This is a genomic window from Pseudomonas sp. B23(2017), assembly GCF_002113725.1.
Taxonomy (GTDB): Bacteria; Pseudomonadota; Gammaproteobacteria; order Pseudomonadales; family Pseudomonadaceae; genus Aquipseudomonas; species Aquipseudomonas putida_Z.
The window spans coordinates 112,516-169,835 of record NZ_NEJM01000016.1 but is presented as its reverse complement, the minus strand read 5'-3'; the positions used below and the strand labels follow the sequence as shown (position 1 = coordinate 169,835).

Sequence of the window (57,320 nt, the reverse complement as noted above, 5' to 3'; positions counted from 1 at the left end):
ACCATCAGCTGTCGACCACTCCCCTCCAGCCAGCCGGCCACCACCAGACGGTGATACAGCTCACCGGCCAGTTCCCCGCCCAGGTGATCGCCACAGCGACGCGCCCTGCGTATCGACATGGGCAGCGGTGATACCGGCGCCTTGGCCCGCTCCCCCCTGGCGCTCTCCAACTGGACACTGGCCAGCGCCTCCACCGCTGCCCCGACTTGCGGGGTGGCCAGCCGGAAGTAGCGCTTGCGCCCCCGCGCTTCGTGCCGGAGCAAACCGGCCGATGACAACAACGAAAGGTGAGCGCATGCCGATGACGAGGTCAGGCCTGTCATTACCGCGAGCTCGTTGGCCAGCCGCGGCGTGCCATCGATCAATGCCCACAACATGGCACTGCGCTTGGGGTCGGCCATCAGGCTGGCAATCTGGCTGATACTGCTGGCTGCGTTCATGTCCCTGTAACTCCCTGCAAGTTCACTGTGTGGATGCGATGGCCACCCCTGGCAGGGAAGCGCCTCTCGCTGGCACTGGCCTGGTTCGCCAGTATAAGCCGCAAAAAACGCCATTCAGGCAGCGTTGCGCAGTGGCACCACCGGCAAAAAACCACTGGGTATGCCTACCCATTGGCAAGCAGTGAAACAGTGCGTGAAAGCTGCCCGGACCGCGCGGGCAAGCAGCCCGGCACACATGGCAGGAGAACGGGAACGACGGGCGGAAAAAACACCGGATGCAACTTCGGACGCGGCCGACAACCAATTTCCACAAGTAGTGCAAGCCAAAGCGAAGGTTCCACGTGCTTGCGGGCATTGCACCCCACGCAGGAAAAAACATGTAGAAAACATTCCTGCCGACCGTCAGTCAGGACACTGATTCAGGTCATGGCAGGCAGAAGGTGCAGCGCTACACTTCATCCGCTCTCCCCCCTTTGGAGGTATGCCGCGATGAAAATTGTCGTCAGTGCGTCGAGCCGAAACCCCGCCTGCCCCTGGCAGGTCCATCTCGATCAACACGTGGTCAGTTTCCGCAGCGAGGCCGAGGCGCGTGCCTTCGTCGCCACGTTGGAAACCCGCCTGCAGGCACCTCACCCGCTTATGCGGGAGCCTTGGCCGGCAAGCGTCGGGTCAGCAGCGCGACACTGACCACCAGCGCCCCGCACAGGCTGATCACCAGCGCCATCGGCACCGCACTGCCATCATGCAGCAGCCCGACCAGCGCCGCTGCGCCGGCGGCGACGCTGAACTGCAGGCAGCCCATCAGCGCCGAGGCACTGCCAGCCCGCGCGCCCTGCCCGCTCATGGCACAGGCAGAGGCGTTGGGGATGATGCAGCCGAGGCTGGAGATGCAGACGAACAGCGGTACCAGCAGTGGCCACAGCTGTGTTGGCCTCAGTGCTGCCACGCCCAGCAACGCAAGGCCCGCAACCAGGTACAACCACACCGCACGCGCCAGCAGGAACGCCGGCCCGCGCTTGGCCAGCAAGCGTGCGTTCACCTGCGCCACCAGGATAAAGCCGGCGGCATTGGTGCCGAACAACCAGCCGTAATGCTCGGCCGGCACGCCGTAGAGCTTGATGAACACGAAAGGTGAACCGGCGATGTAGGCAAACATGCCGGCGATGGCGATACCACCGGTCAGGGCATGGCCGACGAACACCCGGTCAGCGAACAGGCGCAAGTACTGGCGCAAGGCGCCAGACAGCGGTTGCCGCGGTATGTACTCGGGCAGGCTTTCCGGCAGGCCCAGGCTGACCGCCAGCAGGCAGCCGGCGCTGAACAGGCTCAGGGCGAGGAAGATCGATTGCCAGCCGGCCACGTTCACCAGCACCCCGCCCAGCATCGGTGCCAGGATCGGCGCCAGGCCCATGACCAGCATCAACTGCGAGAACACCTTGGCCGAAGCCACCGGGTCGCACTTGTCACTGACGATGGCCCGCGACAGCACCATCCCGGCGCAACCGCCCAACGCCTGGACGAAACGCGCCAGCACCAGGGTGTCGAGGTTGGGAGCATAGGCACAGGCCAGTGACGCCAGGGTGAACAGGGTCACCCCGAACATCAGCGGCTTGCGCCGGCCAAAGCGGTCGGCCACCGGCCCGTAGGCCAGCTGCCCGATGGACAGGCCAAGGAAGTAGGCGGCCAAGGTGGCCTGGACGTGTTTTTCATCGGTGGCGAACGCCTGCGCCATGGCCGGGAAGGCGGGCAGGTAGAAGTCGATCGCCAAGGGCCCGAACGCACTGAGTGCGCCCAGGATGAGCACCATTCGCAGGTTCATCAGGAATCCATAGCAGGCTAAGCAAGTGCTCGATTCTACCTGCTGTGGGCCCTATCGACATGAAAACATTTGCAACAATACAGGCCCTGGCGCGGCCCCTGTAGGAGCGGCCTTGTGTCGCGATGGGCCGCAAAGCGGCCCCAGGATATTGGCATCGATGCATAAAATTGCTGGGGCCGCTTTGCGGCCCATCGCGACACAAGGCCGCTCCTACAGGGCTCAGCGCATGGCCTGATCAGGCTACGTCGGCCTGATAACCCTCATCGCGAATGGCCGTGAGGATCTGCTCCTGAGCCAACTCGCTCTGCACCCGTACCTGCCTGGCCGCCAGGTCGACCTCCACCTTGGCCGCGGCATCCTGCTCCTGCACCGCCCGTGTCACGGCTTTCACGCAATGGCCGCAGGTCATGCCTTGTACATTGAACACTTGCATGGGGGTTACCTCCTTCAGGTTTTCCACGAGTCTCAAGCTTGCCATCGGGGCAAGGTCAAGATCTGCCGACAACAGCCGGGGTGGAAATCCGCGCGCGCGTCGGCCAAGCTGCGCCTTTGATGATCACGCAAGCAGGAGATTCTTCATGTTCAGGGCAGCATTGGGCGTCGTCGGGCTATTGAGCACGCTGGCTGCAGTGCCACCGGCCAGTGCCGAGGGCAACTCGGACTACAGCGTGCTGATCATTTCCCGGGAGCGCCTGGAAGTGGCCACCAGTTGCGAAATCGGCATCTACCTCAACGACCAGCTCTCCGGGCGCGTGTTCCAGGAGCAGTCCACCTCGTTCAACCTGCCGCCCGGCCCGGTGGACGTGCGCCTGCGCCTGCTGCCCGGGCAAATGCCTGGCTGCGCCGCGGGTATCGAGGACCAACGCAGCACACGACTGAACCTGCAGGCGGGCCAGATCAACAAATACCGCATCGCCATGGGGCAATATGGGCTGGAGTTGAAGCGAGCCGGCCTGGACTATTGACCTTACCTGCGTGGCAAGGTTGATGCTGGAGACCTGTCCAAGGAGGAGAGCCATGCCCGCATCCACCACATACGACCTGCCGATCTCCGGCATGACCTGCGCCAGCTGTGCCGGCCGGGTCGAGCGCGCCCTGCGCAAGGTCACCGGCGCTGAACAGGTCAGCGTCAACCTCGCCACCGAACAGGCCCGGGTCCAGGCCCCGGCCAACAGCCTGCCCGCGCTGGTCGACGCCGTACGCGAAGCCGGCTATGGCGTGCCCACCCGAACCGTCGAACTGCAGATTGGCGGCATGACCTGCGCCAGTTGCGTCGGCCGCGTAGAGCGCGCCCTCGGCAAGCTGCCGGGGGTTGAACAGGTCAGCGTCAACCTGGCCAGCGAACGCGCGCACCTCGAAGTGCTTGCGGCCCTCGACGACAACCTGCTGATCGACGCCGTGCAAAAGGCCGGCTACAGCGCCAGCCTGCCGCAAACCGCCAGGGACGACCAGCACGCTGCCCAGCACCGCCTGCGTAACGAACGCCTGGCGGTCGGCGCAGCGTTGCTGCTCGCCCTGCCGTTGGTGGTGCCGATGCTGGTGCAGCCGTTTGGCGTGCACTGGATGTTGCCAGCGTGGGTGCAGTTCCTGCTGGCCACGCCGGTGCAGTTCATTCTCGGCGCGCGGTTCTACGTGGCCGCCTGGAAAGCCGTGCGCGCCGGGACTGGCAACATGGACCTGCTGGTGGCCCTGGGCACCAGCGCCGGCTACGGCCTGAGCCTGTACCAGTGGGCGCAGGCCCCCGCCGGCATGGCCCCTCACCTGTACTTCGAAGCCTCGGCCGTGGTGATTGCCCTGGTGCTGCTGGGCAAGTACCTGGAAAGCCGTGCCAAGCGCCAGACCGCCAGCGCCATCCGTGCCCTCGAGGCCCTGCGCCCGGAACGGGCCGTGCGCCTGGTTGATGGCCAGGAAGAAGACGTGGCCATTGCCCAACTGCGTCTCGGCGACCTGGTACTGGTCAAACCCGGCGAGCGCTTCCCGGTCGATGGCGTGGTCGAAGACGGCAGCAGCCATGCCGATGAAGCCTTGATCAGCGGCGAGAGCCTGCCGGTGCCCAAGCAGCCAGGGGACAGCGTCACCGGTGGCGCCATCAACGGCGAAGGCCGGCTGCTGGTACGCACTCAGGCACTGGGCACAGAAACCGTGCTGGCACGCATCATCCGCCTGGTGGAAGACGCCCAGGCGGCCAAGGCACCGATCCAGAAGCTGGTCGACCGGGTCAGCCAGGTATTCGTCCCGGCCGTGCTGGTACTGGCGCTGATCACCCTGGTCGGTTGGTGGCTGGCCGGCGCGCCATTGGAAACCGCGCTGATCAATGCCGTCGCGGTACTGGTCATCGCCTGCCCCTGCGCCCTTGGCCTGGCCACACCCGCAGCGATCATGGCCGGCACCGGGGTCGCCGCCCGCCATGGCATCCTGATCAAGGACGCCGAAGCCCTGGAGCGCGCCCATGCGGTCAACCGTGTGGTGTTCGACAAGACCGGCACCCTCACCTCCGGCAGCCCGCGCGTTGTCCACAGCCAGGCGCAGGTGGGCAGCAGCGCCGACCTGCACCGCCTGGCCGGTGCCCTGCAGCGCGGCAGCGAACACCCGCTGGCCAAGGCGGTACTGGATGCCTGCGCCGAACAGGGCCTGGACGTGCCTGGCGTTGCCGACAGCCAGTCGCTGACCGGGCGTGGTATCGCCGGGCGCGTGGAAGGCCGCGAGCTGGCCCTGGGCAACCGCCGCCTGCTCGATGAAAGCGCCCTGCCACCCGGCGACCTGGCCGCCAAGGCCCAGGCCTGGGAAGCCGAGGGGCGCACCCTGTCATGGCTGATCGAACGCGGCGCACAGCCGCGGGTGCTGGGCCTGTTCGCCTTTGGTGACAGCCTCAAGCCCGGTGCCGAGCAGGCGATCGATACCCTGCACGCGCAACACATCAGCAGCCACCTGCTGACCGGCGACAACCGCGGCAGCGCCAAAGTGGTGGCCGATGCCCTGGGCATCGACGACGTGCATGCCGAAGTGCTGCCGGCCGACAAGGCCGCGACCGTGGCCGCACTCAAGCAGGATGGCGTGGTCGCCATGGTCGGTGATGGCATCAATGATGCGCCGGCGCTGGCCGCCGCCGATATCGGCATTGCCATGGGCGGCGGTACCGACGTGGCCATGCAGGCCGCCGGCATCACCCTGATGCGCGGCGACCCACGCCTGGTACCGGCCGCCCTGGAGATCAGCCGCAAGACCTATGCGAAGATACGCCAGAACCTGTTCTGGGCGTTCATCTATAACCTGATCGGCATCCCGCTGGCCGCGCTGGGTTACCTCAACCCGGTACTGGCCGGCGCCGCCATGGCCCTGTCCAGCGTCAGCGTGGTGAGCAACGCGCTGTGGCTCAAGGCGTGGAAACCCACCAGCAACACCCAGGAGGCTCCATGAACATCGGCCAGGCCGCCCGCCGCAGCGGGCTCAGCACCAAGATGATCCGTTACTACGAGTCCATTGGCCTGCTCAAGCCCGCCACGCGCAGCGACAGCGGCTACCGCCTGTACCAGGCGGAAGACTTGCACAGCCTGGCCTTCATCAAGCGCTCCCGCGACCTGGGCTTTTCCCTCGAAGAGGTCGGCAAGCTGCTGACCTTGTGGCAGGACCGCCAGCGCGCCAGCGCCGATGTGAAAGCGCTGGCCACGCAGCACATCGCTGAACTGAACCGGCGCATCGAAGAGTTGGTGAGCCTGCGCGACACCCTCGGCGAACTGGTCTCGCACTGCCAGGGAGACGAGCGCCCGGACTGCCCGATCCTGAAGGACCTGGCCAATGGTGCTACGGGCGGCTGCTGTCACTGAGCCACCCCGCAACCCTTTGGTATGCCATATACGTCCAAACACGACCGAATAGTCACCAACTACGACTTTATCCAATAAATACGGGCGTTTCCCTACATTAAACCCGGATGCTGCCGATGCAATTGTTACCTGCCTCGTGTATCGAAAATAAAAAATCCGGGAGCGTCGATGAGCATTAAACAGAAACTGACCTGGGCATTCGCGGTCATCGCCGGCTTGCCCATCGTCCTTGTGGCCACCCTGGTGGTCCTCAACCTGCGTGGCGAAGCCCGCGACGGATTCCTCGATGGCAGCAGCCGGGAAATCCGCCAGGTCAGCAACGCGATGAACATCTTCTTCCAGGGCATCAACCAGAACGTCGAGTACCTGGCTGCGCAGCCGATGGTCGCCGCCACGGGTAGCGAACTGAACAAGTACATGAGCGCAACCCCGTCCTATGAACTGGGCGACCAGGCCAGCAAGCTGCTGGAGTTCATGAACCGCCTGGCCACCACGCATCCCAGCTATGCGTACCTGTCCTACGGGGTGAATGACGGTGGCTATGTCGGCTGGCCGGCCGGGCAGAAGTTCGTCAATTACGACCCGCGCACCCGCCCCTGGTACCAATTGGCCATGGCCAACCCTGGCAAGACCTTGCGTACCGGCGCCTACTACTGGGCTGCCGACGACGCCGTGCTGGTCAGCACCGTGCGCACCGTCGCCAACCAATTGGGCAACCCTGGCGGCGTGGTCAACGTCGACGTCTCGCTCAAAGGCCTCACCGAGATCGTCCAGCAGATCAAGCTGGGCGAAAGCGGCTACGTACTACTGGTGGAAAACAACGGCAACGTACTGGTCGACCCTCGTGACGCCAAGCACAACTTCAAGCAACTGGCGAGCTTTGGCGACGGGTACGCCGAGCTGGCCAAGCACGGCAAGGGGCTGGCCGAAGTGGAGCTGAATGGCGTGCGCTACATGGCCAACATCTACCCGGACGAACAGCTGGGCTGGACCTTGATCGGCCTGATCGAACAAAGCGAAGTGATGCAGACCACCACCCGCCTGACCTGGTTGATCGGCGTGGTGGCCCTGGTATTGGCTGCGTTGTTCGCCGTGGTCGGTGCCACCTTCGCCAAGCTGATCGTGCGCCCGATCAACAGCGTCACCAGCGGCCTGGAAGATATCGCCCAGGGCGAGGGCGACCTGACCCGCAACCTGGAAATCCGTGGCCGCGACGAAACCGCGCAACTGGCCAGCTGGTTCAACCAGTTCCTCGGTGCCATTCGCAGCCTGATCCAGCACATCGGTGCTGCCGCCAGCAAGATCCTCAGCACCTCCAGCAGCTCGACCCGCGTTTCCAGCGACATGGCCGAAGCCGCAGGCCGCCAGCGCGAAGCGGTGGACATGGTCTCTACCGCCTTCCACGAAATGGTCGCCACTGCCAACGAAGTGGCACGTTCCTGCAGCCAGGCGGCGCAGTCGGCCGACAGTGGCCAGCAACAGGCCCGCGAAGGCCAGCAGCAGATCGATGCCGCGGTACATAGCGTCGACCGCCTGAGCCAGGAGATCGAGCAGTCGGCACAGTCGATCCAGCAGCTGGAGCGTGACAGCAACGCCATCCAGTCGATCCTCGGCACCATCCGCTCGATTGCCGAGCAAACCAACCTGCTGGCGCTCAACGCCGCCATCGAAGCGGCCCGTGCCGGCGAGCAGGGCCGTGGCTTTGCCGTGGTCGCCGACGAAGTGCGGGCGCTGGCCAAACGTACCGCCGACTCCACAGCCGAGATCGATGGCCTGCTTGGCAACCTCGCCAGCCGCACTGCCGAAGTGGCCGCACAGATGCACGCTAGCCTGGAGGTTTCACAGCAGTCGGTGAGCCGCATCGGCCTGGCCCGTGACAGCTTCGGGCAGATCCGCGAGTCGGTGGATGTGATCCGCGACATGAACACCCAGATCGCCACGGCGGCCGAAGAGCAGCACCAGGTGGCCGAGGACATCAACCGGCACATCAGCCAGATTCACGGCGATGCGCAACTGGTGGCCGAACTGGCCCAGGCGGCGCGGATGGATTCGGAGAGCCTGGCCGGGTTGTCCAATGAGCTGGATGCGCTGGTGCGCAGGTTCCGTACCTGATGTGTTGCCTGCGCCGGCCTCTTCGCGGGTGAACCCGCTCCCACAGGTTTACCACAGGCCTTGAAATCTGTGCGGTCCCTGTGGGAGCTGGCTTGCCGGTGATTGGGCCGGTGCAGGCAAACAATGCCTGATTGCCTAAAGCTTCAATTCCCCCGGCGTCGCGCCGAACAATTGCTTGAACGCCGCAATGTAAGCCGAGGTGGAGTCATACCCACACCCCAACGCCGCCTCGGTCACACTCTCCCCCGCCTCCAGCAGCGCCAGCGACGACAACAGCCGCATACGCTGCCGCCAGTTGCGAAAACTCAAACCCGTCTCCCGCTGGAACAGCCGCATCAGCGTCTTCTCCGAGCACCCCAGCTCTCGCGCCCACTGCTGCAAGGTCTGCGACTGGTCCGGTGCAGCGATCAGACCATTGCACAGCGCCAGCAACCTCGGGTGCCGTGGCAGTGGCAGCGAAAAACCGACCTCGGGCAGCATGCGCAACTGGTCGAGCAGCACTGCCACCAGCCGCGCCTCGGCGCTGTCACCCTCCGGGTAGTCGGCCGGGAACAGGCAGAACTGCTTGATCAGTTCGCGCGCCAGCGGGGTCACTTCCAGTACCCGGCATTGCTCCGGTGCCCACGGGCAGGCATCCCGGCGCACGTAAAGGCTGCGCATTTCGGCCTGCATCGAGGTGACCACTTCGTGTTCGGCATCGGCTGGTATCCACACGCCCCACTGGGGCGGGGCGAAGTAGCTGCCTTCGTGGGTATACACCCCGAGAACGCCGCTGATGGCGTAGGAGAACTGCACCCAGTCGTGCTGGTGGCGAGTGGTCCAGGAGCCGGCGCCGAGGCTTTCGGCACGGGCATAGAGTGGCCTGGGCAGGTAGTCCAGCGCCGGTATGGCGCGGGGGTGTCCGATGATCGGCATGGCGGTTTCTTGTAGTTCTGACCAGACAAGCCTAACAGCTGATTCGTGGTCAAGTCAGGCGCGGTCTCTGTGGGAGCGGCCTTGTGTCGCGAAAGGGCCGCAAAGCGGCCCCAACAATTTTTGCTGTGACGCTGAAACCCCGGGGCCGCTTCGCGCCCCTTTCGCGACACAAGGCCGCTCCCACAAGGCGTGGCTTCAGCGCTCGACGATGACGGTCACCCCCTGCCCACCCGCCGCACAGATCGAAATCAACCCCCGCCCCTTCCCCGCCCTCGCCAGCAACTTGGCCAGGTTGGCCAATATCCGCCCCCCGGTTGCGGCAAACGGGTGCCCGGCCGCCAGCGAACTGCCCTTGACGTTGAGCTTGCTACGGTCGATCGCCCCGAGCGGCGCATCCAGCCCCAACCGCTCACGGCAATAATCGGCATCTTCCCAGGCCTTGAGTGTGCACAGCACCTGGGCAGCAAAGGCTTCGTGAATCTCGTAATAGTCAAAGTCCTGCAGCGTCAGGCCATTGCGCGCCAGCAGCCGCGGCACCGCATACACCGGCGCCATCAGCAAGCCTTCGCGACCAGTGACGAAATCCACCGCAGCGGTTTCGCCATCGACCAGATAGGCCAGCACCGACAGCCCCTGCTGCTCGGCCCATTCCTCGCTACCCAGCAACACCAGCGAAGCACCATCGGTCAGCGGTGTGGAATTGCCCGCCGTCAGCGTGCCCTGCCCGCTGCGATCGAAAGCAGGTTTGAGCCTGGCCAGTTGCTCCAGGGTCAGGTCGGGGCGCAGGTTGTTATCACGGGTCAACGACAGAAACGGCGTCAGCAGGTCATCCTGCCAACCTTCGGCGTACGCGGCAGCCAGCGCCTGGTGGCTGAGCAGCGCCAGCTCGTCCTGTTCGGCACGGCCAATGCGCCAGGCCTGGGCCATGCGTTCGCAATGCTCGCCCATCGACAAACCGGTGCGCGGCTCGCCGTTGCGCGGCAATTCGGGTTTCAGGTGGTGAGGGCGCAGCTTGAGGAATGGCTTTAGCCGCTCGCCCAGGCTTTTGCCGCGGTTGGCCTGCAGCAAGATGTGGCGCAGGCCTTCGTTTACCGCAATCGGCGCATCGGAAGTGGTGTCCACGCCGCCGGCAATGCCGCAGTCGATCTGCCCTAGGGCAATTTTGTTGGCCACCAGCAGCGCCGCCTCCAGCCCGGTGCCGCAGGCTTGCTGGATGTCGTAGGCCGGCGTCTGCGGCGACAGCCGCGAGCCCAGCACGCACTCACGGGTCAGGTTCATGTCACGCGAGTGCTTGAGCACCGCACCGGCGACCACTTCCCCCATGCGCAACCCATGCAAGCGGTAGCGTTCGATCAGCCCTTCGAGGGCGACGGTGAGCATCGCCTGGTTGCTGGCCGTGGCGTAGGCGCCATTGGAGCGGGCGAAGGGAATTCGGTTGCCGCCCAGGATCGCGACCCGGCGAAGTGAACGCATGCGCTTGTTCCTCCTGAAACAATTTGATCCGTACAGCCTAGGTGTTTTTACCGCATTCGAACGACCTTGCCACAAAGTTGGTCCACACTTTCAAGCTTGCCTTCCGGGAGACCCACTCATGAGCGATCGCTACCTCGGCTTTGCCAACTCCAACCTCGGCCGCCGTCTTGTGGATGCCCTTGGCCTGCCACGCCCGGCGCCGCTGGAGCGCTGGCAGGCCGGCCGCCTGCGCCCGGTCGAAGGTGCCTTGGTACTGGGTGGCGGGCCACTGGCGAGCCAGGTCGAAGCCATTGCCCCGCGCCTGACCGACACGCTTTACAGCTTCAATACCGACAACCTCCAGGCCGAAGCGTGGGTGGCTGGCCTGGGGCCGAAGATCAAGGCCGTGGTATTCGATGCCAGTCACCTGTCCGACAGCGACGCGTTGAAGCAGTTGCGCGAATTTTTCCAGCCACTGCTGCGCAGCCTGGCGCCGTGCGCCCATGTAGTGGTGCTGGGCCGCGCGCCAGAAAGCCTCGACGACCCACTGGCCAGCATTGCCCAACGGGCCCTGGAAGGCTTCAGCCGCTCGCTGGCCAAGGAGCTGCGCAACGGTGCGACCGCGCAGTTGCTGTATGTCGACCCCGGCGCGGAAGACCAGTTGGAAGGCGCCCTGCGCTTCTTCCTCTCGCCCAAAAGCGCCTTCATCTCCGGCCAGGTGCTGCGCCTGCATGCCTGCGCCAGCCAGGTCGAGGACTGGACCCGGCCGCTGGCTGGGCGCCGCGCCCTGGTAACCGGTGCCGCGCGCGGCATCGGTGCCGCCATTGCCGAAACCCTGGCCCGGGACGGTGCCGACGTACTGCTGCTGGATGTGCCGCAAGCCAGCCAGGACCTCGACGCCCTGGCCGCACGCCTGGGCGGCAAGGCGCTGCCCCTGGACATCTGCGCCGGCGACGCGGCAACGCAACTGCTTGCAGCCCTGCCCGACGGCATCGACATCGTGGTGCACAACGCCGGTATCACCCGTGACAAGACCCTGGCCAACATGACCCCGGAATACTGGGACGCGGTGCTGGCGGTCAATCTCAAGGCACCGCAGGTGCTGACCCAGGCGCTGTACGACAACGGCGCCCTGGGTGAAAACGCACGTATCACCCTGCTGGCCTCGGTCAGCGGCATCGCCGGCAACCGCGGGCAGGCCAACTATGCCGCGAGCAAGGCCGGGCTGATCGGCCTGGCCCAGGCGTGGGCGCCCCGGCTCACCGAGCGCGGCGGCAGCATCAATGCCGTGGCACCCGGTTTCATCGAAACCCATATGACCGCCGCCATGCCCATGGGCCTGCGCGAGGCCGGGCGACGCTTGAGTTCGCTGGGCCAGGGCGGCCGCCCGCAGGATGTCGCCGAAGCCATCGCCTGGCTCAGCCAGCCGGGCTCCGGCGCAGTCAACGGCCAGGTGCTGCGGGTATGCGGCCAGGCCTTGATGGGGGCCTGAACATGAACCGACACTGGCACGACCTGCACAGCCCGGCTTCGCGCGCCAGCCTGTACCTGCGCGCGGCCAGCAAGCGCAGCATCAGCGGCGACCAGCTGCCGGACGACGGCCTGCGCTGCTTCATCCGCGTCCAGCCGGGCAACCTGGCCGCCTATCGACGGTTGTGCCACTTCACCGACGATGGCCGCCTGCCGGGTACTTATCCACATGTCATGGCGTTCACGCTGCAGTTGCAGTTGATGACCGCGCCAAACTTCCCCTTCCCGCTGCTCGGCCTGGTGCACCTGCACAACCGCATCGAGGTGCTGCGCCCACTGGGCGGTATCGAAGGGCTGCGCTTCGCGGTGCATGCAGGCAATCTGCAAGCGCATTCCAAGGGCGGCACCTTCGACCTGGTCACCGAAGCCGAAGACGGCATCGGCCTGCTCTGGCGCGAGACCAGCCGTATGCTGGTGCGCGGGTTGAAGCTGGAAAGCGAGGCAGGTGAGCCTGCCGAGGACGAACCACAAGCATTGCCAGAGGCGACCCGCTGGTACGCCGACAGCGATATCGGCCGGCGTTATGCCAAGGTCTGCGGGGATTACAACCCGATCCACCTCAGCGCAGCCAGTGCGCGGCTGTTCGGCTTCCCCACGGCCATTGCCCATGGCATGTGGAGCAAGGCCATGGCCCTGGCGGCACTGCGCGGGCACCTGCCGCACAGTGGCTATGCCTTCGAGGTGGATTTCCGCAAACCGGTGCGGTTGCCGTCGGAGGTGGTGCTCGGTGCCAGTGAGGCGGGGGCTGCGGGAGAGCTGCGGCTGGATGGGCATGGAGGGGTTCTGCATATGGTCGGGCGCTGGGCCCCCCTTTAAATCGTGAGGCTGCTTCGCAGCCTTTTCGCGACACAAGGCCGCTCCCACAGGTACCGCGTTCGGTTTGATGCCGGTGACCGCTTGTGGGAGCGGCCTTGCGTCGCGATGGGCCGCATAGCGGCCCCCTTGCTTTGCATCGGGCCTGCGCAGAAGCTATGCAGCATTAGGAGACCCCCGATGAACCTGCAAGAACTCACCCAACGCCTGCACCAGATCCGCGACAACAACGACTGGCGTGGCTTCCACAGCCCGAAGAACCTGGCCATGGCCGCCAGCGTCGAAATGGCCGAACTGGTGGAAATCTTCCAGTGGCTGAGCGAAGACCAATCGCGCCAGCTGCCCGCCGACAAGCTGGCCCATGCCGGCCAGGAAATCGGCGATGTGGTGCTGTACCTGTTGCTGCTGTGCAGCGAACTGGGCCTGGACATGGACCAGGTGGTGCGAGCCAAGCTGGCCGACAGCGAGAGGCGCTTCGCCCGATGAACGACCGTCATTTCGATGAGCTGGCCACCCGCTTTGCCGAGAAGATCTACGGCGGCGCCAAGGGCGCCATCCGCCTGGCCGTGCTGCAGGCCGACCTGGCCGAAGCCCTGCCCGACCGCCCGCTGCGCATTCTCGACATTGGTGCCGGGTTGGGTCACATGGCCTTGTGGCTGGCCCAGCGCGGCCACCAGCTGACCCTGGCCGAACCCGCCGCGCCGATGCTCGACGGCGCACGGGCGCGCTTTGCCGAAGCCGGCCAACCGGCCACCTTCATCCAGGCCCCCTGGCAAGAGCTGCTTGGCCAGCTGACCGAACCCTACGACCTGGTGCTATGCCACGCCGTACTGGAATGGCTGGCCGAGCCCGAAAGCATCCTGCCGGTGCTGCACCAGCTCACGGCCCCTTCCGGGTGGCTGTCGCTGGCCTTCTACAACCGCGACGCCCTGGTCTATCGCAACCTGCTCAAGGGCCATTTCCGGAAGTTGCGCAGCAACCGGCTGGAAGGTGAAAAGCAGAGCCTGACCCCGCAAAAACCGCTTGATCCACGCGAACTCAGAGCGCAACTTGATCCTATGTGGCAGGTTGAAAGCGAAAGTGGCGTGCGGGTGTTCCACGACTACATGCCCAAGGAATTCCAAGGCAAGGCCGAGCTGCTCGACCTGCTGGAAATGGAACTGGCCTACCGTCGACACCCCAGCTTCGCCGGGCTCGGCCGCTACCTGCACTGGGTCTGCCGCCCCCGCTGACCTGCCCGCCGGGAGGAATACATGCCGTACCGTCTGTTATGCCTGGCCGTGCTGCCGCTTGCCCTGGCTGGCTGCCAGGGCAGCAACCCCTATGTGGCCAGCAGCCGCCCGTTACCACCGGCGCCTGCCCAGGCGGCCAGCACCTTCGATGCCAGTGCCTACCCGACACCGGCCCGAGATTACGGGCACTACCGTAGCTGGAGTTGGCGCAACGGCCAGTTGCCCAGTGGTTCGGTCGATACCGACCCGGGGCAACTGGCCGATGCCGTCAGCGGCGCGCTGGACCAGCATGGCCTGCGCCCCGCCCGGGGCGGCCCCGGCGACTTGCTGGTCAGCGCCGACATACGCCTGGAAAAGCGCTTGCGCCAGGTACGTGACTACGATGCCTACGACCCTTACTACGGCCCGTACCCCTACGGTGGTGTCGGTTATGGCGGCTACCGCCATGGCTATGGTGGCTATGCCAGCGTGCCCATCGTGCGCACCTACGAGGTGCAAGTGATGGTGGTGCGTATCGACCTGTACGACGCCCGCAGCGGCCAGCCGGTATGGAGTGCCAGCGCCGAAAGCGGCAGCGACAAGGACTCGCCGCGTGAACGCGAAAGCGCCCTGCGCGATTCTGTGCACAAGGCGCTCAACGGCTATCCTCCCAGTTGATATCCAACGGAGAACCATCATGTTGCGCCGTCTCGTTCTACTGTCATTCGCGTTATTGCTCGCCGCCTGCTCCAGCAATAACGTCCAGCAGGATTTCGATGCCAGCCGTGACTTTGCCGCCTACCGCAGTTGGGCATGGCAGGAACCGGGCCTGCAGTACCGCCCGGACGACCCACGAATCAAGAGCGACCTGACCGAGCAGCGCATTCGCCAGGCAGTCGCAAACCAACTCGACCAGCGCGGCCTGCGCCCGGTGCAAAGTGGCGCGCGGCCAGACCTGACAGTGCGTGCGTACCTGATCGTCGAGCAGCGCCAGCAACAGATCACCACCAACTACGGCGGTGGCTGGGGGGGCTACTGGGGCGGCTATTGGGGTGGGCCGATGTACAACGAAACCCGCAGCGTCGACTACAAGGTCGCCACCATCCAGATCGACCTCTTCGATGGGCGTGACAGCAAGCTGGTGTGGCGCGGCAGTGCCGAGCAGATCATGAACAACTACCCGCCAAGCCCCGAGGAACGCAACAGCGCGATCCAGAACACCGTGACCAAGGTGTTGGCCAACTACCCGCCGGGGAGCAGGAAGTAACACCGAACGCGGTTATGCAGGCGCCGCAGCCCCTGTGGGAGCGGGTTTACCCGCGAAGAAAACAACGCGGTGCATGGCACCGGCTTTGCCGGTGTTCGCGGGTGAACCCGCTCCCACAAGGGTCGCCTGCGAGGCCTGTTTCAACAGCGACAAAATCCATCCCGGCCACGCCTTTTTCCCTCTCCCGCTCCACTCCCCGCAGGTTCCCGTCTATCTTCACTTAAGGAAACCTGACTGACCGGGTAGATGTGTTCAACATTTGGGAAGGGCGACCTGCCAATGCAAAGCATTGTTCTCCTGCTGTGGCTTGCCTTGTGCTCCGAACAAGACGTGCGTCAACGCCAGATATCCAACATGCTCACCCTTGGCGTGGCTACCTGCGCCCTGGCCTGGCTGTTCGCCACCGGCCACAGCTGGATCGGTGCCGATGCCAGCGATGCAGGCTGGGCGCTGGCCATCGTCATGCTGCTGACGCTGCCCGGTTACATGCTTGGCCGTTTCGGCGCCGATGACGTCAAGCTGATGGGCGCACTGGCGCTGGCCACCAGCCCGCAATACGTGCTTGGCACCTTCATCGGCGCCGGTGTCAGCGTGCTGCTGTGGCTGCTCACCCGCCGGCGCCTGTGGACCTTGCTCAACCCAAAGGTGAAAAAGCGTTTGCAGGCCCTGACCGAAGAAATGGGTGACAAGCAGGCGTTCGTCCCCTATGTGCTGGCCGGCTTTCTGTTGACAGCGGTATGGGTCCAATGAGCTAGCCTGTGGTCCGACACCTTGTACAAAACTTGTACATATTCGCTTGGTGCGACTATTTTTAAACTGCCAGAGCGTCTGGCCCGGGAGCAGGGCCGTATACGAACAGGGAGTGGATCGTGTCCAGACAAGTGAGTGAGTTGAAGGTTTTGGTGGTGGATGACCAACCGGTCATTGTCGAACAACTCTGTGAATTCCTCGAAACCAAGGGCTATGTTTGCGTACCGGCCCATTCTGCTGACGAAGCCATCGAGCGCTATATGGCAGACCCAGCCATCGGTCTGCTTATCTGCGACCTGCACATGCCGGGACGGGATGGCGTTGAACTGATGCGCACCCTGAAGCAGTTCGACGGCAGCCAGCGCATGTTCGAAGCCATCATGTTGACCGGGCGTGCCGAGAAACAGGACGTGATCCGCGCGCTGCGCGAAGGCTTTGCCGATTACTACCAGAAGCCGGTGGAACTCGATGAACTGCTTGAAGGCGTACGTCGGCAGGAAGAGGCATTGCTGGAACGCCAGCGCAACTTCCACGACCTCGGCGGATTGAATCAGCGCCTGCAGGATCTGGCCGAATCGATTGACGAGCTTTACCAGGATTTGGAAAAGGCCCGGGGCCAGGGTACTCATCGACGTGCCACGGATGTGGAAGAAAGCGAAAGCGAGCTGCCAGCGGCGTTCGAGAAGCTGTCGCCACGCCAGCTGGAGGTGGCCCGCCTGGTGGGCAAGGGCAAGACCAACTACCAGATCGCCTGTGAGCTGGGCATTACCGAGAACACCGTGAAGCTGTATGTGTCGCAGGTGCTGCGCCTGACCCACATGCACAACCGCACCCAGCTGGCCCTGGCACTGACACCCAGTTCGTCGCCGGTGCATCAGCGGTTTACTACCCATTGAGTAATTGATTCCCGGGGGCTGCTTCGCAGCCCAATCGCGACACAAGGCCGCTCCTACAGGGACTTCACAACCTTCAGGATGGCGGTGGACTTGTGGGAGCGGCCTTGTGTCGCGATTGGGGCGCAGCGCGCCCCCTTACATTTGAACGCCAAGCGTCAAAGTCAGCCGAGGCCCACGGTTCAGGCTGTCCAATGCCACATCCGCCAAAGGCTTGGCCAGCTCCAGCGCCACATTGAACAAGCGCCCATCGCCCAACCGCACACCAAGCGCCGCCGAAGCCAGGTGGGCATCCTCCACAGGCCCCCGGTTATGCCAGGCCTGCGCCGTATCCAACACCACATAGGGCTGCACCAACGCCAGCCAGTTGGCGTGCATGCTGTAATTCACCTCGTAAGCCACACCCCAGCCCTTGTCCCCGTCCGCCTGGTCGCGCGGGTAGCCACGGCCGAAACTCTGCCCGCCAAACCCCGCACGCTCGCTGTCGGGCAAGCGGTCATCACTCCAGTACAGCGCCCCGGACACCACCCCCTGCCAGTTACCGAGCAGCCTGTCGCTCTGCAAACCGGAAAGCCGCAACCGCAGAAAATCCAGATCGTAGTCGGCATCGCTGCGCGCCCCCAGGTAATCCAGGCCCTGATAGACCCCGGCGCTGACGATACGCAAACGGCCCTCTTCCACCTTGCGCCAGTCGCCCTCGAATGACAGCGCACGCACGTAGGTGTCGTAGTCCCGTGCCGATGACAACCCATCCACCCGGTCCTTGAAGTGCTCACTGACCGAATACACCTGCCCCTGCACCACCATCCATTCATCCGGCCTGACGATCACCGGCTGGCGCAGGCCGATCGCATAGCGATCGCTGTCGCGCTTGCGGGTGATGTCACGGCCATCGTCCAGACGAATCCGCGTGCCGGGCTCGCTGCGGTAGCGCGAAGCCGACAGCAGCAGCTGGCTGCCGCCCGCGTCCAGGCACTGGCTGTAGGCCAGGCGCTGGTAATGCACCTGGTCATCCCCCGGCGGCAGCAACAGGCTGGCCTCGATCTGTTCGGCAAAGCGAGTCTGGGCGTGGCTGGTTGCCGTCATCAGCGCCTGCGCATCGTCGCGGTTGCCATCAACAACGGCAACAGCAGCGCTGAACGGCTTGCGCTGCGCATGCACGGTCAACCGCGCAGCACCATCAGCGGTTTGCGCCACGGCCAGCTGCGGCTCTATCCTCACCCCCGGCAGGCGCTCGGCCAGGCCCAGGTAGCGCTCCAGCGTTTCCCGGGTCAGCGGGCGCTCGGTTGCAAGGCGCTCCAGCAGTTGGTGCAGATAGGCGCCGGCCGGGCCGATATCGCCGTCCACGCGGTAATCACGGATATAGCCTTCGACCAGCACCACATTGACCCGGCCATCGGCCACCTCCTGCGGCGGCAGGTAGGCGTACGACAACAGGTAGCCTTCCTGCCGATAGCGCTGGGTCAGGCGCGCGGTGTACTGCTGCAGCTCGCCCAACGTGGTCTGGTGCCCGATCAGCGGTTGGTAGTGATCGCGCAGGTCGCTCAAGGGGAACACCGTGCCGCCTTCGAAGCGCACTTTATGCAGCACCAGCGGGGTATCCGCAGGCGCCCACGCGGGGCTGTCAACCTCCACCCCGGCCAGCTGCAGGTGAGCGCTGACCGGGCGGTAGGCGTCTATTGGCAGGTTGGCGCCGGGCAGGCGACGTTCGTACTCATGGCTGTCGAGAAAACCCGGCAAAGGTTCGGCATGGGCCGCAAGCGCCCAAGGCAGCAACAACAGGGGCACGGCCAGAGGACGCATAGGGCGCTCCATGTTCCCTGGGGCTGCGTTGCAGCCCTTCGCGGGCTCCGCTCCCAACCTGTGGGAGCGGGCGTGCCCGCGAAGGGCCGCAAAGCGGCCCCAAATTGCTTGACTGACAGGCATCAGGGGCGCCAGCCGATCACACCCGTTACTTGCAAGCGTAGGTGCTGCCCCGGCCCTCGTCGAACGGCTACTCGCTGACCTGGAACACCACGCGCGCCGTCTCGCCGCTTTCATCCAGCGCGCTGATTTCCGCCTGGCCTACCTGTTGGAAGCGCACCAGCAGGCTGTCCTGCCCCTGGGTTTCGCCCAATGGCTGGCCGTTGAGGAACCACCAGCGCCGCCCGCCGCCGCCCAGCGCCGACACATACAGTTGCAACGGTTCGCTGCTGGTGGCCGGGCGGCGAAGGTTGTCGCCCGGGCGCACGCCCACGATCGAAAGCGGAGGCGCGCTGGCCGGCACCTGCGGCGGGCAGGCTGGGTCGATGGCCGGCAGGCGCGCCGCACGCCGCTCCACACGTGGCAGCCAAGGCTCCAGCGGGGCGGGCCATAGGGCGATATCGCGGGCCTTGGCGCCCGGGCAACTGCCATCGACGCGCAGCCCCTGGTCGTTGACCCATACGCTTTCGCGCAGGCCCAGGCCGAGTGGCTGGTCGGCGGCCTGCAGGGTTGGCGGGGTAGTGCCGTCCAGGGTCCAGGCGAAACGCTGACGCCGGCAGTTGCGGTCCTGTTTGTTCATCGGCTGGCCCAACGGCCAACAGATCGCCGCCACGCTGACATTGGCCGGCACCCGCTCCACCGGCACGCCGATGCCACGCTGGCTGTCACGGTTGCTCAGCAGGTCGTGCACCTGCAGCATCAGCGGCGCCGCCGAAGCCAGCCCGAATTGGCCGGGTACCGGTGTGCCGTCGGGGCGGCCGATCCATACGCCGATCAGGTAGCGCGGGCCCACGCCGATCGACCAGGCATCGCGAAAGCCGTAGCTGGTGCCGGTTTTCCAGGCCAGTTGCGGGCGTTGTACCAGCTCGGCATGCGGGTCGCGGTCGGGGCGCGCCTGGCCGCTGAGGATACGCCGGATGATCCACGCAGCCCCTGGTGACAGCAGGCGCCGTTCCAGCAACGGATCCTGCGGTTGCAGGCGCACCCGCGCACTGTTGCCACCCCGCGCCAAAGCCGCGTAGCCACCCACCAGGTCCTCCAGGCGGCTGCCCGCCCCACCCAGGATCAACGACAGGTTGGGCTCGGCCAGGGGCGGCAGTATCAGCGGTATGCCCGCCATGCGCAGTTGCGCGGCAAAGCGTTTCGGGCCGTAGGCCTCCAGCAGCTGCACCGCCGGCAGGTTGAGCGACAGCGCCAGCGCCGAACTGGCCGACACCGGTCCGCTGAAACCCATGGAGAAGTTGCCGGGGCGATAGTCGCCATAGCGTCGCGGCACATCCTGCAGCAGCGACTCGGAATGAATCAGGCCATCATCCAGCGCCATGCCGTAGAGGAACGGCTTGAGGGTGGAGCCCGGCGAGCGCAACGAACGCACCATGTCGACATGCCCGAAGCGGCGCTCGTCGGCCAGGTCGATGGAGCCCAGGTAGGCACGCACCGCCATGGTCTGCGCATCGACCACCAGGATGGCGGCGGAGGTGCGCTCCGGCAGCCGTGCGCGCCAGCCCAGCAGCAGGTCTTCGAGGCGACGCTGCAGCGCGGCGTCGAGCGTGGTGCGGATCAGCGGCGGGCTGTCGGCGCTGTTCAGGCGCCGGGCCAGCAGCGGCGCCAGGGCCGGTTCCTGACGTGGCGCCAGCACCAGCGGTTCTTCACCTGCCTCACGGATTTGCTGGGCCGGCCACACCTGGTATTCGGCCAGGCGTTGCAGCACCTTGTCGCGGGCGCGCTGGGCACGCTCGGGGTGACGGTCCGGGCGCAGGCGGCTGGGCGCCTGGGGCAGCACGGCCAGCAGCGCCGCTTCGGCCGGGGTCAGGTGCATGGGCGACTTGCCCAGGTATGCCCAACTGGCGGCCGCCACGCCCTGCAGGGTGCCGCCGAAAGGCGCGCGGTCCAGGTAGATCTGCAGGATTTCGCGCTTGGACAAATGCCATTCCAGCTGCGCCGTGCGCCACAGCTGGCGCAGTTTGCCGGCCAGGGTGCGTTCATGCGGGTCGAGCAGGCGCGCGACCTGCATCGACAGCGTGCTACCGCCCGACACCACACGCCCGCCACGCAGGTTCAGCCAGGCAGCGCGGGCCAGGGCCAACGGGTTGACCCCGGGGTGGCTGTAGAACCAGCGGTCCTCGTAGGTCAGCAGCGCCTGCAGATACAGCGGCGAAACCTCGTCGGGGCTGACCGGGTAGCGCCACACGCCATCGGCATCGGCAAAGCGCCACAACGGCGTGCCGTCCTCGGCCAGCACCACGCGGGCCAGGTCGTCGCCGGGCATGGGCAGCGGCCAGAGGCGGTCGGCCAACCACAGCAGGCCGAACAGCACCAGCATGCCGATCACCGTGGTGCGCAACAGCCTGCCCGCACGGGTACGCGGCCGCGTTAAGCTTGGCATCGGGAACCGACCTGGCCAGGTGATGGCCAAAGGCTTGGGAACGGCAACATCGCCGATTCGTTCATCAGGAAGCAACTATGCATGTAGAAGGTTTTTTCGAGTGGCTGGGCCAGGCGCTGGGGTCGTTGATCCGCTTCATCGTCGACGCATTGAGCGGGCTGTTCAACCTGCTGGCCAGTGCCGGAGGCAATTTCATCGATGGCCTGGCGCGCACCCTGGGCATGGAGACCTCGCTGCTCAGCATCCTCGCCCTGATCATCGGGCTGGTGCTGCTGTACTCGGCAATCCGCGCGTTCATGCGCGCCTCGATCATCCTCGGGATCATCTGGCTGCTGCTGGGGTTGTGGGTGATGAGCTGGGTGATTCACTAAGTACGGCACCGTTCCTGTAGGAGCGGCCTTGTGTCGCGATCGGGCGCGCAGCGGCCGCAAAAGCTGGCGACGCGGTCGACCTTTTGCTCCGCGTGCTCAGGCTTTGGGGCCGCTTTGCGGCCCAATCGCGACACAAGGCCGCTCCTACAACAGACCGCGTCGCCTTAGCGGGCTTTTACGGTCATCTCCCCTTGCCCATCCCCCACGGCCTGCAGGTTTGGCCGGTACATCGATTCGACCTGCGGCGGCGGCACGCGGTAGGTGCCCGGGGTCACTGCCCGAGCCAGGTACAGCAGGTGGGTGGTGCCGTAGCTGTCCAGCTTGAGCGCGGAGACGTAACGGTCATCGCGATACTCCTGGTGCACCACGCTGGCATTCTGCATCGACTCGCGCCATTCCTTCACCGCACTGCTGGCGTTGTCCAGGCTGGCGGCACTCTGCGCCAGGTTCTGGTTCTCCAGCTCCAGGCCTGCCGGCAGCAAGTCCACCACCAGCGCATCCGGCACCCGGTCTTCAGCCTTGAGCGCCAGGTGCACCAGCACCAGGTCGCCGCTGCGCAGGTTGTGCAGGTCCAACGGCTGGCCATTCATGCCCAGGTACTCACGGCGGATCTGCATGCCGTTGCCACCGGCCGCAGGCGCCTGGCGTGGGTAACCCGACAAGGTCAGTTGCTGGTACAGCGTTTCGCTGCCTTGGTTCTGCACACTCAATGGCGAAGCCAGCAACGGGCCTTCGAGCTTCATGCCTGCCTCGGCATTGTTGAACTCGCGCACTTCGCCCGCGCTGTCCAGGCGCGCCTGCCACTGGCCTTCCGGCTTGCCCAGCAGGCCACGGCCGGCCAGGAACAGCGCATTGCGCTCCTGGGTCGACAGCCAGCGGTTGGCCGCCAGTTCATCCGACAGGGCGAACAGGCGCTGGTCGACCTGGCGGCTGGCCAGGTTGCTTTCCTGCAGCAGCGCCAGGATCAGTGCCTGGTCGCGCAGGGCGCTACCATAGTCGGCCATCCAGCCTTTACCGCGGCTGATGCCCAGCCCCGCCTGCAGGGCCTGCTCGGCACGCGGCTTGTCGCCCATCTTGTCCAGCGCCACCGCCAGTTGCACCAGCGGCAGGCCAGAGCGGGCGTCGGCGCGGCGTTCGAACAGGCCACGCAGGGCACCCAGCGGCGCCTGCTGGCTGCGCGACAGCACCAATGCCGCATAGGCCTGCACGGCGAAGCGGGTGTGTTCGGCGTTCTCGCTGTAGTCGACTTCGATCAGGTTGCGCTCCTGCAGGTAACGCAGCAGGCGCTCGCTGGCCTTCTTCAGCGCTTCGGCCGGCACACCATAGCCTTGGTCACGGGCGCGCAGCAGGAAGTCGGTGACATAGGCGGTCAGCCAGTATTCTTCTTCGCTGTCCGAGCTCCACAGGCCGAAGCTGCCGTTGTAGCGCTGCATGCCCAGCAGGTGCTCGATACCCATCTCGATCTTGCGCTTGCGCACATCGGCAGGCTCACCCTTGATGCCCAGGCGCTTGAGGCTGTCGGCATCGGCATACAGCGACGGGTACAGGCCGCTGGTGGTCTGCTCCAGGCAACCGTAGGGGTAGGCTTCGAGGGCACGGATCTGCTCGGCCAGGTTCAGCGGTGGCCGGCTCGACAAGGCCAGGCTGGCTTCAAGCCCGGCGGGTTCGAAGGCGGCCAGGTCCGCTTCAGGCAGGGTCCATGGCTGGTCCTTCAAGGCCACGCGGTAGTGCTTGAGCATCGCCGGGTAGGCCGGGCGCACGCCCAGCGTCCACTCGCGCTCGAACGCGCCGGTCGGCTCGTTCGGCAGTTGCAGGCCAGTGACCCGCACATGCACCTTGCCCTGCCCCAGGCCTCCCTGGGCCTGTACCGGGATCATCAGCGTCGAGCGCTGGCCTTCAGCCAGGGCAACGTTCTGCACGGCGTTGGCCGCCAGGCTCAGCTGCCCTTCGGTGCTGATTTCAACGTTCAGCTGCTGGGCACGGCCCGACAGGTTGGCCAGGTCCAGCGCCAGACTGGTGCGGTCGCCACCGGCCAGGAACCGCGGTGCCGAGAGCTCGGCGATCAGCGGCGCAGCGACCACGGTCTTGCCTTCGGCCATGCCGAACTGTTCCTCGGTCCAGGCCTGGGCCATCAGCCGCAGTTCGCCATTGAAGTCGGGGATATCGACCGTGGCCTGGCCCTCGCCCTTGTCGTCCAGGGTCACCGGCAGGCTCTGCTGGGCGACGATGGTCACCGTGGTGTTGGGGCGCTTGCCACCCTTGGCCATCGCCGCGTCGCCACCAAATGCCAGGCTGGCCAGGCGGCCCTGGCCGGCTTCGATCAACTGGCCGTAGATATCCAGCTGGTCAGCACCGTAAGCCTTGCGCCCGAACAGGCTGGCGAACGGGTCGGGGGTCTTGAAGTCGGTGATGTTGAGGATGCCCACATCCACCGCCGACAACAGCACATGCACCTGTTTCGGCACGCTGCCATCGGCATTTGCAGCCTTGACCTTCACGGTCAGCGGCTGTTTCGGGCGCATTTTCTCCGGCGCCTGCAGGCTCACCGCCAGCTTGCGCTCGGCGCGGTTCAGCGGCAGGTGCAGCACGCCCACCGCGCGTTTCGGCGTGGCGTTGGCCTTGCGCTCACCCGGGCGGATCACCAGCGCGCTGATGTACAGGTCGTGGCGGGCCCACTGCTTGTCCAGCTGCACGTCGAACGTCTTGCCCTCGGCGGGCACGTCGATCTCCTGCCACCACAGCGGGCCATCGCTGGACTCGATCATCAGGTAGCCACTGCCGGCTGCGGGCGGGGTGACGGTGACCTTGGCGGTAGCGCCGTCGGCATAGGCCGGTTTGTCCAGCGCCAGCTTGACCTGGTCCGGCCGCACCGCGCCGCCTTCGGCGTTGTCCTGGGCGCGGTAGCCGGCCCAGAAGCGCGAGCTGGACACTAGGCCCGTCTCCGGATCCTCCACCTCGACACGGTAGGGGCCCCATTCCACCTGGAAGCTCAGCTTGGCGGTGGAGCCGGCCTTGACGCTGACGGTCTCTTCGCTCTGGGTGAGGAACTTCTCGTTGTAGGCGTAGCTCCAGCCATCGCTCTGCGAGTAGTTCCAGTAGTAGTCGCGGCGCTCGCGTACCAGCCGCACCTTGAGGTCGTTGGCTGCCAGCTTCTTGCCGTTGCGGTCGGCCACCAGGAACTCGAACTCCACCGGCCCGTCACTGTCGGTTTCCTCGCCGTCGAACAGGCCACGCAGGCCTGGCAGGCGCTCGGCCGGCCAGATGGGTTGTTCCAGGCGCCGGGTGATCGGCCGGCCACCGGACTCCTGCAGGCTGGCCTGTACGGTCAGTTGCAGCGGCGAGCGGGCTTCGGCCCAGCGGCTTTCGATATCGACCACGGCCTTGCCGGCCTGGTCGAGGGTGACTTCGTCCAGCTCCAGGTCCTGGTTCAGCTCGGTTTCGGTGACCGAGCCGAACTGGTAGCCCGGCTGCGCCGGTACCGCCTCGCGCAGCGGGCGAACATAGGCCTGGCCGCTCAGGCGGTTGCCGGCAGCCGGGGCGCCGTAGAGGTAACGGCCATTGACCTGGATGCGCGCATCCTGATCCGGAGACAACGGTTTGCTGCTGCCCTTGAGTTCCAGCGCCAGGCGCTCGGGCAGGAAGTCTTCGACGAGGAATTCATACACCTGCTTGCGCCCGCCGCCCAGGTCGAGCAGCAGTTGCCAGCGGCCGGTCGGGGCCTCGCTGGCCAGCTGTAGCTGGTACTGGTACAGGCCATTGCCGTCGGCTTCCCAGACGAACTTGCGGCTGACCTGCTCATCCGGGCGACGCACTTCCACGCTCACTGGCTGCGCCTTGACCGGCTTGCCGTCCTGGTCGCGCAGCAGGCCGTTGAGCAACACCGTTTCACCGGGGCGATACAGGTCACGCGGGCCGAAGATGAAGAACTGCAGCGGGTTGGCCTGCGGGCCGGTGATGTCGAACTCGGCCAGGTCCAGCGCCGCGCTGCTCAGGCGCAGCAGGGTGGTGTGCACACCCTGGGTGGCGATCAAGGTGTCGGCCTTGGGCGTGATCGGCAGCTGGGCGTGGCCATCACTATCGGTGCTGGCCTGGGCCAGCAGCTTGCCCTTGTCGTCATGGATTTCCAGGTTCACGCCGTTCATCGCCTTGCCACCTTCCAGGGCCTGGGCGAACACATCGAGGCGGTCGCGGTAGCGATGCGCGGACACACCGATGTCGCTAAGAGTGAACAGGGTCGCTGGTTGCGAGTAGTCGTAGGTGCCCGAGGCTCGCATCACCGCCAGGTACACGCCTGGCTCCTGCAGCGGCTTGATGCCGGCGATCGGCAGCAGCACGGTCTCGCGGGTGTTGCGTGCGGGGTTGAGGTCGAAGCGGCCGCTGTAGACCAGTTCGGCCATGTCCAGGGTTTCCTTGGACTGGTAGTAGTACAGGCTGCTGTTGCGCCCCCAGTTGACCAGGAAGGTCGAGAGCATGTCCGGCTTCACGCGGAAGAACTCGACATCGACCTTGTCGACGTTGAGGGCGATCACCGGCAGGCCCTCGGCCAGGCGCGTGGGCAGCAGCGAACCGCGGCTGGCGAAGCCGATGGTCGGCTGCATATCACGGGTTTCCAGGCGGCTGATCGACTCGCTGTCCAGTTGCTTGCCATTGACCGCCAGCAGGCCCTTGTCGACGGTCAGCACCAGCTTGCGCTGCGGCTCCAGGTGGCGCAGGCGCAGCTCCATCTGGTTGTCGGAGAGCTCCCAGGCGCCGTCGAGCTTGCCTTTGACGGTGTCGACCAGGTGCACTTTGCTGGCGAAGTCCTGCTTGGCATCCAGCGGCGCGGAGAAGCTGATCGACAGCGTCGCGGCGCCATCGAGCTGCACTTCGGAAACATCCAGCACCGTCAGCTCGCGGCCCTCGTAGCGTTTGGCGAGTACGGCCGGGTCTTCGCGTTGGGGTGCCGGGGTGGCAGCGGGCGCTGTGGCCGCCGGCTTTTCGGATGGCGCCGGCTTGCCCGGCGTCGAAGAGTCACAGGCACTGAGCATAGCCAGCGCGCAGGCCAGCAACAATCCTTTGTTGAACATGGAGTAGAACTCTTTGGCAGCGTGTACGTGAGGGCAGCAACTATAGCGCAACTATGGTCGCGCGAATTGACTGCATGGCCGGTACACTGCTGGCAATTTAGAAAAGCGGGGGCGCTTTGCGCCCCTTTCGCGACACAAGGCCGCTCCCACAGGTACTGCACAGGCTTCCAGTTTGCACGCCACCTGTGGGAGCGGCCTTGTGTCGCGAAAGGGCTGCGCAGCAGCCCCAGGATTCCCCAGGACACCCGATGACCTCACTGACCGCCGACTGGCAGCACCGCCCCACCCACCACAAGGTCTGGGCCCTGGCCGCGCCGATGATCCTGTCCAACATCTCCGTGCCGCTGGTAGCCCTGGTCGACAGCACGGTCATCGGCCACCTCCCCCACGCCCACCAGTTGGGTGCCGTAGCCGTGGGCGCCACGCTGTTCACCTTCATGGTCGGCCTGATGGGCTTCCTGCGCATGGGCTCCACCGGCTTCGCCGCCCAGGCCGCCGGCCGTGGCGACGGTGCAGCGCTGCGCCAGGTGCTGGTACAAGGGCTGCTGCTGGCGGTCGGCTTCGCCCTGCTGATCGGCCTGCTGGCCCTGCCCTTCAGCCAGCTGGCGCTGCAGGCGATGCAACCTAGTGCGGCCCTGCAGCAAGCCACCGAAGACTTCTTCCATACCCGCCTGCTCGGCCTGCCCGCGGCACTGGCCAGCTACGCCCTGGTCGGCTGGTTCCTCGGCACCCAGAACGCGCGGGCGCCGCTGGCCATCCTGCTGACCACCAACCTGCTGAACATCGCCTTGAACCTGTGGTTCGTGCTTGGCCTGAATTGGGGCGTGCTGGGCTCGGCGCGGGCGTCGGTGATTGCCGAGTGGAGCGCCGCCCTGCTCGGCCTGGCCCTGACCCGCCCGGCCCTGCGCGCCTACCCGGGGCAGATCGTGTGGGCGGCGCTCAAGCGCTGGCAGGCCTGGCGGCCGCTGCTGGCGGTGAACCGCGACATCTTCCTGCGCAGCCTGGCGCTGCAACTGGTGTTCCTGCTGATAACCGTACAGGGCGCTCGCCTGGGCGAAGCCACCGTGGCGGCCAATGCCCTGCTGCTCAACGGCCTGCTGCTGACTGCCTATGCGCTCGACGGGTTGGCGCATGCGGTGGAGGCCCTGTGCGGCCATGCCATTGGCGCCCGCGACCGCGACACATTGCGCCGCTCGCTGGTGGTGGCCTGTGGCTGGTCGCTGATCACCAGCCTGGGGTTTGCCGGGTTGTTCCTGCTGGGCGGGCACCTGTTCATCGATTTGCAGACCGACATCGAAAGTGTGCGGGCAGCGGCCTATCCGTACCTGCCGTACCTGGCATTGCTGCCGTTGATCGCGGTGTGGAGTTATTTACTGGATGGCTTGTTCATTGGCGCGACCCGGGCGCGGGAGATGCGTAATGCGATGTTGGTGTCGGTGGTGATTGCGCTGCCACTGGCTGTGGCCATGAGGGGGTTCGGCAACCATGGGTTGTGGTTGGCGTTTCTCGGGTTCATGGGGTTGCGGGCGGTGACGTTGGGGTGGGTGGGGTGGCGGTTGCAGGAAAAAGGGCTTTGGGTTCAGTAATGCCGGGGCCGCTCCCACATTGATCGGCGTACGCAGGACTTTGTGGGAGCGGCCTTGTGTCGCGAAATGAGGGCGAAGCCCTCACCTGCGGATTCACAGCCACACACAATCCCAATGTGGATAATCACCAGCCCGCCGCACCAGGCCAGCCCGAATGGGATTCGCTATGATGTAGCGCGCCACTGCCCTCACATCCTCCTCGCGGCGCAAAGCCCGGTCATGAAAGCTGGTCTGCCAGATATGCCGCCTTTCAGCCCCCACCTTGTACAGCGCACAACTGCTTCTGGACTTGAACTCGCACATCAGCCTACCCAGGGTCGACGGCCCAAGCTCGACAAGCCAGTGAAGATGATCCGGCACCAAGACCCACGCCAGAGACCGACACGCCTTGCGCTCTTCGCTGAGCCGCAATTGCTGGATAACTGTTCTGGCGAACAAGAAGTCTTTGAACAACGGTGTTCGGTTGCGGGTGGTCGTGGTGAGCAGGTAGAGACGCCCTGGTTCGGACACTCGGCCACTACGTAAACGATGGGAGCCGGGACTTTCCATGTCGTCCTCCTTTGAACATTGCATTCAAAGGTAGCGGCGCTGATGCGATAGGCGAGGACTGGACCATTACCAGGTATGACGCGGTGAGGGCTTCGCCCTCATATCGCGACGCAAGGCCGCTCCCACAAAAAAGCGGGAGCGGCCTGGCAATTATGACGACAGGTACGAAGACCGGGTCAGACCAAGGCGCAGGGCATCCAGGAACTGGGTCCGCTCCCGCGCAGTGATCTTGGCGCTGGCCACCTTGTCACGGTAGTGCGTCATCAACTCCTCCGGCGACAGGTGCACATAGCGCAGCATGTCTTCGATGGTGTCGTGGGTCTCGATACCGGCGTGGTACACGCTACCGTCGGCGTTCTGGTAGATGTTCACCGAGTCGGTGTCACCAAACAGGTTGTGCATGTCACCGAGGATTTCCTGGTAGGCACCGACCAGGAACACACCCAGCAGGTAGTCCTCGCCCTCCTTCACCGCATGCACCGGCATGCTGGTCTCGATGCTCTGCTCGTCGACGTACTGGTTGATCTTGCCGTCGGAGTCGCAGGTCAGGTCCTGCAGCACGGCACGACGCATCGGCTCTTCGTCCAGGCGGTGCAGCGGGATGATCGGCAGTACCTGGCCGATGGCCCAGGTGTCCGGCAGGCTCTGGAACACCGAGAAGTTGCAGATGTACTTGTCGGCCAGCTTGTCGTTCAGCTCGTCCAGCACCTGGCGGTGCGAGCGCTGGCGGGCTTTCAGCGAGTTGTGCAGGCGGCGGCACACGGCAAAGTAGCACTGCTCGGCCAGGGCCTTCTCGGCCAGGCTGATCTTGCCATCGGCATACTGCGCGGCCACGTCACCCATGTAGTGGGTGGCGCGCCAGTAGGTCTCGGTCACCATCTCGATGTCGGTCGGGCCGAGCAGGTCGACCAGCCACTGCACGGTCTCGGGCAGGGCTTCCTTGTTCTCGATGGTCGGCACGTCGTCGTTGTGCTTCTCGACGTCGGTCACCTGGATCACCAGCATGGCGTGGTGCGCGGTCAGCGAACGGCCGCTCTCGGAGAAGATGTGCGGGTGCGGCAGGCCCTGCGCGTCGCAGAACTCCTTGAGCATGCCCACCACCACGCCGGCGTAGTCGTCCATGTCGTAGTTGATCGAGCTGGCATTGCGCGAGTGGGTACCGTCGTAGTCCACGCCCAAACCACCGCCAACGTCGATATGGTCGACCGGCAGGCCCAGCGCACGCAGCTCACCGTAGTAACGGATGGCTTCCTTGAAGCCGTGCTGGTAGTCGGCCAGGTTGGCGATCTGCGAACCCATGTGGAAGTGCAGCAGGCGGATACCCTGGTCCAGGCCGGCATCGCGGAAGCGCTGCACCACCGAGATCAGCTGGGCGGCGGACAAGCCGAACTTGGACTTCTCGCCACCGGTGTCGGCCCACTTGCTCGAGGCCAGCGACGACAGGCGCACGCGCAGGCCGACCTGCGGCTTGACCTTGAGCTCGGCAGCCTCATCGATCACCAGGGCCACTTCCGACTCTTTCTCGATGACGATGAACACGTTGTGGCCGAGCTTCTGGCCCATCAGCGCCAGGCGGATGAACTCGCGGTCCTTGTAGCCGTTGCAGACGATGGTGCCGCCCTTCGGCGCCAACGCCAGCACTGCCAGCAGCTCGGGCTTGGAGCCGGCTTCCAGGCCAATGGAGACGTTCTGCGTGGCGATGATGTTTTCCACCACCGCTTCCTGCTGGTTGACCTTGATCGGGTACAGCGCGGTGTACTTGCTCTGGTATTCCAGGCGCGCGATGTTGGCATCGAAGGCGCCGGTCAGCTGGCGCACGCGGTCTTGCAGAATGTCGGGGAAGCGCACCAGCAATGGCAGCGACAGGCCGCTCTGGCGCAATTCGTCGACCTGTTCGAACAGGTCGATCGGTGCGCTTTTGGGGCCGTTGGGGCGTACTTCGACGCGCCCGGCTTCATTGATGGCGAAATAACCAGCGCCCCAATGGCGGATACCATAAACACTGCGGCTGTCGGCCACGGTCCATTGGCTACCATCGTCTTTGCGTGTGCGTCGTACGGACATTCAAGTCCCCTATAGATAAGTCGAAGACACTGCCCCGCAAGGAGGCGGGCGCAGTGTAAAAGCCAAAAATGACGATTCGTCCGTGCCCTCGGGTAGACCCTGGTCACGGCAACGAGTTTAGAAAGCACTGGGCAAAAAATCGCGTGGCCGCATCAGCCGCCGGATTTTTTCGCCTTGAAGCCCTGCTTGGTCAGCTCACCGATCAGCAGTTCGACATGGTCGCCCTGGATTTCGATGACCCCATCCTTCAGGGCGCCACCGGTACCGCAGCGGCGCTTGAGGGTAGAGGCCAGCTCCTTGAGCTGATCGAGCGGCAGCGGCACGCCGGTGACGGTGGTCACGGTCTTACCGCCGCGGCCCTTGCTTTCGCGGCGCACACGGGCAATGCCATCGCCTTCGGGGATGACCTGCTGCTTGCAGGTACAGGCATCCACCGGCTGGCTACAGTCGGGGCAGTGCCGACCGGTGTCGGTGGAGTAAACGAGACCGCCAAGGGCGGCGAAGGAAGAAGCTTTCTTGGCCACTTTTGTTCCTCTGTGCTGAGGACAAAAACTGGTCGGCCCCAGGGGGTTGAGCCCGACCGCGAAGCCCCACTCTGGCAGGGGCGGCGCTACCACCGCAAGACCTGCGGCAGCCCGAAAAGGGCGCGCAGTGTAACGATAAATCCGGCTGTTGCTAAGTACTGGAATGCGGCATTTTGCGAATGTTTTGCGACCCCTTCGCGGGTAAACCCGCTCCCACAGGTACTGCGCAGGTTTCACGACCTGTGAAATCCCTGTGGGAGCGGGTTTACCCGCGAAGGGGCCGGCATGGGCCACGCATCTATTTGAGGCTGGCTTTGTAGCGCTGCAACGCCGCCAACGAGTCCGGGCAATACGGCTTGGTCAGGCTTTCTTGCTCAGCCTGCTCCAGGCCAATGAAGCGTGCCTCGATCACCTCTTCCGGCTGTAACCGCAACGGCGCATCCGACACCGCCGAATACACCGCACACCACAAGTGGTTATCTGGCTGGTCAAAGTAGAACCGCTCATGAAAACGCAGCTCCACACCGTCGATCCCCAGCTCCTCGGCCAGCTCCCGCGCCGCCGAATCGGCATACGCCTCCCCGGCCGTCACCATGCCGCCTGCCGCCACATCCCAGTACCCCGGGTACAGCGCCTTGCTCAGGGTGCGCCGGTGCACGCACAGTTCACCGGCACTGTTGAACAGCAGAATGAACGTGCAACGCCCGATCAGGCCGCGCTCGCGCAGTTCGGCGCGGGGCAAGGCACCCAGCACCTGGTCGGCTTCGTCCACCCAGGTGACCAGTTCTCGGTCGGAAGCCGCCCGGTGGGCGGCCTCGTTCGGGCTGATCGCCATCATCAACCCTGCGACAGCAGCTGACGCAGGTCGATGACCGCCGCGTTGGCCCGGGAAATGTAGTTGGCCATGACCAGCGAGTGGTTGGCCCACATGCCGAAGCCGCTGCCGTTGAGCACCATCGGGCTCCACAGGGCTTCCTGCGAGGCTTCCAGCTCACGGATGATCTGGCGCACGCTGACCGTGGCGTTCTTCTTCGCCAGCACGTCGGCAAAGTCCACCTCGATGGCGCGCAGCAGGTGCGACAGCGCCCAGGCCTGGCCACGGGCTTCGTAGAACACGTTGTCGATCTGCAGCCATGGGGTTTCCACCAGCTCCTCGTCCACCTGCGGTGCCTGGCCGGCGACCAGCGACTCTGTCTTCAGCGTGGTGTTGAGCTTGACCCGGCCAACGCTGGCCGACAGGCGCTGCGACAGCGAGCCCAGGCGGGTGGCCACATCACCCAGCCAGTTGTTCAGGTTGTCGGCACGGGTGTAGAAGATCGCGCCCTTGTCGCCGGCAGCCAGACGGGTCTGGTAGCGGGTCAGCGACTTGATGCCCTCTTCGAACTCCGACTCGCTCGATGGCAGGATCCAGCTCTTGTTGTCGAAGTTGAAACGCGGCTCGGCCTTGGCCAGGTCGGCGTCTTCGGTCGACTGCGACTGCGAACGGGCGAAGTCCTTGCGCAGGGCACGGGACAGGTCGCGCACCTGGACCAGCACGCCATATTCCCAGCTCGGCATGTTGTCCATCCACAGCCCTGGCGGGAAGCGGTCGTTGGAAATGTAGCCACCGGGCTTGTTCAGCAAGGTGCCGGCCACGGTCTTGAGGGTTTCGATAGTGGTGTAGCCCACCACCATCTGCTGGCCGGTACGCTCGGCTGCGGCCTGGGCGTTCTGCTGCACCGGGAACAGCTCCGGCTCCTGGCTCCAGTACCAGCCCAGGCCGATACACACCAGCAGGTACAACCCGATCAGGGTCCCCAGGGCACGGCTCCAGAGGCCGCCAAGGTAGCTACGGGCGGCGGCGCCACGGCCGTCGACACGCTCGCGGGGCTCGGCTTTGGCCTCGCGGTTTTTCCAGTCCAGCATGGCTTTGTCCTTAATCAGTCACGACGGTTCAGGGGCTTGGACCACAGGCCTGCGCCAGGGTGCCACGGCAAGCCCGCGTGGCAGCACTATAAAGCAGACACCGCCTTACGCATAAGCGACCAATCGGTCAGCAACTGAATATTCGTTCTGGCCGCTTTGTTGATGCAGCGCACTCACGCGCCTGAAAAGAACTGCTAGCATAGAGCCATCATCGCCCCTGCACACCCCAACCTACAAGTAGCCAGGACATGAGCCAAGCAGCCGAGCCGAGCCCGTTGTGCCCCGCCCAACAGCTGACGCGTAGCGGCCTGCGCAAGGACGACCCGCTCGACCAGGTGCTGCTGCCGCCCCTGCGCAAGCCGGTGTATATCCTGCTGCAGGACCACGAACGTGCCCAGCGCCTGGCCCAGCAACTGGAATTCTTTGGCCTGGTGGTGCAGGCGCTGGCCAGCGCCGCGGCGTTTCAGGCCTCGATCGGCGAATACCCGCCCTCGGCCATCATCATGGATGTCGACTTCAACGGTGCCGGCCAAGGCTTGCTGCTCGCTGCCCAGGTGCAGCAGGGGTTGGCCCGGCATATACCGCTGCTGTTCTTCAGCCACCACGAAACCGACACCCCGACCCGCCTGGCCGCCGTGCGCGCCGGTGGCCAGGACTTCCTCACCGGCACCCTGGAAGCCTCCAGCCTGCTGGAAAAGGTCGAACTGCTGACCAATGCCACCCAGCATGACCCGATGCGCGTGCTGATCATCGACGACTCACGCACCCAGGCGCTGTACACCGAGCGCGTGCTGGCCAGTGCCGGCATGATCACCCGCAGCCTGACCGACCCGATCCGCACCATGGCCGAGCTGGCCGACTTCCAGCCCGACCTGATCATCCTCGACCTGTACATGCCGGCCTGCACCGGCCCTGAGCTGGCCAAGGTGATCCGCCACAGCGACCGTTATGTGAGCGTGCCGATCATCTACCTGTCTGCCGAGGACGACCTGGACAAGCAGTTGGATGCCATGAGCGAAGGCGGTGATGACTTCCTGACCAAACCATTTCGCTCACGCCACCTGATCACCACCGTGCGCAACCGCGCCGCCCGCGCCCGGCACCTGAAGGCGCGCATGGTGCGCGACAGCCTGACCGGGTTGTACAACCACACCCACATCCTGCAACTGCTGGAAGATTGCAGCTTCCGCGCCCGTCGCGAGCAGCAGCCGTTGAGCTTTGCCATGCTCGACATCGACCACTTCAAGAAGATCAACGACCGTCATGGCCACCCCATGGGCGACCGGGTGATCAAGAGCCTGGCGCTGTTTCTCAAGCAGCGCTTGCGCAAGACCGATTTCATTGGCCGTTACGGTGGTGAAGAGTTCGCCATTGTCATGCCCAATACCGCGCTGGACGCGGCGCACAAGGTGCTGGACGAAATCCGGCGGCGCTTTGCCGAGATTCTCTACCCGGCGCAGCCACGGGACTTGCAGTGCACCTTCAGTGCCGGGGTGGTGCAAATGGATGAGGGGTTGGATGCGCTGACCATGGCCAGTGCGGCGGACGAGGCGCTGTATCGGGCCAAGCATGCCGGGCGTAATTGTGTGGTGCGTGTAGAGCCCTGAATCAGGCTTTGCCTGTGCCGGCCTCTTCGCGGCTAAAGCCGCTCCCACAGGTAATCCACCGGACTGAGGGATTGCGCAGTCCCTGTGGGAGCGGCTTTAGCCGCGAAGAGGCCGGCACAGATTGACATGGAGGCACTGTGCCACTTTTTTATGGCGCCAACCCCCTGTCGTCATCACCCCGTCACAAAATCGCAATAACTTCAGCCACCGACCTCCCCCTCCCCCGCAGGAAGCTCGCGGCTATGCGCCTGAAGTGGCTGACCAATTTCAACACCCTGTTGCTGGTAACCGTGTGTATCGCCCTGGGCGCCACCCTTTGGTGGTCGCAGCGGGCCCTTGAGCGCCCCTACCAGTTGATGGAGCGCTACCTGGGCCTGTCACAGCAGTTCCAGAACCATGCGGCCCGCAACATCCAGGCGTACCTGGGCAGCGGCGATGCCCTGCGCCACGCCGCGGCGATGGAGGCCAACCAGCAACTGCAGGCCGCGCTGGCCGAATGGCCCAGCGAACTGGCAGACAAACTGCGCCCCAGCCTGGACAGCCTGCAGGCCTTTACCGCCGCGGAGCTGCTGGCCGCCGGCAAGCTGGCCGGCGACCCGCAAGCCCTGCTGCTGCAGGCCGAGCGGGAACTGGGTGCCAACTTCGAACAACTGGCCGGCTACGCCCGCGACAGCGGCAGCGCCGACGCCAACCGCTACCTGGTGCCACTGCTCGACGCCACCGTGCACCTCGGTCGCCTGTCGCTGGCCCGGGACAAGCTGGTCAGCAGCGGCCGCCCGGAGCTGGCCGACGAAGTGGAGCGCGAACTGCAACTGATCCGTGCCCAGGCCCAGGCGATCGACGCCTTGCCCTTGCTGGGCGTAACCCGTAGCGCCGAATCCGGGGCCGACGACTTCGCCGCGATGATGGGCCTGGAAACCCAGGCCACCGCCCAGCAGGAAGACATTGCCGTCGGCCTCAAGCGCGAACTGCAGAGCCTGCTCGGCCGCTACCCGGCCGAACTGCAGCGCACCCGCGAACAGATCGAGCGCCGCGTCGCCCTGGCGGCCAGCACCGGCCAACGCCTGGAGGCCGTGCAACAGGCCATTGCGGCGCTGGAGCCCGAGGTACGCGCCCAGCATGGGAAAATTGCCGGCGAAGTGCGCATCATCCAGGGCCTGATGATCGGCCTGATCCTGCTTATCGCCCTGCTGATCGACACCTTGCAACGCCGCCTGGCGCGCACCCTGACCGGCCTGGCCCCGGCCCTTTCGCGCTGGGCCGAGGGTGACTTCGCCGAGGCCATCGCCCTGGGCAGGACCAACCGCGAACTGCGCGACATCCAGGAATCGCTCAACCGCCTGCGCCAGTACCTGGTGGAGCTGGTCGGCACCATCCGCCACAACGCCGAGCAGGTGGCTGGCAGCAGCCACGCCCTGGCCGGCATGAGCGCCGCCCTGCATGACGGCGCCGAACGCCAGGCCGGCGACACCGGGCAGATCCGCGATGCCTTGGGTGAGCTGGAAGCGACCATCCAGCAAGTAGCTGGCGACGCCAGTGCCGCAGCCGACGCCAGCCGCGATGCCGGGCGTGCAGTGGAGCAGGGCCAGGCGGTGATCGGCCAGAGCCTGTCAGGCTTGCGTGAGCTGGTCGACGAGGTGCAGGGCAACGCCCGCATGATCGAGCAACTGGCGGAGGAGTCGGCCACCATCGGTGGCGTGCTGACGGTGATCCGCTCGATTGCCGAGCAGACCAACCTGCTGGCGCTGAATGCCGCGATCGAAGCGGCCCGCGCCGGTGAGATGGGCCGTGGTTTCGCCGTGGTGGCCGATGAGGTGCGTTCGCTGGCACAGCGCACCACCGGGGCGACCGGCGAGATTCAGGCACTGATCGACCGCTTGCAGCAGGCAGCCAGAAGTTCGGTGGCCGGGATGCGTGCGCAGCTTGAGCATGCCGAGGCCACGGCCAACCAGGCCCAGGCGGCGGATGGGGCGCTGGACGAGATTGTCTGTGCCATTCGCACCATTTCGGACACTGCGGTGCGGATTGCCGATGTCACGGCGCAGCAGAGTGGTGCCGTGAGCGAGATTCGCGACCACAGCGAGCGGATTCACGAGCTGGGTGAGGACAACCTGCAGCGCATTGGCGAGGGGCGCGAGCAAGGCGAGCAGTTGCTGAGCCTGGGCGGTGAACTGAACCGGGCGGTGCGGGCCTTCAGAGTCTAGGTTGGCCTGTGCTGGCCTCTTCGCGGGTAAACCCGCTCCCACAGGGATAGCGCATGGCTTGAGGTTTATGCGGTCGAGGTGGGAGCGGGTTTACCCGCGAAGAGGCAGGCACAGGCAGCACATGAGCCAGCGGCCATGTGTCGCCCCCGCCACCCGCATGGCCCCAACCTGCACCAACTCCGCTATCATGCCCAGCACGTTCCACCTCGCGAGTCCGCCATGCGCCGCCTGTTTTTCCTGCTGTTCCTGCTGCTGGCCAGCCCTGCCTTCGCCACGGGCCTGCTCGACAACCGCCCCAGCGCCACCCTCGGCGCAGCTTCGCTGGCCAACAACGCCGACTTCCTGCCGGTACACGAGGCCTTCAAGCTCAGCCTGGTCCAGGCCGATGCGCAAACCATCAAGCTGCGCTTCGTCGCTACCGACGGCTACTACCTCTATCGCCACCGTTTCCAGTTCCGCACCGAACCGGCCGACATTGCCCTTGGCACACCAAACATCCCCAAGGGCGAGGCCAAGCACGATGAGTTCTTCGGTGATGTCGAGGTATACCACGGCGTGCTCGATATCGAGCTGCCGCGCAACGACCCGCGTGCCTTCACCCTGCTGGTGGGCTACCAGGGCTGCGCCGACAAAGGCCTGTGCTACCCGCCGGAAACCGCACGCCTGAGCATCGATGGCGAAGGCAGCGCAAGCACCCCGGCCAGCGGTGAACACGCCTGGAGCTGGAAGTCGCTGCTGCTGTTCTTCCTCGCCGGGGTGGGCCTGACGTTCACCCCCTGCGTGCTGCCGATGCTGCCGATCCTCTCCGGCGTGGTGCTGCGTGGCCAGGCCGGCGGCCTGCGCGGGCTGGCGCTGTCGCTGGCCTACGTGCTGCCGATGGCAGCCAGCTTCGCGGTACTCGGCGCCCTGATGGGGTTGTTCGGCGCCGGCCTGAACCTGCAGGCGCGCCTGCAATCGGCCTGGGTGCTGGTGCCCTTCGCGCTGTTCTTCGTGGTGTTCGCCCTGGCCATGTTCGGCCTGTTCGAACTGAAACTGCCGCAAGCCCTGAGCAACCGCCTGAACAATGTCGCCAGCCACACCCGGGGCGGCTCGCTGCTGGGCGCGGCAATACTGGGCGTACTCTCCAGCCTGCTGGTTTCGCCCTGTGTGTCGGCGCCGCTGGCTGGTGCGTTGCTGTACATCAGCGCCAGCGGCGATGCCCTGGGCGGCGCATTCAAGCTGTTCGCCCTGGGCCTGGGCATGGGCGCACCATTGCTGCTGGTGGCTACCGGTGGCGCGGCCTGGCTGCCGAAAAGCGGCCCTTGGCTGAACTCGGTGAAGAACGCCATCGGCGTCCTGCTGCTGGGCTTGGCCATCGGTTTGCTCAGCCGTGTGCTGCCAGGCCCGCTGACCTTGCTGCTGGTCGGTTTCCTCGCCGCTGGCGTGGCGCTGTTCCTCGGTGCCCTCGAATTTGTCGTCAAGACCGCGCGCCAGCGCCTGGCCCAACTGCTCGGCCTGGCCTTGCTGGTGTACGCCCTGGCCTGCTGGTACGGAGCCCTCAGCGGCCACGGCGACCCGCTGCGCCCGCTGCCGCCGGCAACCCTTGTGGCCACCGGCAACGGGCCGGCGGTGCAGGCGGATAGCTGGCAGACCATCACTACCCCCGCCGCTCTGGACGCAGCCCTGGCCCAGGCCAAGGCGGCCGGCCAGCCGGTACTGCTGGACTGGTACGCCGACTGGTGCATCAGCTGCAAGGTGATCGAGCGCGAGGTGCTCACCGCCCCGCAGGTGCAAGCGCAACTGGCTGGCTTCAAGCTGCTGCGTTTCGACATCACCGAAAGCAATGCCGAACAACGCAGCCTGCTCGACCGCTACCAGCTGTTCGGCCCTCCCGCCCTGTTGTTCTTTGCCGCGAACGGTAGCGAAATAACCGCTGATCGGGTCATTGGCGAGATAGATGCCGGTGAATTCGCGCAAATTCTGACACGCGTGCGCGGCAAAGTCGGTCTATAACTTCCCGCGAGCTGTGAAAAATCCTGAAATCAGTGACCAAATTTAATTATTTGGTCACATACTTCGCGCGAACCTCGGACATCGTGCTGGCTATTGCCGGGAACTGGACACTTGCCGTCGCTTTACGGCACACTCGCCGCGCTGTGTCGAATTGCCCTACAAATCCAAGGAATCCGCAGATGGCAACGCTACTGGTGCTCCACGGCCCCAACCTCAACCTGCTCGGTACCCGCGAGCCTGGCCACTACGGCGCCGTGACCCTGGCCCAGATCAACCAGGACCTGGAGCAACGTGCCCGCGCCGCAGGCCACCATCTGCAGTACCTGCAGAGCAACGCCGAATACGAACTGATCGACCGCATTCACGCCGCACGCAACGAGGGTGTGGACTTCATCCTGATCAATCCGGCTGCTTTCACCCACACAAGCGTCGCATTACGTGACGCATTGCTTGCGGTGAGCATCCCATTCATCGAAGTGCACTTGTCCAACGTGCACAAACGCGAACCGTTCCGCCACCACTCCTACTTTTCCGATGTTGCCGTAGGGGTGATCTGCGGCCTGGGCGCCAGCGGTTATCGCCTGGCCCTGGAGTCCGCGCTGGAACAACTGGCTGCCAACGCACAGCCCAAATGATGAAAACCCTGGCCTCAGTGGGCCAGGGTTCGAGAGAAACGTTTCAGATACGTTTTTTTGTATTTCGCCCCCTGACCGAACCTTTGGGAGTTGATGATTAATGGATATCCGTAAAGTCAAGAAACTGATCGAGCTGCTGGAAGAGTCTGGCATCGACGAACTGGAGATCAAGGAAGGCGAAGAGTCGGTCCGTATCAGCCGTCACAGCAAGACCCCAGCTGCCCAGCAGTACTTCGCACCGGCTCCGGTAGCCGCTGCCCCTGTTGCTGCCCCGGTCGCCGCTGCCGCTCCGGCCGCTGAAGCCGCTGCCGCTGCCCCAGCCCTGAAAGGCACCGTGATCCGCTCGCCGATGGTAGGTACCTTCTACCGCAAGCCTTCGCCGACCTCGCCGAACTTCGCTGAAGTTGGCCAGAGCGTGAAGAAAGGCGACACCCTGTGCATCGTCGAAGCCATGAAGATGATGAACCACATCGAAGCCGATGTTGGCGGTGTCATCGACGCCATCCTGGTAGAAGACGGCCAGCCGGTTGAGTTCGACCAGCCGCTGTTCACCGTCGTTTGAATCGCGGAGAGCCAACGATGTCTGGGAAGCTCGAAAAAGTCCTGATCGCCAACCGCGGGGAAATTGCCCTGCGGATCCTGCGTGCCTGCAAAGAGCTGGGCATCAAGACCGTCGCCGTGCACTCCACTGCCGACCGTGAACTGATGCACCTGGGCCTGGCAGACGAGTCGGTCTGCATCGGCCCTGCATCGTCCAAGGATTCCTACCTGCATATCCCGGCGATCATCGCTGCCGCCGAAGTGACCGGCGCCACCGCGATCCACCCGGGCTACGGCTTCCTGGCGGAAAACGCCGACTTCGCCGAGCAGGTGGAAAAATCCGGTTTCGCCTTCATCGGCCCGAAAGCCGACACCATTCGCCTGATGGGCGACAAGGTTTCGGCCAAGGACGCGATGATCAAGTCGGGCGTACCGACCGTGCCGGGCTCCGATGGCCCGCTGCCGGAAGATGAAGAAGTCGCCCTGGCGATTGCTCGTGACGTCGGCTACCCGGTGATCATCAAGGCCGCCGGTGGCGGTGGTGGTCGCGGCATGCGCGTGGTGCACAAGGAAGAGGACCTGATTTCCTCGGCCAAGCTCACCCGTACCGAAGCCGGTGCAGCCTTCGGCAACCCGATGGTCTACCTGGAGAAGTTCCTGACCAACCCACGTCACGTGGAAGTACAGGTACTGTCCGACGGCCAGGGCAACGCCATCCACCTGGGCGACCGCGACTGCTCGCTGCAGCGCCGTCACCAGAAGGTACTGGAAGAAGCGCCAGCCCCGGGCATCGACGAGAAAGCCCGTCAGGAAGTGTTCAAGCGCTGCGTCGATGCGTGCATCGAGATCGGCTACCGTGGTGCGGGTACTTTCGAGTTCCTGTACGAGAACGGCCGCTTCTACTTCATCGAGATGAACACTCGCGTGCAGGTTGAGCACCCGGTGTCGGAGATGGTGACCGGTATCGACATCGTCAAGGAGATGCTGAGCATCGCCGCTGGCAACAAGCTGTCGTTCCGCCAGGAAGACGTGGTCATCCGTGGCCATGCGCTGGAATGCCGTATCAACGCCGAAGACCCGAAGAAGTTCATCCCGAGCCCAGGCAAGGTGAAGCACTTCCACGCCCCGGGCGGCAACGGCGTGCGTGTGGATTCGCACCTGTACAGCGGTTACTCGGTTCCGCCGAACTACGACTCGCTGATCGGCAAGCTGATCACCTACGGCAAGGACCGCGACGAAGCCATGGCGCGCATGCGCAATGCCCTGGACGAGATCGTCGTCGACGGCATCAAGACCAACATCCCGCTGCACCGCGACCTGGTGCGTGATGAAGGTTTCTGCAAAGGCGGCGTCAACATTCACTACCTCGAGCACAAACTGGCTAGCCAGGAGTGATCGCGTAGTGTGATGTACCGAAACCCCGGACTTGTGCCGGGGTTTTTTATTGCCTGTCAGGGCCTCATCGCCGGCAAGCCAGCTCCCACAGGGATTGCACACGGCTTGAGGTCTATGCGGTCGAGGTGGGAGCTGGCTTGCCGGCGATTGGGCTGCAAAGCAGCCCCCGGGCCCTACCCCTTCATCCGCGGCATCTCGATGTGGTGCTCATGCACCCGCCGGTACAAGGTCGCCCGCGATATCCCCAGAGCAATGTACCGAAAACCCCGGACTCATTCCGGGTTTGTTATTGCCTGGGGGATCCAGGGGCCGCTTTGCGGCCCATCGCGACACAAGGCCGCTCCTACAGGAGATCGCGCAATCCTTGGGCTGGCGCTGTGCCTGTAGGAGCGGCCTTGTGTCGCGAAAGGGGCGCAACGCGCCCCCAGGGCCCTACCCCTTCATCCGCGGCATCTCGATGTGGTGCTCATGCACCCGCCGGTACAAGGTCGCCCGCGATATTCCCAAAGCCCGCGCCGCATCGGCCGGCTTCCAGCGATGGCGGATCAGCGCATCCAGCAGCAACTGCCGGGCCGGACAAGACATGCTGCTTTCTGCCGAAGCGACCACCTCGCCGCGTACCTCCTGCGGCAGGTCGTGCACCTGCACCCGCCCCCCCTCACTCACCGCACAGGCATAGCGCAACACCTGCCGCAGCTGGCGCAAGTTCCCCGGCCAGCGGTAAACCAGCAGCGCCTGCAGCGCATCATCCGCCAACACCACCTCGACCCCGCAGGCCTCGGCCTCCTCGGCCAGCAACTGGTGAATCAACCCCAAGCGGTCCTCACGCTCGCGCAGCGGCGGCAACGCGAAGCGGGCATTGGCCAGGCGGAAGTACAGGTCCTCACGAAAACGCCCATCCTCCACCATCGCTGCCAAATCACGGTGGGTCGCGCAAATCACCTGGATATCCACCCGCTCCCGCCGCGCCGCGCCCAGCGGCGCCACTTCACCCTCGGCCAGCACGCGCAGCAACCGGGTTTGCAGGTTCAGCGGCATGTCACCTATTTCGTCGAGGAACAGCGTACCGCCATCGGCCTGCTGCAACAGCCCCTGCATGCCTTTGCTGGAAGCACCGGTGAAGGCCCCGGCCACATAGCCGAACAGCTCGCTCTCGATCAGGCTTTCCGGAATCGCCGCGCAGTTCAGGGTGACGAACGGGCCATCGCGACGCAGGCTTTGCTGATGCAGCTGGCGGGCGAATACCTCTTTGCCGGCCCCCGTCTCGCCTTGCACAAGCACCGCCAGGTTGCAGTCCTTGACCCGCGTGGCCAGGCGCAAATGCTGCTCGATGCGGGCGTCCTGGGCCTGGCGCAACGGCTGCGCACGCTGGCGCTGGCGGGGTGCGCTGACCCGGCCGTACAGCCCACCCAGGCCCGGCAGGCGTTGAGCGGACGATGCGTTCACGCGGCGCAGCTGGTCCATGTCGAACAGCTCGCCAATGTGCTCGGGCAAACGCCCCAGGTGCTCCACCAGCCGCTGGCGCGCCAGGCTGTTGATCGCCTGCAGGCGGCCATCGCCATCCCAGGCCAGCAGGTAGTCGGGCTGGCTTTCCACATAGCCCGGCGTGCCATGGGCACGCATCACCCAATGGCCCTGGGCACTGTGCATGAAGAAGGCATTTTCGATCTCGCGGGCAGTCTGCTCGACCAGTTGGCGGATCAGGTGCTGGCTGCGGCGGTCGTCCGGCGACTGCAAGGCCGAGACATCCACCACGCCCAGCAACTCGCCCAACGGGTCGAACACCGGTGCCGCCGTACAGGTCAGGCCAATGAACGCAGCGCGGAAGTGGTCGCGCTTGTGCACCGTGACCGGCGCCTTGCTGGTCAACACCGCCGCCACGCCGCAGGTGCCCTCCTCGCCCTCCGACCAGCAGGTGCCCAGGTACAGCCCGGCCTTGCGGCAGTCGTTGCGGATGGCCGACTCGACCCGGTAATCGATGGTGCGCCCCAAGGCATCGGTGAGCAGCACGCAGTAGTCGGCACCGCGCACCCGCTCATGCAGGCGGGCCACGGCATCGCTGGCGATACGCAGGAACAGTTCGGCGCGCTCACGGCATTCGTTGAGCAGGCTTTGGGACAGGATGCGCGGCCCCTGCTGGGACCCGGGGTCGAGGCGGTACAGCTCCATGGAACGGCGCCATGAATCGAGGATCAGCGGTGGCACCGGCGCCTGCGGCAGGCGGTCGGCATTCTTCAGCACCCTGCTGACGCAGTCGACATGGGCTCGGGAGTTCGCGGCAAGCATTCAGGCCCTCCGGTTCTCGTTGCTGTTTTTATCGTTGTCCGGCCATTAAGCGCTTCCGGGCATGCCCCGACAAGCACTGCGTGATTACCGGCCCGCTTGAGACGCAGCGTCTCAGCGTCTCGGCAACGTCGGCCCCGCGCTGGCACCGGGCGTCTCGCCAGCAGAACCATCAGCACCTGCCGGAGCGCAACAAAACCGCTCTATTGCAGGCACTTCAGCCAATTCAGAAGAAGCTGGCACCGCGCTTGCTCCAGCCCTGGCAAACAAGAATACGAGGTGCGCCATGCCGCTACCCGCCCCAACCGTCGGGATCATTGCCAACCCTGCCTCTGGCCGCGACCTGCGCCGCCTGACCGCCAACGCCGGGCTCTATTCGAGCACCGACAAGGCTTCGGCGATCCAGCGCCTGCTGGCCGCCTTCGGTGCCACCGGCATCGGCCAGGTGCTGCTGCCCAGTGACATGACCGGCATTGCCGCCGCCGTGCTCAAGGCCAGCCTGGGCCCGGTCGCCCGTGACCAGCACTGGCCGGCCATCGAAATACTCGACCTGCCGCTGACCCAGACCGTTGCCGATACCCGCCTGGCCACCCGCCGCATGGTCGAACGCGGTGTGGCGATGATCGCCGTGCTCGGCGGCGACGGCACCCACAAGGCAGTTGCTGCCGAGGCCGGTGACGTACCGCTGCTGACCTTGTCCACCGGCACCAACAATGCCTTCCCCGAACTGCGCGAGGCCACCAGCGCCGGCCTGGCCGGTGGCCTGCTTGCCAGCGGCCGGGTACCGGCCAGCATCGGCCTGCGCCGCAACAAGCGCCTGCTGGTGAAGGTGCCCGAACAACAGCTTGCCGAATGGGCCCTGGTGGAGGTGGCGGTGTCGCCCCAGCGCTTCATCGGCGCTCGGGCACTGAGCCGCAGCGAGGACCTTTGCGAAGTCTTCGCCTGTTTCGCCGAACCCCATGCCATCGGCCTCTCGGCCCTGTGCGGCCTGTGGTGCCCGGTCTCGCGCCAGGACCCGCACGGCGCCTGGGTACGCCTGAACCCCGGCGCCGAGCAGGCGCTGCTCGCACCACTGGCACCCGGCCTGCTGCAAGGCTGCGCCATCACCGCCAGCGGCCCACTGACGCCCGGCGTAGCCCATCGCCTGAGCCTGGCCAGCGGCACCCTGGCATTGGACGGCGAGCGCGAAATCGAATTTGCCGAGCACGACACCCCCACCATCACCCTCGATCACCAAGGCCCGTTGAGCGTGGATGTCGAGGCCGTGCTGGCGCATGCCGCCCGCCATCACCTGCTGGCCGTACCGCGCGGCCACCGGTTGCACCCTGCAAACCCGTGTTGAGACAACCCTGGAGAACAACAAGATGTCCAATCAACTCAGTACCGAACAATTGCTGCATGCCTATGAAGTGATGCGCACCATCCGCGCCTTCGAAGAACGCCTGCACGTGGAGTTCGCCACCGGCGAGATCCCCGGCTTCGTCCACCTGTATGCCGGCGAAGAGGCTTCCGCGGCCGGGGTCATGGCCCACCTGCGCGACAGCGACTGCATCGCCTCGACCCACCGCGGTCATGGCCACTGCATCGCCAAGGGGGTGGACGTGTACGGCATGATGGCCGAGATCTACGGCAAGAAGACCGGCGTGTGCGGTGGCAAGGGCGGTTCGATGCATATCGCCGACCTGGAAAAAGGCATGCTCGGCGCCAACGGCATCGTCGGTGCCGGTGCACCGCTGGTAGCCGGGGCCGGGCTGGCTGCCAAGATCAAGGGCAGCGACGATGTGTCGGTGGCCTTCTTCGGCGATGGCGCTTCCAACGAAGGCGCCGTGTTCGAAGCCATGAACATGGCCTCGATCATGAACCTGCCGTGCATCTTCGTGGCCGAGAACAACGGCTACGCCGAAGCCACCGCCTCGACCTGGTCGGTTGCCTGCGACCATATCGCCGACCGCGCGGCCGGGTTCGGCATGCCCGGTGTCACCATCGACGGTTTCGACTTCTTTGCCGTGTACGAGGCCGCCGGTGCTGCCATCGAACGTGCACGCTCCGGGCAAGGCCCATCGCTGATCGAGGTCAAGCTCAGCCGCTACTACGGCCATTTCGAAGGCGATGCACAAACCTACCGCGCCCCGGACGAAGTGAAGAACCTGCGCGAATCCCGCGACTGCCTCATGCAGTTCCGCAACAAGACCACCCGCGCCGGCCTGCTCACGGCTGCGCAACTGGACGCCATCGACGCCCGCGTCGAGGACCTGATCGAAGACGCCGTGCGCCGCGCCAAGTCCGATCCCAAGCCACAGCCCGCCGACCTGCTCACCGACGTCTACGTCGCCTACCCCTGAGCCGCGGATTACAAGAACAACAGGAGAATCACCATGGCAAGAAAGATCAGCTACCAGCAGGCCATCAACGAAGCCCTGGCCCAGGAAATGCGCCGCGACAACACGGTGTTCATCATTGGCGAAGACGTTGCCGGCGGCGCCGGTGCCCCCGGCGAAGATGATGCCTGGGGTGGCGTGCTGGGCGTGACCAAGGGCCTTTATCACCAGTTCCCGGGGCGCGTGCTCGACGCGCCGCTGTCGGAAATCGGCTACGTCGGCGCTGCCGTCGGTGCTGCCACCCAGGGCCTGCGCCCGGTGTGCGAGCTGATGTTCGTCGACTTCGCCGGCTGCTGCCTGGACCAGATCCTCAACCAGGCCGCCAAGTTCCGCTACATGTTCGGCGGCAAGGCGGTCACCCCGCTGGTGATGCGCACCATGTACGGCGCCGGCCTGCGTGCGGCGGCCCAGCACTCGCAGATGCTCACCTCGCTGTGGACGCACATTCCCGGCCTGAAGGTGGTCTGCCCGTCCTCGCCGTACGATGCCAAGGGCCTGTTGATACAGGCGATCCGCGACAACGACCCGGTGATCTTCTGCGAGCACAAGCTGCTGTACAGCATGCAAGGCGAGGTACCGGAAGAGGTCTACACCGTGCCGTTCGGCGAAGCCAACTTCCTGCGCGATGGTGACGACGTGACCCTGGTCACCTATGGCCGCATGGTGCATGTGGCGCTGGAAGCAGCCAACAACCTGGCCCGCCAGGGTATCGACTGCGAGGTGCTGGACCTGCGCACCACCAGCCCGCTGGACGAGGACAGCATCCTGGAAAGCGTGGAAAAGACCGGCCGCCTGGTGGTGATCGACGAAGCCAACCCGCGTTGCTCCATGGCCACCGACATCAGCGCGCTGGTGGCACAGAAGGCCTTCGGCGCGCTCAAGGGCCCGATCGAAATGGTCACCGCCCCGCATACTCCCGTGCCGTTCTCCGATGCCCTGGAAGACCTGTACATCCCTGACGCGGCGAAGATCGAGGCTGCGGTACGCAAAGTGATCGAAGCCGCAAGGAGTGCCGCATGAGCCAGATCCATACCCTGACCATGCCCAAGTGGGGCCTGTCGATGACCGAGGGCCGGGTGGATACCTGGCTGAAGCAGGAAGGTGACGAAATCAACAAGGGCGACGAGGTGCTGGACGTCGAGACCGACAAGATCAGCAGCAGCGTCGAAGCCCCGTTCAGCGGAGTGTTGCGCCGCCAGGTGGCCAAACCGGATGAAACCCTGCCGGTCGGTGCCCTGCTTGCGGTGGTGGTGGAGGGCGAAGCCGAAGAAGCTGAAATCGATGCCGTGGTGCAGCGCTTCCAGGCCGAGTTCGTCGCCGAGGGTGGCGCCGACCAGGCCCAGGGGCCGGCCCCGCAGAAGGCGCAAGTGGGGGGCCGCCTGCTGCGCTGGTTCGAGCTGGGCGAAGGCGGCACGCCACTGGTGTTGGTGCACGGTTTTGGCGGCGACCTCAACAACTGGCTGTTCAACCACCCGGCGCTGGCTGCCGAGCGACGGGTGATCGCCCTCGACCTGCCGGGCCATGGCGAGTCGGCCAAAGCCCTGCAACGGGGCGACCTGGATGAGTTGAGCGAAACCGTGCTGGCCCTGCTCGACCACCTGGACATCGCCAAGGCCCACCTGGCCGGCCACTCCATGGGCGGCGCGGTCAGCCTGAACGTGGCGCGCCTGGCGCCGCAGCGGGTGGCCAGCCTGAGCCTGGTGGCCAGTGCCGGGCTGGGCGAGGCGATAAACGGGCAGTACCTGCAAGGCTTCGTCGCTGCCGCCAACCGCAATGCCCTCAAGCCGCAGATGGTGCAGCTGTTTGCCGACCCGGCACTGGTCACCCGGCAGATGCTGGAGGACATGCTCAAGTTCAAGCGCCTGGAAGGGGTGGACGACGCGTTGCGCCTGTTGGCATCGGCCATCGCCGAGGGCGACCGGCAGCGCCACGACCTGCGCGGGGTGCTGGGGCAGCACCCGGCCCTGGTGGTGTGGGGCGGCAAGGACGCGATCATCCCGGCCAGCCATGCCGAAGGGCTGGAGGCTGAAGTGCTGGTGCTGCCCGAGGCTGGGCACATGGTGCAGATGGAGGCGGCCGAACAGGTCAACCAGCAACTGCTCGCGTTCCTGCGCAAGCACTAAGCCCTTTCCGCGAGCCTGGAGAACAACAATGAATGACCTGAGCCACACCCACATGCGTGCCGCCGTCTGGCATGGCCGCAATGATATTCGCGTCGAACAGGTGCCCCTGCCGGCCGACCCTGCGCCCGGCTGGGTGCAGATCAAGGTGGACTGGTGCGGCATCTGCGGCTCCGACCTGCACGAATACGTCGCCGGCCCGGTATTCATCCCGGTGGAGGCACCACACCCGCTGACCGGCATCCAGGGCCAGTGCATCCTCGGCCACGAGTTCTGCGGCCAAATTGCCAAGCTGGGTGAAGGCGTGGAAGGTTTTGCCGTCGGTGACCCGGTGGCTGCGGACGCCTGCCAGCATTGCGGCACCTGCTACTACTGCACCCACGGCCTGTACAACATCTGCGAGCGCCTGGCCTTCACCGGCCTGATGAACAACGGCGCCTTTGCCGAACTGGTCAACGTGCCCGCCAACCTGCTGTACCGGCTGCCGCAGGGTTTCCCGGCAGAGGCCGGGGCGCTGATCGAACCGCTGGCGGTGGGCATGCATGCGGTAAAGAAGGCCGGCAGTCTGCTTGGTCAGACGGTGGTGGTGGTCGGCGCCGGCACCATCGGCCTGTGCACCATCATGTGTGCCAAGGCGGCTGGCGCGGCGCAGGTGATCGCCCTGGAAATGTCCTCGGCACGCAAGGCCAAGGCCAAAGAGGTTGGCGCCAGCGTGGTGCTGGACCCCAGCCAGTGCGACGCCCTGGCGGAAATCCGCAAGCTGACTGCCGGGCTGGGGGCGGATGTGAGTTTTGAATGCATCGGCAACAAGCACACGGCCAAGCTGGCCATCGACACCATCCGCAAGGCGGGCAAGTGCGTATTGGTGGGGATATTCGAGGAGCCTAGCGAGTTCAACTTCTTCGAACTGGTGTCCACCGAAAAGCAGGTGCTGGGAGCGTTGGCGTACAACGGCGAGTTTGCCGATGTGATTGCCTTCATCGCTGACGGCAGGCTGGACATTCGCCCGCTGGTGACCGGGCGGATCGGGCTGGAGCAGATTGTCGAGCTGGGCTTCGAGGAGTTGGTCAACAACAAGGAGGAGAACGTGAAGATCATCGTTTCGCCGGGCGTGCGCTGATTGCACCTCAAAGGCAACACGGAACCTGTGGGAGCGGGTTCACCCGCGAAGAATGCCACACGGTGCCTGGCACCGGCTTCGCCGGTGTTCGCGGCTAAAGCCGCTCCCACAGGTTCCGTGCCAGCTTTTGGATGCAGTGCAGGCTCGAGAGCTGCGCCAGCACATGCCTTCGCTGTTTCAGGATCCCATTCTGCGTCATACTCGGCAGACCTATTGCCCGGTTCTCGCCATGCGTTCACTGCTCCCCGTCACCCTGGTCCTGCTGCTCGCCGCCTGCGGCGATGGCGAATCGCTGCTCCCGCCGGATGCGCGCCTGCCTGACGGTGGGCGGTACCGGGGGCAGGTGGTCGATGGCCTGCTGCAAGGCGAGGGACGGATCGACTACCCCAACGGCAGCTGGTACGCCGGTACCTTCAAGGACGGCCAATGGCACGGCCAGGGCGAATGGCACGGCCGCAACGGCGAGGTGTACCGCGGCCAGTTCGCCGCAGGGCTGTTCCAGGGGCTGGGTGAGCTGAACACCCCGGGTAGCCACTATGCCGGCACCTTCAGCCACGGCCGCCGCGACGGCGAAGGCACCCTCAAGCAAGCCGACCAGACCTACCGCGGCCAGTTCAAGGACGACCTGTACGAAGGCGCCGGCGAGCTGGAACTGGCCGACGGCAGCCGCTACCAGGGCCTGTTCGCCAAAGGCAAGCCCAACGGTGCCGGGGTGCGCAGCGATGCCAGCGGCAACCAGTTCAGCGGCCACTTCATCAACGGCCAGCTGGAAGGCAGCGGCACCTACGACAGCGTCGACGGCGAGCAGTACATCGGTGAGTTCAAGGACAACCGCCTGGAGGGCCGTGGCCGCTACGAAAATGCCGATGGTGATGTGTGGATCGGCGAATTCAAGGACGGCTCGCTGGTCGGCGAAGGCGAACTGCTGGGCAGCGATGGCAGCCACTACAAGGGCACCTTCGCCGACTGGCGCCTGTCGGGCCAGGGCAGCCTGCAACTGGCCGACGGCAGCAAGTACATCGGTGGCTTCCTCAACGATGCCTACCACGGCCAGGGCCGGCTGATCATGACCAACGGCAAGGTCGAAAGCGGCACCTGGAGCAACGGCGTGCGCGTACGGGACCAGAACGGCAAACTGTTGCCCGACCCGCTGGACCTGGCGCTGCTCAACCAGGGCCGTTTGCTGGACGAAGCGCTGGCCCGGGTACCGCGGTCGGCGCCAGCAGTCCAGCTGTACAGCCTGGTGGTGGGCGGCGATGGCCAGCAGAGCGTGTTCATGCGCGAAGCCGACTACGTCAGCAACATGCTCAAGGTGCGCTTTGGCGCCCGTGGCCAGGTGACCTTGGTCAACCACCGCGATCACATGACCACCCGCCCCATGGCCACGCGTGAAAACCTTACCCGCGCCGCCCGAACCCTGGCCGAGCGCAGCGGCCCCGAAGACCTGGTGTTCATCTACCTCACCAGCCATGGCAGCCACGACCACCAGCTGGTGTTCGACCAACCGCGCCTGCAGCTGGCCGACCTGTCCGCCGACGAACTCGCCAGCGCCCTGGCACCGCTGAAGGACCGCGACAAGGTCATTGTCATATCCGCGTGCTATTCAGGGGGCTATATCGCCCCGCTCAAGGATGAGCGCACGCTGATCATGACCGCCGCCCGGGCCGACCGCGTGTCCTTCGGTTGCTCGGAAGAAGCCGATTTCACCTACTTCGGCGATGCCCTGTTCGCCGAAGCGCTGAACCAGACCGACGACCTGAAACAGGCGTTTGAACTGGCGCGCGCCAGCGTTGCCGAAAGAGAACAAAGGGAAGGTTTCGAGGCCTCCGAACCGCAGCTGTGGGCGCCGCCGAATGTGCTTGAGCACTGGCAGCACCTGCGCCGGCAACAGGCCGAAGAAGCATTGCGTAACGCCGCACAGGCCAACGTGGGGGAACAGGCGCAAACGCCCGGCAACCACTAAGCTTGTGTGTAACAAGGGAGAGACATCATGTATTTGACGCCTCAGCATGTCCTGCTTGCCGGTGCCACGGGTCTGACAGGTGAACACCTGCTCGACCGCCTGCTCAACGAGCCCACCATCACCCGCGTACTGGCGCCAACCCGCCGGCCACTGGCCGAGCACCCGCACCTGGAAAACCCGGTAGGCGACCCAGCGGTGTTCCTTCCACAGCTGGCCGGGCGGGTCGATATCGCCTACTGCTGCCTGGGCACCACGCTGAAGCAGGCCGGTTCCGAATCGGCCTTCCGCGCGGTGGATCTGGACATGGTGGTGGCGTTCAGCAAGCGCGCCCGGGAGTTGGGCGCACGGCATCTGCTGGTGGTCAGTGCCTTGGGCGCCGACCCGAAATCGTCGGTTTTCTACAACCGGGTCAAGGGCGAGATGGAAGAGGCGCTCAAGGCCCAGGATTGGCCGCAGCTGACCATCGTGCGGCCATCGTTGCTGCTGGGCGAGCGGGTCGAGCCGCGGCTCGGCGAACAGTTGGCTTCGCCGTTTGCCAAGCTGATACCCGGGAAGTATCGGGGGATCGAGGCTTGTACCTTGGCCCGGGCGCTGTGGCGGCTGGCGCTGGAGGAAGAGGACGGGGTGCGGATTGTGGAGTCGGATGAGTTGCGCAGGTTGGGCAAGAATTAGGCTTTACCTGCCAGGGCCTCTTCGCGGGTAAACCCGCTCCCACAAGGATTTGCATCGATTTCAGACCTGGTGCAGTACCTGTGGGAGCGGGTTTACCCGCGAAAGGGCCCTTACAGGCCGCCGGTGGCCTGGAAGCCTACACCGGCCGCTGTCAGCAAAGACAACGGCAGCAACAAGGTATCGAGCAACATGCTCCCCGGCAGGTCCAGCCCCGGATACGCCGGCGCATCAGCCCCGTAACGATCCCGCGGGCAGCACCCGCCATTGATCACATACAAGTCCAACCGGGTACCGGCATACACCACCGGTGCCCCGGGCTTGTTGGCATCCAGCGTGCGCACCGTGGCGCAGCCACCAAGCAGCACCAGCGCCAGCAAACCCGCCAGCGCTCGCTTCAATCATCCACCCCGAAGTGGTGCTCACCCCAGCGCGGCAACATGTCCTGGGGAATGTTCAGCAGGTTGAGAATGCGCGCCACCACGAAGTCGACCAGGTCGTCGATGGTCTGCGGCTGGTGATAAAAGCCCGGCGCCGCCGGCAGGATCACCGCGCCCATCTGCGACAGCTTGAGCATGTTCTCCAGGTGGATGGTGGAGAACGGCGCTTCGCGCGGCACCAGGATCAGCTGGCGACGCTCCTTGAGGGTAACGTCGGCAGCACGTTCGATCAGGTTGTTGCAGGCACCGGTGGCAATCGCCGACAAGGTGCCGGTGGAACAGGGCACCACCACCATTGCCGCCGGGGCGCCGGAACCCGAGGCCACCGGCGACATCCAGTCCTCCTTGCCATACACGCGAATCTGCCCGTCGGCAGCACCGGTATATTCGGTGAGGAAGGCCTGCATCGCCTGTGGCTTGGCCGGCAGCACCACGTCCGTCTCGGTAGCCATCACCAGTTGCGCGGCCTTGGAGATCAGGAAGTGCACCTCGCGGTCCTCACGCACCAGGCAGTCGAGCAGGCGCAGGCCATACTGGGCGCCAGAGGCGCCCGTCATGGCCAGGGTGATGCGTTCCGGCCCGCTCACTTCAGTGCCTCGGCCAGCTTGCCGTGCAGGCCGCCGAAGCCGCCGTTGCTCATGATCACCACATGGGTGCCTGGGCGAGCTTGACCCTTGACCCGCTCGATGATCGCTTCGAGGCTGTCGGCCACCACGCTGGGCACTTTGCATTGCGCGGCGGTGGCAGCCAGGTCCCAGCCAAGGTTGGCCGGGGCGTACCAGATCACCTGGTCTGCGTCGTTGACGCTTTCCGGCAGGCCGTCACGGTGGGCACCGAGCTTCATCGAGTTGGAACGCGGCTCGATCACGGCGATCACCGGGGCCTCGCCGACGCGCTTGCGCAGGCCGTCGAGGGTGGTGGCGATGGCGGTCGGGTGGTGGGCGAAGTCATCGTAGATGGTCACGCCCTGCACTTCGGCAACCTTCTCCATGCGCCGTTTGACGCTCTTGAAGGCGCTCAGGCCTTCGATACCCATGGCTGGCACCACGCCTACATGGCGCGCCGCTGCCAGGGTGGCCAGGGCGTTGGCGACGTTGTGCTGGCCAGTCAGCGCCCAGTCCACCACGCCCTGCGCCTCACCGTCGAACAGCACTTCGAAGCGCGAGCCGTCGGGGCTGAGCAGACGGGCTTGCCACTGGCCACCTTCGCCGGTGGTCTGCACCGGGGTCCAGCAACCCATGCCGATCACCCGCTCCAGCGCCAGCTCGGTGGTGGGGTGGATGACCAGGCCTTCGCTGGGGATGGTGCGCACCAGGTGGTGGAACTGCCGCTCGATCGAGGCCAGGTCGGGGAAGATGTCCGCATGGTCGAACTCAAGGTTGTTGAGGATCGCCGTGCGCGGGTGGTAGTGGACGAACTTCGAGCGCTTGTCGAAGAAGGCGCTGTCGTATTCATCGGCTTCAACCACGAAGAACGGCGTATCGCCCAGGCGTGCCGACACCGAGAAGTTCTGCGGCACACCGCCAATCAGGAAGCCCGGGCTCATGCCGGCATGTTCCAGCACCCAGGCCAGCATGCTGCTGGTCGTGGTCTTGCCGTGGGTACCGGCAACGGCCAGCACCCAGCGGCCCTGCAACACGTGGTCGGCCAGCCACTGCGGGCCGGAAACATAGGGCAGGCCCTTGTTCAGCACGTATTCCACCGCCGGGTTGCCACGCGACATGGCGTTGCCGATGACCACCAGGTCTGGCGCCGGGTCCAGCTGGGCCGGGTCATAGCCTTGGGTCAGTTCGATGCCCTGGGCTTCGAGCTGGGTGCTCATCGGGGGATAGACGTTGGCGTCCGAGCCGGTGACGCGGTGGCCAAGTTCCTTGGCCAGCACCGCCAGCGAGCCCATGAAAGTGCCGCAAATACCGAGAATGTGAATATGCATGGTCGACCTCGCAAAACATCGAGGCAGGGTAGCCCAGGGCGCGACAAATCGCACCAGATGTTTCGCTCAGTCGGCCCTGGTGATGCCGTGTTTGCGCAGTTTTCGATACAAGGTATTGCGGCTGATGCCCAAGTGCTCGGCGACACGGGTGAGGTGCCAGTGTTTTGCCTCTAGCGTCTCCAACAATGCTTGCCGCTCCGCATCCTGTAGGAGCGGCCTTGTGTCGCGATCGGGCTGCGAAGCAGCCCCTGCAAATTGGTCGGCGCGGCTGGGACCCTGGGGCCGCTCTGCGGCCCTTTCGCGACACAAGGCCGCTCCTACAGGGACGGTGCCGTTGCGGAGAATGGCGGGGAGATCAGGGAACATGATGCGGGAGTCTTCGCAAAGTGCCACCAGGGTACGCAGCACGTTGCGCATCTGCCGCACGTTGCCCGGCCAGGCGAAGTCGAGCAGTGCCTGCCGTGCCCTGGGCTCGATATCGATCGGTTCTCCCTGCGCCTCCTGACGCAGCAGAAAGTCCAGCAACTGCGCCTTGTCACTGCGCTCGCGCACCGCAGGCAATGCCACTTCCAGGCCATTAAGCCGGTAATACAGGTCCTCGCGGAAACTACCCTGCTCCACCCGTTCCAGCAGGTCTCGGTGGGTAGCGCTGACAATGCGTACGTCGACCGCCTGCGGCTCGCCACCGATCGGCACCACCTGGCGCTCCTCCAGTACGCGCAGCAGACGAGTTTGCAGGGCCAGTGGCATGTCGCCAATTTCGTCCAGCAGCAAGGTGCCGCCATCGGCCTGCAGCAGCTTGCCGCGCATGCCTTCCTTGCGCGCACCGGTAAAGCTGCCGCCGCGGTAGCCGAACAGTTCGCTCTCGATCAGGCTCTCCGGGATCGAGGCGCAGTTGATGGCGACGAACGGCTTGCCGCGCCGCTCGCTGGCCTGGTGCACGGCCTGGGCAAAGGCCTCCTTGCCACAGCCGGTCTCGCCGCGCAGCAACAGCGGCACATCGCGCTCGAACACCCGCACGCTACGGCGGAAGTCGTTCTGCAAGGCCGGGTCGAGCAGGCAGATAAGCGGTTCCACTTCCCGTGCGGGTCGCGGCTGGGCGGCCGGCACCGACCACACCGGTGCGCGCGCCTGGCCACGCAGGCTGGCGAACACCTGGCGCCCGTCCAGGGTATGCAGCGGCCAGGCCGTACTGCCACCGGGCGTGGCGCGGCTGAACAGTTCGTCGTGGCTGCAAGCGAAAAAACGTTCCAGCGGTTTGCCCAGCACGCCACCACGCACCGTGCCCAGCAGGTTCAGCGCGCTCTGGTTGGCGGCGCAGATGCGCCCGTCACCGTCGAACGCCAGCAGGCCTTCGCTGAACAGGCCGACCGACTCGGCCTGCAGGTGAAAACGCAGCAGCCATTGCTGTTCGAAATGGCGCAGGAAGTAGCAGCTTTCGATCATCTTCGCCGACAGGTTGACCAGGGCCATGGTGTGGAACTGGCTCTGGCGGGAAACGTCGGGCCGCGCCGAAGACACATCCAGCACTGCCAGCAACTCGCCATGCGGGTCGAACACCGGGCTGGCCGAGCAGGTCAGGCCGGTGTGGCGACCACGGAAGTGCTCGTTCTGGTGAATGGTCAGCGCTTGGCGCTCGACCAGGCAGGTGCCGATGCCGTTGGTACCCTCGCGCGCCTCGCTCCAGTCAGCGCCCAACCACAGGCCGGCGCGCTCGAAGCTGCGCCGCTCGGTCGGCGCGCTGACGCAATTCAGGATCACCCCACGGGCATCGGTCAGCAGCACCGCATGGCCGGCCCCCGAAAGCTGCTGGTGCAGGCTGTTCATTTCATGGTCGGCAATCTGCAGCACCTGGCGCAGGCGCTCGCGGCTTTCCAGCAGGCGCCCATGCTCGAGCACCACCGGGGCCTCGATCACCGACGGGTCGAGGTGGTAGTCCTCCAGGCAGCGCAGCCAGGAGCGGGCGATGGACGGGTCACTGCCGCCCTCCCCGACCCCACCATGGGCGACGGTATGGACTTGCTGGGCATGGCGACTGAAATGATTGCTCTGCATTGTTGTAGTTCTCCGCAGATAGAGAGTCCCGCCAGCATCCTCCACCCGGGAAGGCTTTGCAATGCACCCTCCGGTTACGTGTCGCAAATGGCACAAAGTGTCACCCCCGCGCGTACCGGCGCTGGCACAGCGACCGTGGGCCAGGCACCGATAACCGAGCCAAGTCATTGATTTTCTTGGTGCCCGAAACGCTGGCCCAACCTTTGCTCTACGCTTTCCAACTCCCTAACAAACACAATAGCCAGGAGACACACCATGCGTTACGCACATCCCGGTACCGAAGGCGCGAAGGTTTCCTTCAAGAGCCGCTACGGCAACTACATCGGTGGTGAGTTCGTTCCTCCGGTAAAGGGGCAGTACTTCGAAAATACCTCCCCGGTGAATGGCAAGCTGATCGCTGAATTCCCTCGCTCCACTGCCGAAGACATCGATAAAGCCCTGGATGCCGCCCACGCTGCGGCCGACGCCTGGGGCCGCACTTCAGTGCAGGACCGCTCCAACGTTCTGCTGAAGATCGCCGACCGTATCGAGCAGAACCTCGAACTGC

The 57,320-nt window shown here is 65.3% G+C and carries 47 protein-coding genes and 1 pseudogene (2 of these 48 only partly in view); 30 read left to right on the top strand and 18 right to left on the bottom strand.

The window, feature by feature from the left end; genetic code table 11:
- A protein-coding gene (locus CAG46_RS22955; RefSeq protein ID WP_013970739.1) for a helix-turn-helix transcriptional regulator crosses the window boundary here: on the bottom strand, nt 1-440 show its 5' portion. The gene continues 274 nt to the left of window position 1, outside the view; only the first 440 of its 714 coding nucleotides appear in the window; it begins with the start codon at nt 438-440; its stop codon lies off the left edge, out of view.
- A 489-nt stretch (nt 441-929) separates the two neighbouring features.
- Between CAG46_RS22955 and CAG46_RS29170 the strand changes: the two genes are divergently transcribed.
- Complete coding sequence (locus tag CAG46_RS29170; protein WP_085619499.1) at nt 930-1,127, top strand: hypothetical protein; 198 nt, start codon at nt 930-932, stop codon at nt 1,125-1,127.
- Here CAG46_RS29170 and CAG46_RS22945 read toward each other — a convergent pair.
- Together CAG46_RS22945 and CAG46_RS22940 are read right to left on the bottom strand one after the other, a co-directional pair.
- Entirely contained in the window at nt 1,078-2,259 is a 1,182-nt protein-coding gene (locus CAG46_RS22945) for a multidrug effflux MFS transporter (protein ID WP_085619497.1), read from the bottom strand. The two genes, CAG46_RS29170 and CAG46_RS22945, sit on opposite strands and share 50 nt — an antisense overlap.
- A gap of 235 nt (nt 2,260-2,494) precedes the next feature.
- Nucleotides 2,495-2,692 (bottom strand): heavy-metal-associated domain-containing protein, encoded by a 198-nt coding sequence (locus CAG46_RS22940; protein WP_015268835.1) that lies wholly within the window; start codon nt 2,690-2,692, stop codon nt 2,495-2,497.
- Nucleotides 2,693-2,837: 145 nt separating this feature from the next.
- Between CAG46_RS22940 and CAG46_RS22935 the strand changes: the two genes are divergently transcribed.
- The 5 genes and pseudogenes from CAG46_RS22935 (at nt 2,838) to CAG46_RS29390 (ending at nt 8,195) form a co-directional block, all read left to right on the top strand.
- Entirely contained in the window at nt 2,838-3,224 is a 387-nt protein-coding gene (locus CAG46_RS22935; RefSeq protein ID WP_085619495.1) for a hypothetical protein, read from the top strand.
- 52 nt (nt 3,225-3,276) lie between these two features.
- Nucleotides 3,277-5,676 carry a heavy metal translocating P-type ATPase gene (locus CAG46_RS22930; RefSeq protein WP_085619493.1) on the top strand — a complete coding sequence of 800 codons (2,400 nt, stop codon included), beginning with the start codon at nt 3,277-3,279 and terminating at the stop codon, nt 5,674-5,676.
- Nucleotides 5,673-6,083 (top strand): Cu(I)-responsive transcriptional regulator, encoded by a 411-nt coding sequence (gene cueR / locus CAG46_RS22925; RefSeq protein WP_025337583.1) that lies wholly within the window; start codon nt 5,673-5,675, stop codon nt 6,081-6,083. The genes CAG46_RS22930 and cueR overlap by 4 nt, the downstream gene beginning before the upstream one ends.
- Nucleotides 6,084-6,251: 168 nt before the next feature.
- Nucleotides 6,252-7,337, top strand: a pseudogene (locus CAG46_RS29395) (cache domain-containing protein); the annotation flags it as partial.
- Nucleotides 7,338-7,427: 90 nt separating this feature from the next.
- Nucleotides 7,428-8,195 carry a methyl-accepting chemotaxis protein gene (locus CAG46_RS29390; RefSeq protein WP_371033815.1) on the top strand — a complete coding sequence of 256 codons (768 nt, stop codon included), beginning with the start codon at nt 7,428-7,430 and terminating at the stop codon, nt 8,193-8,195.
- Between the two features lie 135 nt (nt 8,196-8,330).
- Here the strand turns inward: CAG46_RS29390 and CAG46_RS22915 are convergent, their stop codons facing one another.
- On the bottom strand, nt 8,331-9,110 hold the full coding sequence (locus CAG46_RS22915; protein ID WP_085619489.1) for a helix-turn-helix transcriptional regulator: 780 nt from the start codon (nt 9,108-9,110) through the stop codon (nt 8,331-8,333).
- Nucleotides 9,111-9,305: 195 nt separating this feature from the next.
- Entirely contained in the window at nt 9,306-10,583 is a 1,278-nt protein-coding gene (locus CAG46_RS22910; protein ID WP_075044503.1) for an acetyl-CoA C-acetyltransferase, read from the bottom strand.
- 118 nt (nt 10,584-10,701) lie between these two features.
- Between CAG46_RS22910 and CAG46_RS22905 the strand changes: the two genes are divergently transcribed.
- The 8 genes from CAG46_RS22905 to CAG46_RS22865 all read left to right on the top strand — a co-directional run bounded on the left by CAG46_RS22905 (nt 10,702) and on the right by CAG46_RS22865 (nt 17,029).
- On the top strand, nt 10,702-12,054 hold the full coding sequence (locus tag CAG46_RS22905) for a 3-oxoacyl-ACP reductase (protein WP_085617879.1): 1,353 nt from the start codon (nt 10,702-10,704) through the stop codon (nt 12,052-12,054).
- A 2-nt stretch (nt 12,055-12,056) separates the two neighbouring features.
- A complete protein-coding gene (locus CAG46_RS22900) occupies nt 12,057-12,908 on the top strand; it encodes a MaoC/PaaZ C-terminal domain-containing protein (protein WP_085617887.1) in 852 nt (283 codons plus the stop codon).
- A gap of 177 nt (nt 12,909-13,085) precedes the next feature.
- Nucleotides 13,086-13,391, top strand: a complete 306-nt coding sequence (locus tag CAG46_RS22895) for a MazG-like family protein (RefSeq protein WP_013970728.1) — start codon at nt 13,086-13,088, stop codon at nt 13,389-13,391.
- Nucleotides 13,388-14,137 (top strand): methyltransferase domain-containing protein, encoded by a 750-nt coding sequence (locus tag CAG46_RS22890; protein ID WP_085617877.1) that lies wholly within the window; start codon nt 13,388-13,390, stop codon nt 14,135-14,137. The genes CAG46_RS22895 and CAG46_RS22890 overlap by 4 nt, the downstream gene beginning before the upstream one ends.
- Before the next feature lie 21 nt (nt 14,138-14,158).
- Nucleotides 14,159-14,794, top strand: a complete 636-nt coding sequence (locus tag CAG46_RS22885; RefSeq protein ID WP_085617875.1) for a DUF4136 domain-containing protein — start codon at nt 14,159-14,161, stop codon at nt 14,792-14,794.
- Between the two features lie 19 nt (nt 14,795-14,813).
- Complete coding sequence (locus tag CAG46_RS22880; RefSeq protein ID WP_025337576.1) at nt 14,814-15,383, top strand: DUF4136 domain-containing protein; 570 nt, start codon at nt 14,814-14,816, stop codon at nt 15,381-15,383.
- A gap of 279 nt (nt 15,384-15,662) precedes the next feature.
- Nucleotides 15,663-16,133 (top strand): prepilin peptidase, encoded by a 471-nt coding sequence (locus CAG46_RS22870; protein WP_075044498.1) that lies wholly within the window; start codon nt 15,663-15,665, stop codon nt 16,131-16,133.
- Nucleotides 16,134-16,252: 119 nt separating this feature from the next.
- Nucleotides 16,253-17,029: a response regulator transcription factor gene (locus CAG46_RS22865; RefSeq protein ID WP_085617873.1), complete on the top strand. Its 777-nt coding sequence runs from the start codon at nt 16,253-16,255 to the stop codon at nt 17,027-17,029.
- Nucleotides 17,030-17,164: 135 nt separating this feature from the next.
- Here the strand turns inward: CAG46_RS22865 and CAG46_RS22860 are convergent, their stop codons facing one another.
- Nucleotides 17,165-18,829, bottom strand: coding sequence for a ShlB/FhaC/HecB family hemolysin secretion/activation protein (locus CAG46_RS22860; protein WP_085617871.1), 1,665 nt, complete (start codon nt 18,827-18,829; stop codon nt 17,165-17,167).
- A 190-nt stretch (nt 18,830-19,019) separates the two neighbouring features.
- A complete protein-coding gene (pbpC, locus tag CAG46_RS22855) occupies nt 19,020-21,374 on the bottom strand; it encodes a peptidoglycan glycosyltransferase PbpC (protein ID WP_085617869.1) in 2,355 nt (784 codons plus the stop codon).
- Nucleotides 21,375-21,451: 77 nt separating this feature from the next.
- Between pbpC and CAG46_RS22850 the strand changes: the two genes are divergently transcribed.
- Nucleotides 21,452-21,745 (top strand): hypothetical protein, encoded by a 294-nt coding sequence (locus tag CAG46_RS22850; RefSeq protein ID WP_025337571.1) that lies wholly within the window; start codon nt 21,452-21,454, stop codon nt 21,743-21,745.
- 164 nt (nt 21,746-21,909) lie between these two features.
- Here the strand turns inward: CAG46_RS22850 and CAG46_RS22845 are convergent, their stop codons facing one another.
- Entirely contained in the window at nt 21,910-26,811 is a 4,902-nt protein-coding gene (locus CAG46_RS22845) for an alpha-2-macroglobulin (RefSeq protein ID WP_085617867.1), read from the bottom strand.
- 248 nt (nt 26,812-27,059) lie between these two features.
- On the opposite strand from CAG46_RS22845, the gene CAG46_RS22840 reads away from it, so the two are divergent.
- The gene (locus tag CAG46_RS22840; RefSeq protein WP_085617865.1) at nt 27,060-28,397 is read left to right on the top strand and encodes an MATE family efflux transporter; all 1,338 of its coding nucleotides are present in this window, start codon (nt 27,060-27,062) and stop codon (nt 28,395-28,397) included.
- A gap of 93 nt (nt 28,398-28,490) precedes the next feature.
- Here the strand turns inward: CAG46_RS22840 and CAG46_RS22835 are convergent, their stop codons facing one another.
- The 5 genes from CAG46_RS22835 to CAG46_RS22815 form a co-directional block, all read right to left on the bottom strand.
- Entirely contained in the window at nt 28,491-28,946 is a 456-nt protein-coding gene (locus tag CAG46_RS22835) for a transposase (RefSeq protein ID WP_085617863.1), read from the bottom strand.
- Nucleotides 28,947-29,096: 150 nt separating this feature from the next.
- Entirely contained in the window at nt 29,097-31,010 is a 1,914-nt protein-coding gene (gene speA, locus CAG46_RS22830) for an arginine decarboxylase (protein ID WP_025337567.1), read from the bottom strand.
- Between the two features lie 152 nt (nt 31,011-31,162).
- Complete coding sequence (locus CAG46_RS22825; protein WP_003257057.1) at nt 31,163-31,534, bottom strand: translation initiation factor Sui1; 372 nt, start codon at nt 31,532-31,534, stop codon at nt 31,163-31,165.
- Between the two features lie 298 nt (nt 31,535-31,832).
- The gene (locus tag CAG46_RS22820) at nt 31,833-32,369 is read right to left on the bottom strand and encodes an NUDIX hydrolase (RefSeq protein ID WP_085617861.1); all 537 of its coding nucleotides are present in this window, start codon (nt 32,367-32,369) and stop codon (nt 31,833-31,835) included.
- Between the two features lie 2 nt (nt 32,370-32,371).
- Nucleotides 32,372-33,439 (bottom strand): DUF2333 family protein, encoded by a 1,068-nt coding sequence (locus CAG46_RS22815; protein ID WP_013970713.1) that lies wholly within the window; start codon nt 33,437-33,439, stop codon nt 32,372-32,374.
- Nucleotides 33,440-33,687: 248 nt separating this feature from the next.
- Here CAG46_RS22815 and CAG46_RS22810 point away from each other — a divergent pair, with 248 nt between their 5' ends.
- From CAG46_RS22810 to accC, 6 genes are all read left to right on the top strand, one after another.
- The gene (locus CAG46_RS22810) at nt 33,688-35,046 is read left to right on the top strand and encodes a diguanylate cyclase (protein WP_085617859.1); all 1,359 of its coding nucleotides are present in this window, start codon (nt 33,688-33,690) and stop codon (nt 35,044-35,046) included.
- 242 nt (nt 35,047-35,288) lie between these two features.
- Nucleotides 35,289-37,250, top strand: a complete 1,962-nt coding sequence (locus tag CAG46_RS22805) for a methyl-accepting chemotaxis protein (RefSeq protein WP_085617857.1) — start codon at nt 35,289-35,291, stop codon at nt 37,248-37,250.
- A gap of 219 nt (nt 37,251-37,469) precedes the next feature.
- The gene (locus CAG46_RS22800) at nt 37,470-39,242 is read left to right on the top strand and encodes a protein-disulfide reductase DsbD (protein WP_085617885.1); all 1,773 of its coding nucleotides are present in this window, start codon (nt 37,470-37,472) and stop codon (nt 39,240-39,242) included.
- A gap of 179 nt (nt 39,243-39,421) precedes the next feature.
- The gene (aroQ, locus tag CAG46_RS22795) at nt 39,422-39,877 is read left to right on the top strand and encodes a type II 3-dehydroquinate dehydratase (RefSeq protein WP_003255330.1); all 456 of its coding nucleotides are present in this window, start codon (nt 39,422-39,424) and stop codon (nt 39,875-39,877) included.
- A gap of 100 nt (nt 39,878-39,977) precedes the next feature.
- Complete coding sequence (accB, locus tag CAG46_RS22790; protein WP_075044486.1) at nt 39,978-40,439, top strand: acetyl-CoA carboxylase biotin carboxyl carrier protein; 462 nt, start codon at nt 39,978-39,980, stop codon at nt 40,437-40,439.
- A 17-nt stretch (nt 40,440-40,456) separates the two neighbouring features.
- The gene (gene accC / locus CAG46_RS22785) at nt 40,457-41,812 is read left to right on the top strand and encodes an acetyl-CoA carboxylase biotin carboxylase subunit (RefSeq protein ID WP_003257054.1); all 1,356 of its coding nucleotides are present in this window, start codon (nt 40,457-40,459) and stop codon (nt 41,810-41,812) included.
- A 432-nt stretch (nt 41,813-42,244) separates the two neighbouring features.
- Here the strand turns inward: accC and CAG46_RS22780 are convergent, their stop codons facing one another.
- Entirely contained in the window at nt 42,245-44,098 is a 1,854-nt protein-coding gene (locus CAG46_RS22780; RefSeq protein ID WP_085617855.1) for a sigma-54-dependent Fis family transcriptional regulator, read from the bottom strand.
- A gap of 283 nt (nt 44,099-44,381) precedes the next feature.
- Between CAG46_RS22780 and CAG46_RS22775 the strand changes: the two genes are divergently transcribed.
- The 7 genes from CAG46_RS22775 to CAG46_RS22745 all read left to right on the top strand — a co-directional run bounded on the left by CAG46_RS22775 (nt 44,382) and on the right by CAG46_RS22745 (nt 52,348).
- Entirely contained in the window at nt 44,382-45,437 is a 1,056-nt protein-coding gene (locus CAG46_RS22775; protein ID WP_085617853.1) for an ATP-NAD kinase family protein, read from the top strand.
- Between the two features lie 22 nt (nt 45,438-45,459).
- On the top strand, nt 45,460-46,437 hold the full coding sequence (locus CAG46_RS22770; RefSeq protein WP_085592049.1) for a thiamine pyrophosphate-dependent dehydrogenase E1 component subunit alpha: 978 nt from the start codon (nt 45,460-45,462) through the stop codon (nt 46,435-46,437).
- 33 nt (nt 46,438-46,470) lie between these two features.
- A complete protein-coding gene (locus tag CAG46_RS22765; protein WP_013970705.1) occupies nt 46,471-47,493 on the top strand; it encodes an alpha-ketoacid dehydrogenase subunit beta in 1,023 nt (340 codons plus the stop codon).
- Nucleotides 47,490-48,596 carry an acetoin dehydrogenase dihydrolipoyllysine-residue acetyltransferase subunit gene (locus CAG46_RS22760; protein ID WP_085617851.1) on the top strand — a complete coding sequence of 369 codons (1,107 nt, stop codon included), beginning with the start codon at nt 47,490-47,492 and terminating at the stop codon, nt 48,594-48,596. The genes CAG46_RS22765 and CAG46_RS22760 overlap by 4 nt, the downstream gene beginning before the upstream one ends.
- A 52-nt stretch (nt 48,597-48,648) precedes the next feature.
- Complete coding sequence (locus CAG46_RS22755) at nt 48,649-49,713, top strand: 2,3-butanediol dehydrogenase (RefSeq protein ID WP_230386520.1); 1,065 nt, start codon at nt 48,649-48,651, stop codon at nt 49,711-49,713.
- Nucleotides 49,714-49,942: 229 nt separating this feature from the next.
- Nucleotides 49,943-51,676 (top strand): C13 family peptidase, encoded by a 1,734-nt coding sequence (locus CAG46_RS22750; RefSeq protein WP_025337556.1) that lies wholly within the window; start codon nt 49,943-49,945, stop codon nt 51,674-51,676.
- 27 nt (nt 51,677-51,703) lie between these two features.
- On the top strand, nt 51,704-52,348 hold the full coding sequence (locus CAG46_RS22745) for an oxidoreductase (RefSeq protein ID WP_075044479.1): 645 nt from the start codon (nt 51,704-51,706) through the stop codon (nt 52,346-52,348).
- A gap of 110 nt (nt 52,349-52,458) precedes the next feature.
- Here CAG46_RS22745 and CAG46_RS22740 read toward each other — a convergent pair whose 3' ends face one another.
- The 4 genes from CAG46_RS22740 to CAG46_RS22725 form a co-directional block, all read right to left on the bottom strand.
- Nucleotides 52,459-52,746 carry a YceK/YidQ family lipoprotein gene (locus CAG46_RS22740; protein WP_085591950.1) on the bottom strand — a complete coding sequence of 96 codons (288 nt, stop codon included), beginning with the start codon at nt 52,744-52,746 and terminating at the stop codon, nt 52,459-52,461.
- Entirely contained in the window at nt 52,743-53,372 is a 630-nt protein-coding gene (gene ubiX / locus CAG46_RS22735; RefSeq protein WP_013970698.1) for a flavin prenyltransferase UbiX, read from the bottom strand. Before ubiX ends, CAG46_RS22740 begins: the two co-directional genes overlap by 4 nt.
- Nucleotides 53,369-54,718: a UDP-N-acetylmuramate:L-alanyl-gamma-D-glutamyl-meso-diaminopimelate ligase gene (gene mpl / locus CAG46_RS22730; protein ID WP_075044477.1), complete on the bottom strand. Its 1,350-nt coding sequence runs from the start codon at nt 54,716-54,718 to the stop codon at nt 53,369-53,371. The genes ubiX and mpl overlap by 4 nt, the downstream gene beginning before the upstream one ends.
- Nucleotides 54,719-54,784: 66 nt before the next feature.
- Nucleotides 54,785-56,773: a sigma-54-dependent Fis family transcriptional regulator gene (locus tag CAG46_RS22725; protein ID WP_085617849.1), complete on the bottom strand. Its 1,989-nt coding sequence runs from the start codon at nt 56,771-56,773 to the stop codon at nt 54,785-54,787.
- Between the two features lie 255 nt (nt 56,774-57,028).
- Between CAG46_RS22725 and CAG46_RS22720 the strand changes: the two genes are divergently transcribed.
- A protein-coding gene (locus tag CAG46_RS22720; protein WP_025337551.1) for an aldehyde dehydrogenase family protein crosses the window boundary here: on the top strand, nt 57,029-57,320 show its start. 1,229 nt of this gene lie beyond the right edge of the window; 292 of the gene's 1,521 nt are visible here — the first part of the coding sequence; the start codon lies at nt 57,029-57,031; its stop codon lies beyond the right edge, outside the window.

What these genes read in the sequence shown, in the direction of transcription:
- CAG46_RS22905 (WP_085617879.1), top strand. Translation starts at nt 10,702, where the DNA reads ATGAGCGATCGCTACCTCGGCTTTGCCAACTCCAACCTCGGCCGCCGT.
- CAG46_RS22900 (WP_085617887.1), top strand. Translation starts at nt 12,057, where the DNA reads ATGAACCGACACTGGCACGACCTGCACAGCCCGGCTTCGCGCGCCAGC.
- CAG46_RS22835 (WP_085617863.1), bottom strand. Translation starts at nt 28,946, where the DNA reads ATGGAAAGTCCCGGCTCCCATCGTTTACGTAGTGGCCGAGTGTCCGAA.
- CAG46_RS22880 (WP_025337576.1), top strand. Translation starts at nt 14,814, where the DNA reads ATGTTGCGCCGTCTCGTTCTACTGTCATTCGCGTTATTGCTCGCCGCC.
- CAG46_RS22840 (WP_085617865.1), top strand. Translation starts at nt 27,060, where the DNA reads ATGACCTCACTGACCGCCGACTGGCAGCACCGCCCCACCCACCACAAG.
- cueR (WP_025337583.1), top strand. Translation starts at nt 5,673, where the DNA reads ATGAACATCGGCCAGGCCGCCCGCCGCAGCGGGCTCAGCACCAAGATG.
- CAG46_RS22810 (WP_085617859.1), top strand. Translation starts at nt 33,688, where the DNA reads ATGAGCCAAGCAGCCGAGCCGAGCCCGTTGTGCCCCGCCCAACAGCTG.
- CAG46_RS22910 (WP_075044503.1), bottom strand. Translation starts at nt 10,583, where the DNA reads ATGCGTTCACTTCGCCGGGTCGCGATCCTGGGCGGCAACCGAATTCCC.
- CAG46_RS22765 (WP_013970705.1), top strand. Translation starts at nt 46,471, where the DNA reads ATGGCAAGAAAGATCAGCTACCAGCAGGCCATCAACGAAGCCCTGGCC.
- CAG46_RS22935 (WP_085619495.1), top strand. Translation starts at nt 2,838, where the DNA reads ATGTTCAGGGCAGCATTGGGCGTCGTCGGGCTATTGAGCACGCTGGCT.
- CAG46_RS22890 (WP_085617877.1), top strand. Translation starts at nt 13,388, where the DNA reads ATGAACGACCGTCATTTCGATGAGCTGGCCACCCGCTTTGCCGAGAAG.
- CAG46_RS22820 (WP_085617861.1), bottom strand. Translation starts at nt 32,369, where the DNA reads ATGGCGATCAGCCCGAACGAGGCCGCCCACCGGGCGGCTTCCGACCGA.
- accC (WP_003257054.1), top strand. Translation starts at nt 40,457, where the DNA reads ATGTCTGGGAAGCTCGAAAAAGTCCTGATCGCCAACCGCGGGGAAATT.
- CAG46_RS22845 (WP_085617867.1), bottom strand. Translation starts at nt 26,811, where the DNA reads ATGTTCAACAAAGGATTGTTGCTGGCCTGCGCGCTGGCTATGCTCAGT.
- CAG46_RS22850 (WP_025337571.1), top strand. Translation starts at nt 21,452, where the DNA reads ATGCATGTAGAAGGTTTTTTCGAGTGGCTGGGCCAGGCGCTGGGGTCG.
- speA (WP_025337567.1), bottom strand. Translation starts at nt 31,010, where the DNA reads ATGTCCGTACGACGCACACGCAAAGACGATGGTAGCCAATGGACCGTG.
- CAG46_RS22745 (WP_075044479.1), top strand. Translation starts at nt 51,704, where the DNA reads ATGTATTTGACGCCTCAGCATGTCCTGCTTGCCGGTGCCACGGGTCTG.
- mpl (WP_075044477.1), bottom strand. Translation starts at nt 54,718, where the DNA reads ATGCATATTCACATTCTCGGTATTTGCGGCACTTTCATGGGCTCGCTG.
- CAG46_RS22770 (WP_085592049.1), top strand. Translation starts at nt 45,460, where the DNA reads ATGTCCAATCAACTCAGTACCGAACAATTGCTGCATGCCTATGAAGTG.
- CAG46_RS22725 (WP_085617849.1), bottom strand. Translation starts at nt 56,773, where the DNA reads ATGCAGAGCAATCATTTCAGTCGCCATGCCCAGCAAGTCCATACCGTC.
- CAG46_RS22895 (WP_013970728.1), top strand. Translation starts at nt 13,086, where the DNA reads ATGAACCTGCAAGAACTCACCCAACGCCTGCACCAGATCCGCGACAAC.
- CAG46_RS22885 (WP_085617875.1), top strand. Translation starts at nt 14,159, where the DNA reads ATGCCGTACCGTCTGTTATGCCTGGCCGTGCTGCCGCTTGCCCTGGCT.
- CAG46_RS29390 (WP_371033815.1), top strand. Translation starts at nt 7,428, where the DNA reads ATGGCCGAAGCCGCAGGCCGCCAGCGCGAAGCGGTGGACATGGTCTCT.
- CAG46_RS22940 (WP_015268835.1), bottom strand. Translation starts at nt 2,692, where the DNA reads ATGCAAGTGTTCAATGTACAAGGCATGACCTGCGGCCATTGCGTGAAA.
- CAG46_RS22870 (WP_075044498.1), top strand. Translation starts at nt 15,663, where the DNA reads ATGCAAAGCATTGTTCTCCTGCTGTGGCTTGCCTTGTGCTCCGAACAA.
- CAG46_RS22930 (WP_085619493.1), top strand. Translation starts at nt 3,277, where the DNA reads ATGCCCGCATCCACCACATACGACCTGCCGATCTCCGGCATGACCTGC.
- CAG46_RS22915 (WP_085619489.1), bottom strand. Translation starts at nt 9,110, where the DNA reads ATGCCGATCATCGGACACCCCCGCGCCATACCGGCGCTGGACTACCTG.
- CAG46_RS22815 (WP_013970713.1), bottom strand. Translation starts at nt 33,439, where the DNA reads ATGCTGGACTGGAAAAACCGCGAGGCCAAAGCCGAGCCCCGCGAGCGT.
- CAG46_RS22800 (WP_085617885.1), top strand. Translation starts at nt 37,470, where the DNA reads ATGCGCCGCCTGTTTTTCCTGCTGTTCCTGCTGCTGGCCAGCCCTGCC.
- CAG46_RS22760 (WP_085617851.1), top strand. Translation starts at nt 47,490, where the DNA reads ATGAGCCAGATCCATACCCTGACCATGCCCAAGTGGGGCCTGTCGATG.
- CAG46_RS22945 (WP_085619497.1), bottom strand. Translation starts at nt 2,259, where the DNA reads ATGAACCTGCGAATGGTGCTCATCCTGGGCGCACTCAGTGCGTTCGGG.
- CAG46_RS22750 (WP_025337556.1), top strand. Translation starts at nt 49,943, where the DNA reads ATGCGTTCACTGCTCCCCGTCACCCTGGTCCTGCTGCTCGCCGCCTGC.
- CAG46_RS29170 (WP_085619499.1), top strand. Translation starts at nt 930, where the DNA reads ATGAAAATTGTCGTCAGTGCGTCGAGCCGAAACCCCGCCTGCCCCTGG.
- CAG46_RS22775 (WP_085617853.1), top strand. Translation starts at nt 44,382, where the DNA reads ATGCCGCTACCCGCCCCAACCGTCGGGATCATTGCCAACCCTGCCTCT.
- CAG46_RS22860 (WP_085617871.1), bottom strand. Translation starts at nt 18,829, where the DNA reads ATGCGTCCTCTGGCCGTGCCCCTGTTGTTGCTGCCTTGGGCGCTTGCG.
- CAG46_RS22780 (WP_085617855.1), bottom strand. Translation starts at nt 44,098, where the DNA reads ATGCTTGCCGCGAACTCCCGAGCCCATGTCGACTGCGTCAGCAGGGTG.
- pbpC (WP_085617869.1), bottom strand. Translation starts at nt 21,374, where the DNA reads ATGCCAAGCTTAACGCGGCCGCGTACCCGTGCGGGCAGGCTGTTGCGC.
- aroQ (WP_003255330.1), top strand. Translation starts at nt 39,422, where the DNA reads ATGGCAACGCTACTGGTGCTCCACGGCCCCAACCTCAACCTGCTCGGT.
- CAG46_RS22805 (WP_085617857.1), top strand. Translation starts at nt 35,289, where the DNA reads ATGCGCCTGAAGTGGCTGACCAATTTCAACACCCTGTTGCTGGTAACC.
- CAG46_RS22755 (WP_230386520.1), top strand. Translation starts at nt 48,649, where the DNA reads ATGCGTGCCGCCGTCTGGCATGGCCGCAATGATATTCGCGTCGAACAG.
- accB (WP_075044486.1), top strand. Translation starts at nt 39,978, where the DNA reads ATGGATATCCGTAAAGTCAAGAAACTGATCGAGCTGCTGGAAGAGTCT.